This is a genomic window from Kitasatospora sp. NPDC054939, assembly GCF_053610105.1.
Map to the genome: position 1 here is coordinate 1 of NZ_JBSGXP010000027.1, position 54,633 is coordinate 54,633.

Here is a 54,633-nt window from a genome sequence, read left to right on the forward strand (position 1 = left end):
GGGGGGGGGGGGGGGGTGGCCGCCCGGCGGCCGAGGGCCTGCCGATCAGTGCTGGATCAGCACTCGCCGCGCCAGGTGGCGGACTTGACGGTCACCCCGACGAAGTTGATCTTGTAGTTGCCGGGGCCCGGGTTGTAGTGGATGCACTCGCCGAAGGTGTTGCCCGAGTACTGCCAGGTCAGCTGGATGTGGTCGGCCCCCGGGTCCGGGTTGCCGTTGTTGAACACCGAGCGGACGCCGCCCACGGTGCCCGACCAGTTGCCCGGGGTGGAGATGAGCAGCGAACCGGTCTGGTTCTCGCCCGAGTAGGCGCAGAAGTTGCCCTTGGGGCAGCCGGGCGGGTTCGGCTCGGCGGACGCGGCGGTCGCCGACGCCATCAGGCCCGCGAGGGCGAGGGCGGTGGCGCCGGCGGCGATGCGGGTCGTGCGCATGGTGGAAGTCCCCTCTCCAGGGCCGCCTGCCTCGGCGGCACGGCTCCACCCTCGCCCGCACCGCGCGCCGCGGGTACCTCGTACCTCCGAGGTTCCTGCGACCACGCGGGGCGGGCGAGAGTCGGGCGTGGGCGGAGGCGCCGGCGAGGGCGGACGCGTTGGCGAGGGCGGACGCGTTGGCGAGGGCGCGCGCGGAGGCGCTGCCGAGGGCGTGGGCGGAGGCGCTGCCGAGGGCGTGGGCGGGCGCCCCCGGCCGGGCTCCGTCAGCGGTGCGGCGGTGCCACCAGGCCGGCCTCGTACGCGGTGATGACGAGCTGGACCCGGTCGCGGGCGCCGAGTTTGCCGAGCAGGCGGGACACGTGGGCCTTGGCGGTGGCGACGGTGATGTGGAGGTCGGCGGCGATCTCGGTGTTGGAGCGGCCGCGGCCGATCAGGGTGAGCACCTCCCGTTCCCGTTCGGTGATGCCCTCGACCGGGCCCGGGGCGGCGGTCGCCGGGGCGGCCTGCGCGGGGCGGGCGACGAAGTCGGCGATCAGTCGGCGCGTCACGCCGGGGGCGATCAGGGCGTCTCCGGCGGCGACCACGCGGACCGCGGCGAGGATGTCGTCGAGGGCCATGTCCTTGACCAGGAAGCCGCTCGCGCCGGCCCGGAGTGCGCCGTACACGTAGTCGTCCTCGTCGAAGGTGGTCAGCACCAGGACCCGGGCCGCGGTCGGGCCGGCCGTGATCAGGCGGGTGGCCTCGATGCCGTCCATGCCCGGCATCCGGATGTCCATCACCACGACGTCGGGGGCGAGTTCGCCGACCAGCCGGACGGCCTCGGCGCCGGTGGCGGCCTCTCCGACGACCGCCAGGTCGGGGTCGTCGGCCATCAGGACGCGCAGGCCGGTGCGCACCAGCGGCTGGTCGTCGACGAGCACGACGCGGATCGTCATCGGACGGCCCCCGCCGGCGCGCCGAGGGGTGCGGGCAGCGGCAGTACGGCCGCCACCCGGAAGCCGCCGCCGGTCTGTGGTCCGGCGTCGAGGCGGCCGCCCAGCAGAGCGACCCGTTCCCGCATGCCGATGATGCCGAAGCCGTGCGGGGTCCCGGCAGCGCCGCCGACCCGGCCGCGGCCGTGGTCGACGACCTCCACGTGCAGTTCCCCTTCCCGGAAGTCGACCGTGACACGGCACCGTTCGGTGCCCGCGTGGCGGACCACGTTGGTCAGCGCCTCCTGCACGATGCGGTAGGCGGACAGGTCGACGTCGGCCGGCAGCGCCCGCTGCCGCCCGCTGTGCCGCACGTCGACGCGGACGCCCGCGCCGGCGGTGGCCGCCGCCAGCCGGTCGAGGTCCGCCAGCCCCGCCGCGGGCGCGAGCGGAGCCGCCGACGCAGCACCCGAGGGCCCGCGGTCGGCCTGACGGAGCGACACCAGCGTCCGCCGCAGGCCCGCCAGGGTCTCCCGGCTGGTGGTTTCGATGGCGCGCAGGGCCTCACGTGCCTCGGTCGGCTGGGTCTCGATGACCCGGCTGCCGACGCCCGCCTGGATGGCGATGACGCCGATGCTGTGCGCGACCAGGTCGTGCAACTCCCGGGCGATCCGCAGCCGTTCGGCGGTCACGGCCTCGGCCACCTCCTGCGCGCGCAGGGCGACCGCGTGCTCGCGGCGTTCCCGGCCCAGCAGGCCGGCCAGGGCGGCGGCGGCCAGCGCGAGCAGGGCGATCATGCCGTGCGCGGCCAGCGCGTCGCCGTGCGCGAAGCCGCCGATCACCAGCAGTTGCGCGGCGGACGACGCCGCCACGGCCGCGATCGCGGCGCGCCGGGTGCCGGCGGCGACCACGTACGCGAGGACGAGGTCCACCGACACGTACGCCAGGAACCGGCCCTGGTAGGCGGCTGCCGGGTCCGCGTCGACGGGACCGGGCGGGCCCACGATCAGCAGCGTGGATCCGACGAGCGCCAGGCCCAGCGCCACCAGCGGCGCCCCCCGCAGGACACCGGCCAGCAGGCTCACGGCGAGCAGCGCCCCGAGGGCGTGGAGGGTGCCGGAGGCCCGGGGCGCGGCTCCCACCAGCAGCCCCACCGCGAGCAGGTAGCCGGGGCCGCCCGCCCACGCCGCGGCCGTCGTCCGGGTCATCGGAGGGCCGCCCCGGCCCGGTCGGGGGCCGCACGGTGGGCGGCGTGGTGGGCGGCGCGGGCGGGGTGGGCGGGGTGGGTGCCGCGGGCGGCGCGGGCAGGCGGGGAGATGATCGTTCCGGGGTTCACCCCGTGAGACTAACCGGCCGTCACCAGCCAGGCATCAGCCCGGGGACGTACGCCCGTGGACGCATCCGCCCGCCGGATTGCCGTCCACGGCCCCATGCCCGGACGCGGTCCGCCCGACAGGCTGGACACCGTGATCGAAGTCAACGAACTCACCAAGCGCTACGGCCGCAGGACGGCCGTCGACCGCCTCTCCTTCACCGTCCGACCGGGCCGGGTCACCGGCTTCCTCGGCCCCAACGGCGCCGGCAAGTCCACCACCCTGCGGCTGGTCCTCGGCCTGGACGCCCCCACCGCCGGCACCGCCACCGTCGACGGCGTCCCCTTCCACCGCCACCCGCGCGGACTGCGGTACGTCGGCGCCCTCCTCGACGCCGGCCAGGTCCACGGCGGACGCACCGCCGCCGCGCACCTCGCCGCGCTGGCCCGCAGCAACGGCCTCCCGCGGGGCCGGGTGGACGAGGTGCTCCACGAGGTGGGGCTGACCGGGGCGGCGGACCGCCGCATCGGTGGCTTCTCGCTCGGCATGAAGCAGCGGCTGGGCATCGCCACCGCCCTGCTGGGCGACCCCCCGGTGCTGCTCTTCGACGAGCCGGTCAACGGCATGGACCCGGAGGGCGTGCGCTGGGTGCGCGGGCTGTTCCGGCGGCTGGCGGCGGAAGGGCGCACGGTCTTCCTCTCCAGCCACCTCATGTCCGAGATGGAGAACACCGCCGACGACCTGGTCGTCATCGGCCGGGGCCGGCTCGTCGCCGCCGAACCGCTCGCCGACTTCGCGGCCCGCAGCGCCGGGCGCGGCGTCACGGTGGCGACCCCGCAGGCCGCCGAACTGGCCGCCGTCCTCACCGCGGCCGGCGCGACGGTCCTGACCACGACGGCGGCAACCCCCGTCAGCGGCACCGAACGGCTCACCGTCACCGGGCTCCCCGCCGACCGGATCGGCGCACTCGCCTTCCGGCACCGCATCCGGCTGGACGAACTCACCACCCGCACCGCCTCGTTGGAGGAGGCCTTCATGGAACTCACCGCCGACAGCGTCGAATACCAGGCAGGACCGTCCCGATGACCGCACCCACCCCCGCACTCGCCCCCGCATCCGCCCCCGTATCCTCCACCGTCACGCCCGCCGTCGCCGGGCCGCGTGCCCGCTTTCGCGACCTGGTCGCCTCCGAGTGGATCAAGACGCGCTCGCTGCGCTCCACACCGTGGACCGTCGCGCTCACCGCCGTCTTCGTCCTGGGCGCCTCCACCGTGGCCACCCTCACCGACCACACCCGGCCCGATGGCCCCGACGGCCCCGCCGAGTTCCACCCCCTGCTCGCCTACCCGCCGGCCGGGTACTGGACGCTGATGCTCGTCGCCGCCGTCCTCGGCTCCCTCACCGTGGTGAGCGAGTACGGCACCGGGCTGATCCGCACCACCACCGTGGCCGTCCCCGCGCGCGGCTCGGTGGTGCTGGCCAAGGCCGCCGTCACCGCCGCCCTGTGGACCGCGGTCGGCACCGCCGTCGCGACGGGCTCGTTTCTGGCGTCCCAGGCCGTCCTGGCCGGTCGGCACGCCGCCGTCCCCCTCACCCACCCCGGGGTGCTGCGGGCGCTGGTGGCGTCCGCCCTGCTGGCCCCGGTCTGCGCCCTGGTCGGCCTGGGCCTCGGCGTACTGCTCCGGCACGCCGCCGCGACGATGGTCACCGGCGTGTTCGTGCTGCTCCTGCTGCCGCCGATGTTCTCGGAGAGCGCCCGGTGGTCGGCTTCGGTCCACCACGCGATGGTCCCGGCCGCCTGGAAGCGCCTGGTCCAGAACTGGGATCCGGACGCGGGGTCGCTGGGCTACAGCGCCGGCGTCCCCGGCTCCTGGGCCGTGTACGCCCTCTGGCCCCTGGTCGCCGTCGCACTCGCCGTCCTCGTCGTCCGCCGCCGCGACGTCTGAGCACAGCCCCGGGGGCGGCCCTCCCGCCCCCGGGGCCCGCCCGCGCCGTCAGGCCCCGGAGGGGCCGTGGCCGGTGCCGCGGTCCTCGACGAACTTCTTGAAGCGGCGCAGGTCGCCCCGCACCTGGCGGTCGAGGACGCCCATTTTGTCGGCGGCCTTCTCGGCGAAGCCGGTGGGCTGGAAGGCCATGGTCATCCGCACCCGCGTCCGGGCCGAGCCCAGCGACTCGAAGTCGACCGTGCCGGTGTGCTTCACGCTCTCGCCGGTGGTGCGCCAGGCGACCCGCTCCTCCGGCACCCGTTCGACGATCTCGGTGTCGAACTCCCGGGTCAACCCGGCGATCTTCGTCCGCCAGTGGGCATGGAGGTCGTCCAGTTGCCTGACCTCCTCCACCCCCTCCATGAACCGCGGGAACTCCTCGAAGCTCGCCCACTGGTCGTAGACGAGGCGGACCGGCACGTCCACCTCGATCGACTCCTGCACCGTGCTCATCGCCACACCTCTCCGCACTGTCCCGCCGCCCGGCCCGATCCACCCGGACCGGGGCACCGGACCACGCCCGCCGACCGCACCATCCGTCGACGGCACCACTCCCAATCTCGCCCCTCCCCCGAGCCCCGGCAACCGGCCGCCCACACCCGCCGCACCGAACGGCCGCACCGAACGGCCGAGCCTGCGTGTGCGCCGCGTCGCCGCCGGCCCGCGGCACGGTCCACCGCGCGACCGAACGGCCTCCCGACGGCTCGACAAGCTCATGGGGGAGTCATGGGCGAGCTCATGCGCGGACGGCGTCCCCCGCGGCTCAGGGTGGCGTGATGAGGCTGCTGAGGCGGGAGGCGAGCCAGGGCTTGCGGCCTCCGGCGCGCAGGCGGCCGCGGGTGACGGCCTTCCAGGTGGGCATCCGGCGGAAGGCGACCAGCAGGAACGCGGTCGGGTCGGCGGTGATCCGGCAGTCGTAGGAGCGGGGCGGGGCGTCCCGGGCCACGGTCATCTCCCCGCCGTCGACGACGACGGCGAGCCGCGGGCCGCCCTCGATCGCAAGGTCGAAGGCGATGCGCACGCCGCGGGCCTTCGCCGTGTCCAGGACCAGCGGCATCATCGTCGGCATCGCCTGTCCGAGCACCAGGCGGGCGTCGTGCGGGTCGATCGTCCAGGGGAGCTTCGCCCCGCGCGCGATGTCCAGGCCGTGCAGCAGCGTCTCGTTGAGCAGAAGGCCGGTGAGCACCGACAGCGGGACGGCGAACCCGGGCCCGTACCAGGGCGCGGCGACGGGCGTGTCCGGGGCGAGGCCCTCGGTGGTGCGCAGGAACCGCTCGCCCTGCTCGGCGACGAGGTCGACCGGGCGGGCGCCGCCCTCGGCGCCGAACAGGCCGACGGCCTTGGCGTTGACGGCGGCGATCCGCTCGGCGAACGGCAGGTCGTCCGACGGCAGGATGCCGTCCCACGCCACCGCGCCGTCGGCGGCGACCGCGGAGCAGTACGCGACGTACACGGCCGCCAGGTGCGCTCCGACGTCGCCGACCGTCCACGGCGCGACACCCGAGGGGGCGGCGGGGTCGGCGGCGTCGCGCAGCAGGCGCTCCAGCCGCGGGGTCGCTGCGCCCAGGGCGGCGCGGGTCTTCTCGTGCTCGACGACGGGGTCGTAACCCGTGGCGGTGCCCATCTCGTTCCCCCCATGGCTGCGGACGAGCCCGCACATTACCGCCGGGTAGCCGGTGCGCAACAGGGGGCCGTGTGCCGTCGACGCCGCGAACTCCCCTGCCGCGCAGCCGGGCCCGCCATGCCCGGCGTCAGTGGAGCTGGATGATCTGGATGAGGTTGCCGCAGGTGTCGTCGAGGACGGCGATGGTGGCCGGGCCGAGTTCGAGGGGGTCCTGGGTGAACCTGACGCCGAGGGCGAGCAGGCGGTCGTACTCGGTGCGGACGTCGTCGACGGCGAAGGAGGCGGCCGGGATGCCGTCACCGACCAGGCCGGCCTTGTACGGGCCGACGGCGGGGTGGCCGTCGGGCTCCAGGAGCAGCTGGGTGCCGTCGGGGTCCTCCGGGGAGACGACGGTCAGCCACCGGTCGGAGCCGACCGGCACGTCGTTCTTCTTCCGGAAGCCGAGGACGTCGGTGTAGAAGCTCAGGGCCTTCGTCTGGTCGTCGACGAAGACGCTGGTCAGGTGGATCCTCATCGGTCGCTCTCCGCGGGTTCGGGTGGCCGGCGCGCACGGGTCCCGGGCGGGACCGGCCGTTGGCCGGGCGGGCGCCGTGGGAACGATCCTCGGCGATCACCCCGGCCCGGGCAAGCATCGACCACGCCGAGTCGGACGGCCCGCCGGACCTGGCCGGCCCGTCAGGTCCCGGCGGTGAAGCGCTGCCGGGCGGCCTCGACGTCGCCGAGGTAGCGGTGCGACCAGTCGCACATCGCGGCGACGGCGGCGCTGAGGGCCTGGCCGGCCTCGGTGAGGGTGTACTCGACGCGCGGCGGCACCTCGGGGTGCACGCGGCGCTCGACGAGCCCGTTGCGCTCAAGCATGCGGAGGTTCTGGGTGAGCATCTTGTGGCTGATGCCCTCGACCCGGTTCCGCAGTTCGCCGAAGCGCAGGGTGCCGGCGCCGAGCGCCTCGATGATCAGCATCGCCCACTTGTTGGCGATGTCGGTGAAGATCTCCCGCGCCAGGACGTCCTTCGCGGTCGGGTCCGCATCGTCGGACAGGCCGTTGAGCTGGTCGGTCACCTCGGGGTTCCCCAGTCACTGAAAAGTGCGTTCTTCCACGTCGTCGCACACTCTCCTACGGTGACCGAGTAACCGCAAGAGAGCCGCGTTGCGGCACACGAGCTGACGAGGAGTCGGTCATGGCCATCAAGCTGGTGAACCCCGAGGGACTGCCGACGGTGGACGTCTACCACCAGGTGTCGATCGCGTCCGGGTCGCGGACGGTCCACGTCGCCGGGCAGGTCGCCTGGGACGGGGGCGGCGAGGGGATCGCCGAGGGCGGGCTCGCCGCCCAGGTCGAGCAGTGCTACCTGAACGTCGCCACCGCCCTGGCGGGTGCCGGCGCCGGCTTCGAGGACGTGGTGAAGCTGACCGTCCACGTCGTCGACTGGGAGCCCGGGAAGATGCCGGCCCTGCTGGAGGGAATCGACCGGGCGAGGACGGCGCTCGGCGTCACCCACGCACCCCCGGCCACCCTGCTCGGCGTCGCAGCCCTGGCCCTTCCGGAGCACCTGGTCGAGGTCGAGGCGGTCGCCGTCCTGGACTGACGCGGGCGGCGAACGGGCGGGCGTCCACGTATCGACGGGGTCAAGCCCCCGCAGGACGACGCCAAACGCGCAGCCATCCCCTCCCGCGCCAAGCTCCGGGACATCCGCACCGCCGGTGATGACACGCTCCTCCTCATCGCCGGCCTGATGATCGGATGCGGCATGCGCAACCACGAGGCGCCGGCCGAGGTAGTCGCCTGGTCCCGCCGGTCGCCCGGGCACGTGCCGGTTGACACGCCAGCTCATGGAATGTCCGTCAAGTTGATCCGTTCGGATCCGGGCGACAGCAGGAACCGCCCCTTCGCGTACCAGTCGCGCCGTGCCCCTGACAGCGCTCGCGCAGTTGATCTCTGCGATGGGATCGACCGAATCGTCGCGGAGTGATGTGAACATGAAGGTGCGAAGCAAGATTGCCGCCGTCTCGGCGGCCTGTGCGCGGCTGCGGGGCGACCCCGGTGACGTGATCGCTCATGGGGCGAAGGTAGTCGCGTCATGACCGCCCGGGGTCAGCACTGGTCTCACTGGTTCCAGTTGGTCAGAGGGCGGGGGTGGGGGTTGTGGGTGCCGGTGTGGTGGCGTGGGCACGGTTGTCCTGGAGGGTGGTGAGTCGGCGGACGAGCAGGATGGCCAGGCAGGCGGAGGCGGTGAAGCAGAGGCATTCGGCGATCTCCAGCCACCCTATGGTCTGGAAGGATTCGAGTGCGGCGTCGATGTCCATCTCGCCGGGGGCGGCGGAGGTGGGGCCTGTACGGACGACGACTGCGGTGATCCAGCCGAGGAGCATGGAGCTGATCCAGGTGGTCCACCAGGAGGAGACGAGGCCCTGGTCGATGGGTGCGCGTTCGTTGTAGGGGCCGGTGACGGGGGCGCTGGCCTGCCAGCAGTCGACCACGATGCGCCAGGGCATGAAGATGCTCACGATGGGCGTGAACCAGGCGCCGATCGTCTAGCCCTTGCCGTGCTGGTGGTCGTTGGGGGCGAACAGGTCGGCGTTGGTGCGCACGCGGTAGAGCCAGGTGATGAACAGGGTGCCGGTTGCCGCCAGCAGGGCGTAGCCGGTCCAGGTCAGTGCTTCCCCGATGGCGGTGAAGGTCTCGATGCCTTCCTTGGCCTCCAGGTCTCCGTCGGCGAAGGCGGAGGCCGCCGAGACGCCGTACAGGTCGGTGGCCACGAAGGCGAGGCCGAGCAGGGCGGAGAGTGCGAGCAGGACGTTGACGGCGTTGCCCAGGGCGGCGGGGGACCGGTAGGCGCCGGAGCAGGTGAAGCACCGGCCGGTCGGTCCCGAGGCCGGACGTACTGCGCACACCACACACGACAGCAAAGGGGGATCCTCACGTGGAACGCCGGGGCGGGGTCCCCGGGCGGGAGTGACCTTGGCGGTACGAATGTTCGACGGTCCATCGGGTTATTGCAGGTCAGAGCCCTCGGGCAATCGGCTCACTGAAGATCGCTCAACCAGCCAGGGCGCCCGGCCGAGGGCCCGGACCACACCCCTGCCGGGAGGAGGGGGCGGATCGTTTGGTTCACCGTTCCGATGGGACCGGCGCTGTCGCTGTTGTCCCACACCGGTCCACCCGGCCAGCGGACCGGCGGTGAGCGACGGGGTAGCCCTGATCGCCGCCGTCGGCGACCGGCTCGGCGACCAGGGCCTGACGGTCCACCCCACCCGGAAGCCGGCCAACGACCGGGCCCAGGGTCGACTGCGCCTGACCCTCGCGCTGATCGTCCCGGGCCGCGGAGCCCTGCTGACCGGCCGCCACCGCGCCCGCGGGATCCCCAGGTCGTAGGCACACGTGCCGTACGCATTAGGTGCCGGCCCGCCATCGGCCGTCCGGGAACAGCCTTCAGGACAGCACGCCCGACGCGCCTGCCGGCTCCGCGTCCCCGGTGCCGTCGACTGCCTTCAGCAGGAGCTCGGCCAGTTGGTCCGGTGCGACGACCATGCAGTCGTGGCCGCTCCGCAGGTGCCACACCTGGGACGGGGAGCCGTTGGGCTGTGTCGCGGGCACGGGACGGCGCACGACGCCCTCCGGCACGGCGCCGACGCAGTGGATGTGCATCCGGGAGACGGCGGCCATGGCCGGGTTGTCCAGTCGGACCGGCTGCCGGAAGCAGCGCGCCGACTCGTCCGAGAGCAAGGTGCGTAGCCAGGCCGTGTCCGCCGGGTCGGTGACCCCGAACAGGCCTGTGGGCGCCGGTCCTTCCGGCATCGGCGGGATGCGCCAGGGGGTGTCGGAGTCGGCGGCGAGTTCGAGCAGGTGCCGGGTCAGGGGCATGACGTCGAGCACGCTCTCGCCGTCGACCGGAACCATCGCGTCGACATAGACCAGACCGGCGATCCGCTCCGGAACCTGGTTGGCCACGCCGGATATGACCATTCCGGCGTAGCTGTGCCCGACCAGCACCACGTCGGTGAGGTCTTCCCAGAGGAGGAGGTCGACGACGTCGGAGACATGGGTGTCGAGTCCCACCTCCGGGTCGAGCAGGTGCTGGCTTTCGCCGTGGCCGGTGAGTGAGGGGGCGAACACCCGGTGCCCGGCCCGGGTCAGCAGGGGTACCACCCGGTCCCAGACGCGCCCGCTGTGCCAGGCGCCATGGACGAGGACGTAGATCTCCGTTCGCGGTGTACTCATGGAACAGGACGCTACTGAGCCGGCGGGTACCTCTTGGTACCCTTCGGCCCATGCGTGACTCAGCGGGAGGTGTCTTCCTCGCCGACTGCCCGGCCCGGCTGGCCATTGAGATCATCGCCAACAAGTGGGCGGTCGTCGTCCTGTTCGCACTCAGCCGCGGACCGCGCCGGCACGGTGAACTCGTCGATCTCATCGGCGGCATCTCGCGCAAGGTGCTCACCCAGACGTTGCGCAGGCTGCAGGGTTACGGCCTGGTCGAGCGCCGCGCGTACGCCGAAGCGCCTCCACGGGTCGAGTACGGCCTGACCGAACTCGGCCTGACCCTTGTCGAACCGATCGCCGTCCTGACGGACTGGGCGCGGTCGTACGGTGAGGCCGTCGTCGGCTTCCAGGAAGCGGCGGAGGACGAACCGGCGTCCGGCGCGTGACCGCGGTGGCCACGGACGGCATCGGCATCGGGGTCGGCCTCGGGGTCGGCCTCGGGATCGGCTGGGCGGTCGACGACAGCACTGGCGTCAGCGGCCGGCCCGGGGCCCCGGGAGGGGGCCGGGGCCGGGGCCGGGGCTCACGGGACGAAGACGAGGCGTTCGTCGGTCCGGTGGTGGTGCCACTCCTGCGCGATCCTGCGCACCCACGACGTGGTCCAGGCCACCACCAAGGAGATCGCGCAGAGCAGGAGGCTCGCCGCGGCGGGAGCAGGCCCACCGGGAGGCGGCCGTCGTGCGGACGCTACAGTGCGCGGATGGTTCTGCGGATGCTGTGGGACGTGGGTGTGAGGGTGGCCTGGGTCGCCCTGGGAATGCTCACCTGGGTGATGTTCAGTCTGGCCACCGGCATCGACTCGACGTTCAGCCTGGGTGTGTCGATTCTGGCCACTGCCCTGCTGTGCCACCGGTGGAGGGCACGGCGGCAGAAGGCCCGACTCGCCGACCGCAAGGCCGCCTCCCGGCCCCGGGTCGGAGAGGTCCTGGTCGACCAGATCCGGTGGCGTTCTGACCAGGTCCTTCCGAAGGGGACGTGGGAGCTGCGACCGGGAGGCGGGGAGAGCGGCGGTGAAGCGGGGAACCTCGGCGAGGACCCGGAGGTCCGCCGTCACCGGCGACAGGACGCGCCACTACGCGCAGCTCCGAAGGCACGCGCACGGCGTCGGCGCACCGGCACGGGGCCCCGCACGGAAGGGCAGGCGTTGGCATGACCACCAATCACTCCCCTGCGACCCCGGTCCGGCGGGCGGGGGATCACGGCGAGGGGCCGGCGAACCCCGACCCCGGCCCCCACCCCCACCCCGATTCCGGCTCCCGCCGGGTCCCGATCGAGGCCGAACACCTCCCGGAGTACGGGGACGACCACGCACTGCGGTTGGCTGTCGAGGCCGCCATCGGCGCCGTCCCGGGTCTCGGTCTGCACCGGAGCGAGCTCGACGGCGGGTCCACCTGGCGCGTACTGCACAACCTGCGGGCCGTCGCCGGGCTTCTCGCCACCGGCTCGTCCGCGGACATCGACGGCCCCGGCGTGGGAAACCGGGTGGGAAACCTGGTTGGAAACCGGATGGGCTGGACGGTCGACCGCACGGGCACCCGGCTCTTCGACGGGGACTACCACGGCCACGGCTGGGTCCACCTGCTCGGCCGGACCGCACCGCTCGCCTTCGCCGCCTCCTCCCCGCTGCTCGGGGAGGAGCAGCGCGCCTCACTCGCCGTGCTCCTGGACGAGCTGGTCCGGGATCCGTTCGCCGGCGGTGCACGGTCACTGCGGGTCCTGACGGTCGGTGAGGCCCTTGGCGCCGGTGGCGCCGCGACTCTGCAGGCCGGTGACGTGCTCCGGCACGGCGACCGCACTGCGGTCCTGCTGGCCTGTGTCCGTCGTACCGCCTCCGAGTGCCGCTGGACCGCCCTCGACCATGACCCGTCCGGTGTATTCGGTCCCGTCGCCGATCTCGGCACGATCGCGGTGGACCCGATGGAGCACGGCGCCGCGGCCGAGTGGATCTCCGGGTTCACGGGCCTGCTGAGGCTGCACGGGCCGGTCCCCCGCCCGGGCGCGTGGGCGGAGGAGTTCGACCGGGTCACCGGCATCGGCCGTTCCCGTTCCGCGCTGCTGCTGGCCGCCCCGCCGGCGATGCTCGACTGGAGGAGCAGTCTCCCCACGGCCGGGGGGCTCGCCGGCGTCGGGCTCGCCCCCGCTGCCGCCGCGGCCGCCCGGTCCTGGCTGAGCGGTCAGGGGCTCTCCGACATCCACGTCGCCCTGCTGCCCGCCGACCCGGGCGAACTCTGGCGTACGGGCCTGTCCGTCGCCGCGGCCGCCACCGCCTGGGTCGGCAGCCGCGGCCGCCGGATCGCCCTGCCCGAGGAACGGCAGACCGAGGTCACCGACGGCGCCGTCCACGAGATCGAGGCGGTCCTCAACGCGTCGACCGTCCCGTGGATCACCGGCACCACGATCCAGCGGGTCCGCCGCACCGAGTCCGGCCCTGCCCTCGTCGCCGACGAGCCGGCCGCCGTGCCCGACCCCGGCGACCTCGGCAAGGCCGTCCGGGCCCTGCGCTGGCTCGCCCACCACCTGCCGTACGGCGATCCGCTGCGCCCGCTGCTGCCCGAGGGGCTGGCCGCCCTCCGCCGACGCGTCGCCGACCCGGGCCTGTACCTCGATCTGGGGCGAATCTGCACGGTCATGAACAGCACCCTGCCCGGCGAGCTCCGGTCGCACGCCGGGGACGCCGCCGGCGAGGGCCCGACGGACACCCTGCTCGCCTGCGGCAGGGCACTCGGCATCGCCCCCGGCCCTGACGGTGAGACGGCCTACCTGAGGCCGGGCGCCCTCACCGGCGCCCACGATCCGGTGCTCGACCTGCTCGACGAACTGGCCGCCGGGACCTACGCACTGTGGGACCTGCGGGCCGTACGGTCCCTGCTCGGCGACGACATCGCCCGTCTGGTCGCGGACGGCTCCGCCGCTGACGAACCGCCCGGCTGGCCCCAGGACCCGCGGCGCAGCGCGCCCGCCCTGGTCGCCGAGGCGGCCGCGGCACTCGGCCTCGGCGGGGACGCCGCCACCCTCTACCTCCAGCTGCTGGCCCTTCCCGCTCCGACCGACCGCAACACCGCGCGGTGGACGGGCTGGAAGCCCGCCCGGATGAAGGCCGCCCGCGCCGAACTCGCCTCCGGAGAGCTGGTCGTGACGGCCAAGCGCACCCGGGCCGGGCGCGGCCTCTTCCTCCCCGGCGGCTGGCAGGACGGCAGTATCGGGGCGGGTGTTCCGCTGGAGAGCTGGAAGGCCGGCCTCTACCCGCTCTTCACCAACCAGGAGATCCTCCCGGCCGTCCCCGCCCCCGAACTGTTCGCCCTCGCCTGGCGCCGTGTCACCGACGGCGACGCGCCCGGTCACGCGTAGGCCGACCTCGTATCCCTGTGCGCCCCGCGCAAGGAAGTCGGGGAGGGACTGGCCCGGGGGCGCAGGCCGGGGCGCAGGGCCACGCCGTCGGTTGCGGCGGCCGAGGAGCAGGGCGAGCAGGGTACGGGATGCGCGTCCCGGTGCTCGCGGTCGGCGACGGGGCGCTGGGGTTCTGGACGGCGCTGCGCGATGTGTTCCCCGAGACCCGCGAGCAGACGTCGTCGACTGGGAGCCCGGGAAGATGCCGGCGCGGCTGGAGGGGATCGGCTGGGCGAGGACGGCGCTCGGCGTCGCTGCTCTGGCCCTGCCGGAGTGCCTGGCCGAGGTCGAGGCGGTCGCGGTCCTGGACCGAACCGGGCGGCGAACGGGCGCGTGCCCGGGCGGTCTCGCGGATTCGGTCCCGCGCCGAGCCGGCGGGCGGTAGCCTCGCGGCGGGCGTCCGGCGAGGAGCGGCCGGCGGGAGGAGGGGGCGCTGTGGAGCAGTCGACTCGGTCGGTCCGTGGCCCGGGGGCGCCCGACGGCCCGCTGGCGGACAGTGTGACGGAGGCCGTGCTGCTGGCCGGTCTGCCGGTCGCCTTCGGCGGCCACGGGCCCGGCGTCCACGTACGCCCTGCGGAGCACCTCGACGGCGGGCGCCGCGACGACCTGGTCATCGTCGACTGGCTTCCCTCCGAGCGGCTGACCGCGGCGGCGGCCACGGCGGGGGCCGAACGGGCGTCGGCCGGGCGGACCGTCTGCACCGCGCTGGAGAACGCCCTCGCCGAGTTCCTGCCGGCCTTCGGCCTGGTCGTGGACGAGCACCGGCCCGGTGCGGGCGTGCGGGTCGGCCGCGCGGACGCGGGCGCGCTCGCCCTGCCGTCCACCGCCGTGCCCGCGCCGCGCGAACCCGGAGCGACGCCGGCCGAGCTCGGCATCGGCGCGACGGGCGTGGCGGCGGTCCGCCGGGCAGCCGCCCTGGCCGGGCTGCCGCTGGCGCGGCACACCGGCGATCCCGGCGTCACCCTGGGCCGGTGTCCGGCGGTCGGGCCCGACGACGCGGCTGCGGCCGGCGCCGCCGACGTCGGTTGGAACCCCTCGCACCGCCTCACCGGTCCGGACCCCGGGGTGGCTGCCGCGGTCGAGGCGGTGCATGCCGCCATGCTCCACGCGGTGGGCACGGCGCTGGGGGCGTGCGGTACGGAGCTGCGGTGGGTGCGGCCGGCGGGTCTGCCCGCGCAGTTGCGGGCCTTCGGTCCGTCCGGGGCCGACGCAGGGCACGGCTGAGGCTCGGCGCAACCACGCGGGCTCAGGCCGGGAGGACCTGCGGGCCGTCCCGGGGGATCGTGCGCCAGCCGTCGGCGATGTCCTGGTGGAGGCGTCGCCCGCACGTGGCGGCTCCGGCGAGAGCGGGGACGGGCAGCGCGTCGGGCCACAGCCACACGGGGCCGTCGTCCTGCACCGCGCGCGCGGGGTCGGCGGCCCGAGCTGCAGGGTCGGTGTTCCGAGCGGCAGGGTCGGTGTTCCGGACGGCGGGGCCCACGGCCCGGACGGCGGCGTAGGCGGGCAGCAGGTCGGCCATCGACTGCCAGGTGCCGAGCACCGGGCCCACCCGCTTGCGCAGAACGTGGACGCCCGCCACCGGCAGCCCGTTGGCGAGGACGTCGAGGGCCTTCGGGGCTCCCGCGTGCGGGGTCCCCAGGGTCAGCAGGGCCCGGCAGCGGCTCCAGTTCTCGTCCGACTGCGCCAGCCAGTACCGGACGACGAGCCCGCCGAGCGAGTGCGCCACGATGATCAACCGCTTGTCGTGCGTCCCCCGGTCGGGCCAGAGCGCGGCGAGCCGCTCGTCGACGGCGGCCCCGAACCGCTCGGCGGCGTCCCGCACGCCCAGGCGGAAGTCGTAGCCGAACCCGACGACGGTCGCCGCGGTGGTGCGTCCGCCCGGCGTGCCGTCGTCCAGCACCGCGCCCCGCAGCGAACCCAGGCGCGCCAGCAGGCCGTTGTAGCCGTGCACCGGCGTCCAGGACGGCATCGCCTTGCGCGTGGGCACCAGCCCGACCGGCACCAGCCGGGGGTTGACGTCCACGCTGAGCGCCTCCGGCCGGCGCAGCAGCCCGAGGTCGCGCACGGCCGCCGACCAGATCGGACGCTCCGGCGCTCCCCCCTCCGCGAGCAGACTGCCCCCGATGCCCGGCACGACCATCACCAGGTGTTGACGATCCGGCATGTTCCGGTCCCCTCCCCGAAGCCTGATCCGGCCGCCCAGTCTGGCTGACTGCCGTGCGACTGCGGCGCGTTGGGCGGAGCTGCAACGAAAGCCGGACATTGGCAATGGACACGATTCCACCGGGTGAACGTTCGTACGATTCCTCGAACCGCCGGGCGTCGGGCTCGCCGCCGCGGTGGGCGCCGGGGCGCTCGTCGCGCCTGCGCGCGGCGCGCTCGATCGAAAAACCGTTCGAGACCCGCGGGAAGCCCCTCCTAGACTGATGATCATGCGTGCTGTTCGTACCCCGGCGCTGATCGCCGCCGCCGCCATCGCCCTGCTCGGTGCCTGCTCCGGAGCGCCCGAGGGCCCCTCCGCCGGCCCGTCCACCGCCCCGGCCGCCCACGCCGGCGCCGGATCCGACGACCCGACCGACGAGCCGTCGCCGGAGCCCACCAAGGTCGACGTCCGTGCCCTCACCTCGGCCGAAGTCCAGCACCGGTGGTGGAGCTGGGCCGGATCCACCGCGACCGCACGCAACCCGGTCGTCGACACCGACGGCCGCCACTGCGCCGAGGGCCAGAAGGACGGCATCTGGCTGCTCGCCGGCACCTTCGGCACGACCACCACCCGCCGGTGCACCGTCCCCGCCCACACCCCGATCCTCTTCCCGGTGGTCAACAGCTACGGCACGTCCGCGAACTGCCTCACCTTCATGGACGCCGCCCAGGGCAGCGCGGTACTCGACGGCAAGAACCTGACCGTCGAGGCGCTGGGCGCGACGCTGATCAATCCCGAACGGGTCAAGGACGGCCCGGTCGCGGAGCACCACGACATCGAGAACTCCTGGGCCTGCGGCCTCTGGGTCCGCCTGGACGGGCTGACCCCCGGCCAGCACGAGATCGTCTTCCGCGGCAGCTCCGGCGACTTCGCCACCGGCGTCGACTACTGGCTCACCGTCACCGACGGCCCGCTCCCCGGCTCCTCTGTGGCACCGGCCGCCCTCACGGGCGCGTAGCGGGGGTCCGGGGAACCCGGGGACCGCAGACAGCACGCCACGGGCCCCGCCGGACGAACCGGCGGGGCCCGCGCGACGCGGTGTCAGCCCGCGGTACTCAGCTCTCCTCGGAGGAGCGCAGCCGGCGCGAAGCCACCAGCAGGCCCGCACCCGCGACGACCGCCGCAGCGGCGCCGCCGGCCTCCCAGCCGAGCGCGTCGCCCGCGCCCGTGGCGGCGAGGGTGCCGGAGACCGGGGCGGCGGCGGTCGCCGCCGTGCTGGCGGTCGTGGTCTTGCTGGTGGTGCCGGTCGTAGCGGTCGTACCGGTGGTCAGCGAGGCCTGCTTCGCCTGGGCGTCCGCCTGCTGCTGAGCGGCCTTGCGGGCGTCCGTCTCGGCCTGCGCGCGGGCCGCGTTCGCCGCGTCCACCGCCTCGGCCGCGGCGCGGCCGGACTTCAGGAAGGCCCGGACGTCCTCGTAGGAGCCCTCGAACGCCTTGAGGGCCGCCTTGCGCACCTCGGGGCCGCCCGACTCGATGAGCTGGGAGACCCTGACCCGGTCGTCGCTCTCGCGAAGCACCGGGTACTGGACGTTCAGGAACTTCTTGACGTCGTCCCAGGTCCCGTTCATCGCGGTGTTGGCCGCCTCGCGCACGCGCGGACCGGTGTCCTTGTGGCTCATGATCTGTATCAGCCGGAGGCGGTCGTCGCCCTCCCGGGCATGGAACTGGCCGTCCCGCCACTTATTCGCCATCACCCCAGGTCGGGGCCACGCCCCCGTCGAGGCCGCCGGTTCAGCGGAGGACGACCGTCACCCGGGAGTCCCTCAGGCGCTGCACGATCTCCTCGAAGTAGGAGAGCCCGCTCTTCGTCTCCACCTGGTCCGCCAGGGCGCGCCGGGCGACCTCGGAGTCGTGCCAGACCAGGGTGAAGGGCGGGGCCACGCCGAACCCGCCGCCCAGACAGTCGCTGAAGGCGTTCCACTCCCGCCCGAAGTACCGGCCGGGACCGAGCAGGGCCTCGGCCAGCGCACAGTGCAGCCCGGGGACGTCCGTGACGAACCGGCCGTCGAGGTGGTGCTCGCCGCCGCTACGGTCGGTCGTGGGCACCGGCACCCGCCAGGCCCGGGGAGTGAGGTCCAGCCACAGCTCCCTGCCCCGCTCGTCGTACGGCGCCCAGGCGTTGGGCTCGGCGGGCGGGCCCTGGTACCACTGCTCCCAGATCGGGCGGGCCGCCCGCGGGGGCCGGTCGCCGCCGTCCGCGAGGGTCAGGTCGAGCAGCCCGTCGCCGAGGCTGGACGGACGGGACTCGACGACGTCCAGGGCGACGGTCCGCTCGTCCATCACACCGCCGCTGCGGTCCAGTGTCAGGAGCCGGACCCAGCCCGGGACCTCCCCCTCCCGATGCCCCTCCCGTTGCCCCTCCAGCGCCGCGAGCAGGGGCGCGGCGGGCTCGCAGCCGATCAGCTCCAACGGCTCGGCGTCCGGGCCCTCCCGCGGCTCGAACAGGCCGTCCACCGCCGAGCACCGGCCGGCCGACGGGTCGCCGGTCCTCGTGCCGGCCCACAGCTGGAAGCGGGGCTCCGCGGGCACGCCCGGGACGTTGCCCTCGTCCCGGACCCCGGCCGCGATCACCACGTCGTACCGTGCGGGGTCGGCCGGGTGCGGCCGGTGCGCCACCACGACCACGTCGACGAGTTCGTACCACATGGCGGACCGCTCGCCGTCCAGGACCTCGACGCCGAAGTCGCCCAGCCCGCGCAGCGGGACGTCGGGCGCGGAGAGGACGTCCCGCAGCGGGCCCTCGGGCAGGCAGCCGCGGAGCGTCAGGATCTCCCGCGGCGGCGGGACCGGATCGACGAACAGCCCCTCGACGCCCGCACACCTTGCCCACACCTGCTCGACGCCGTCCGCGTCGTCCTGCACCAGGAGGTACCGCACCGGGAAGCCCCGGTCCCACCCGATCCGGTCCTCGCCCCGCACCCGTCCCCCGAACCCCTGATCGATCATCGGCCCTACGATACGGCCCCGTGCGCTCCCTCCGCCCCGCACCAGCAGGGCGGCGGCCGGTCGGCGCCGGGCGCGGGCCAGTCGGTCGGCACCGGCAGCGTGTCGACCAGCCGCGCGATCGCGCGCGCCGGCGCCGCCACGGCAGGAAGCGCGGCACCGCGGACAACTGTGCGACGAGCGCACCGAGTTCCGGCGGCCCAAGGTGCGGGGTCCGTCCGGCCGGTCCGGACGATCCGCGCGCCGACCGAGGGCCTGCCGAACAGGTGGACGGCGCAGCGCACCTGAGGAGCGCTCGGCACCTCGCCCCGGGGCGAGGTGCCGGGTTCGCCGACGGCGCCGGCCGCCGCCGGCCGGTCAGCCGGTGATGTCCAGGGCCGTTCCGTAGAGCCGCTCGACGTGCAGCCGGATGACGACCCTGCGCTCGGCGACCAGTTCGGCGAGGAACGCGTCCTCGTCCTCGCCCTCGGGCCTCGCGGCCGCCGGGATCATCCCGAGCAGTTCCCGCCCCACCGCGTCACCGGGTTCGGTCGTGATCCCGGACACCTCGGCCGTGCCCTCGGCGACGGCGAACGACCAGACGTCACCGCCCTGGACGTGCACGGCCGCCTGCGGGTTGCGCTGCAGGTGTCGGACCTTGATGCGGTCGGCCGTCGAAGAGAACCGGACGGTGCGGGACTCCGGGTCCCAGCTGTACACCATGGTGGTCAGATGGGGGTGCCCGCTCTGCTTCACCGTGGCGAGGGTGCCGAACTGCTGCCCGGCGAGCAGCTCGGAGAGGGCGTCGTCGGACAGGGAGCGAGGTGCGGGTCGTTGAGTCATGCCGTGATCAACTTCGGCAACCGCCTTGGCATTCCCCGGCCGCGCACCCGATCCGACGACGACGCCGAGTCGGCTCACCCCGCGGCACCCGCCAGACTGCCCGCGAGGTGGTCGCAGAGGTGCGGCAGCCAGTCGGGCCGGGCGTTGCCGAGCAGGTGGTCGCCGTGGGGGACGGTGAGGTGGCGGCCGCGCGGGGCGAGGCGGGCCAGTGCTTCGCCGTCGGCCACGCCGGGGATGACGTCCGTTCCGCCGTCCACGACGAGGAGTGGGGCGGTGATCCGGGGTGCCAGGTCGGTGAGGTCGACGCCGTCGGCGAACGCGCGGGCGGCGTCGGGCCCGCCGGTGCGCCGGGCCAGGAGGTCCTGGACGGGCGGCGGGAGCTGGTCCCAGTCGAGGCGGAAGGGGCCGCTGACGGTGGCGACGGCGGCCACCCGGGGTTCCAGTGCGGCCGTCCGGGCGGCGAACCAGCCGCCGAGGCTGAGGCCGACCAGGCCGAACCGGTCGAGGCCGAGGGTGTCGGCGATCCGGCCGACCACCCGCTCGTAGTCGGCCGGGAGGGTGGAGGTGGCCGCGAGGGCGCCCTGCCCGGGGCCGTCGGTCGCGAACACGGCCAGCCCGCGGGCGAGCAGGGCGTCGGCGAGGTCGAGGAACTCCTCCTTGGCCGAGTCGAGTCCGGGGACGACGACCACGGTGGCGGATGCGTCGGCGGGCCCCCGCAGCCAGCCGGTGAACCCTTCGCCGCTCACCCGCCGCGCCCCGGGCTCCAGCAGGGCGAGCGCCCGGCCGAGGGCGTCGTCGGCCGCGGCGGCGGCCCGGTGGGCCTCCGCGTACGGCACCAGCGTGGCGAGGTGGAACCAACGGGCCGCCGTCAGCAGGTGCCCGCCCGCCGAGGTGGGCGAGGCGGCGGCCGCGGCGCGGCGCACGTGCTGCTGTGCGGTGCGGGCGAACTCGGGCCCCCAGTCGGCGACTTCGCCGAGCCGGTCGGTGACCCGCCGGTACTCGTGGGGGTCGACGCCGGCGCCGGTGGCGCGGGCGTACTGGGCGGCGGCGAATTCCCGGGCGTTCATCGGTTCCCTCCGATCAGCAGGACGGCCTTGCCGCGGATCCGGCGTTCCCGCAGGTCCACCAGGGTGTCGGCGGTCTGCGCCCAGTCGGCGGTCCGGCCGATCTCCGGGTGCAGCCGGCCCCGGTCGACGAGCCGGACGAGCGCGGCGAGGTCGGCGCCGTAGGGGGCTCCGGCGTAGTGGAAGTGCCGGACGGTGGCGCGTTGGGGCCCGGCGAGGAGGTCGAAGAAGTCGAGGGTCACCGGGGTGCGGGAGGCCTGGCCGAACCAGACGAGCGTTCCGCCGGGGCGCAGTCGGGCCAGGGCCGCGGGCAGCGCGGGGCCGCCGGTGGACTCCAGGACGACGTCGAACGGCCCGTCGGCCTCGGCGACGTCGTGCACCACGCGGGCGCCGAGGGCGGCGAGCCGTTCGCCGCGCTCCGGCGTGGCGGTGACGGCGGTGAGGTCGGCCCCGGCGCCGACGGCGAGTTCGGTGACGTAGTGCCCGACCCCGCCGGAGGCACCGGTGAGCAGGACCCGCAGGCCGGCCGTCGATCCGGCCGTACGGAGCAGGCGCAGGGCGGTGATCCCGGCCAGCGGCAGGGCGGCGGCACTGACGGTGTCCACGCCGTCGGGGAGCACGGCGAGGGAGTGGGTGGGCACGGCGGCGTACTCGGCCCAGCCGCCCTGCGGCGGGTGTCCGACCACCCGGGTGCCGACGGCGGGTCCGGAGCCGTCGGCGGCCTGCTGGACGACGAGTCCGGCGACGTCCTTGCCGGGCAGCAGCCCGGGCTCGGGGCGTTCGAGGAGGAAGGTCTCGCCGCGGTTGGGCGCGAACGCCTCGACCTTGACCAGGACTTCGTCGGGCGCGGGCACGGGCTGGGGCACCTCGGCGAACGCGACCGGGCGCGCCGGGTCCCCGGTGGGGATCAGTCTCTGCATGACCGCCATGCAACCCGCTCGGCCCTCCGGTGATCCAACAACGGACCGGCGATGCCGACAACCGGTGGTTGTCGCCCGAGGTGAGGAGTCGCCCGAGGTGCGTAGTCGCCTAAGGTGAGGGCCGTGGATCTCGATGTGGCGCAGGTGCGCGCCTTCGTACGCGCCGCGGAGGAACTGCACTTCGGGCGGGCCGCCGACACCCTGGCGATCTCCCAGCAGGCGCTGTCCAAGCGGGTCGCACGGCTGGAGTCGCTGCTGGGGGCGGAGCTGTTCCACCGCACCGCCCACGGGGTGGCGCTGACGGGCGCCGGGGAGCGCTTCCTGCAGCCCGCCCGCCAGACGGTGGCCGCCGCCGACACCGCGGTCGCGGCGGTGACCGGCGGACGGCGCGCCCTGCACGTGGACGTCTGGGGCCACCTGTACGCGCCGACCCGCACGCTGGCCCGGATCGCCGCAGCGGCCGGGGAGTTGGTGCTCGGGCACGGGCGCGACCTGCCGTCGGTGACGGAGGCGCTGCTGCGGGGCGACGTCGACGCGGCCTTCGGCCGGGTACACCCGCCGCTGCACGCCGGGCTGACGCACCGCCTGGTGCGCCTCGAACCGGTGGACGCCGTGCTGGGCGCCGGCCATCCGCTCGCCGCCGAACCGGTGCTGCGGCCGGCGCAGTTGCGCGACAGTGTGCTCTGGGCGCCGGGCGCGCTGGACCGGCTCGACTTCCTGCACCGCTTCGCCGAGCGCTTCGGCATCCGGGAGACCGCGGCGGGCCTCAATCTGGGCCTGCCGCACTTCCTCGGCGAGGTGGCCGGCGATCCGCGGCGCTTCTCGCTGCTGCCCGCCGACGTGCCGCTGCCGCCGGTCCCCGGACTGCGCTCCGTCCCACTGGCCGAGCCCACCCCGTTGTACGCGTGGTCCCTGCTGTGGCGCACCGGCCCGGCGCACCCGGGGCTGGACGGCCTCCTGACCGCCTGCGCGGAGCAGGCCCGGAGCAGCCGCTGGCTGGAGTACGACCCGGCCCGCGACTGGCTCCCCGAACCGCCCGCGGCGGCTGCCGCGTAGGCCCGACCGCCCGATCGGCGCGCCCGCCGGGGACGGGCCCGAGACCGGGGTGCGCCGCGGCGGAGTCCGGGGCGCACGGCCCGTCGGCCCTCTCGATCGGCTCCTCCTCCGCGAGGATTCGGGGGACCTCGTCCACCGGGACGGACCAGTGGCACGCGCCGCACGCCGGGCCGGCCGACCGCCACCCCCACGAGAACCGGAGCGCACCGTGCGACTGCTCCTGACCTCCGACACCCACGTCCCGAAGCGGGCGCGGTCACTGCCCCCCGCCCTCCTCGACGCGATCGACGAGGCCGACGTCGTCTTCCACGCCGGCGACTGGATCGACATCGCCACGCTCCGGCTGTTCCGGGCCCGGGCCGCGCGGCTGGTCGCCGTCCACGGCAACAACGACGGACCGGCGCTGCGGGCGGAGCTGCCCGAGATCGCCCGCGTCGAACTCCAGGGGGTCCGCTTCGCGGTCGTCCACGAGACCGGGCCGGCCCGGGGCCGCGAGCTGCGGTGCGCGTCCCGGTTCCCCGACGCCGACGTCCTGGTCTTCGGGCACAGTCACATCCCGTGGGACAGCCTCGCCCCGAACGGACTGCGGCTGCTCAATCCCGGCTCGCCGACCGACCGGCGCCGGCAGCCCTTCGCCACCTACCTGACCGCCGGCCTCGACGACGGCCGTCTCGCGGACGTCCACCTGCACCGGCTGCCGCCCCGGACCTGAGCGGAGCGGAGCGGGAGCTGCGGACGACTCGTCCCCGAACGGATGAATTTGTGGGGCGCGCGGACGCATTCCGGTATCTCTTTCGGCGACACCTCCGTCCCCCCTCAGGAAAGGCCTCCCATGCGCGTCCGCCTCGTCCTCGCCTCCGCCGCGAGCACCCTCCTCGTCCTGGGCCTCGCCGCCGCCCCCACCCAGGCGGCCTCGACGTCCCGGGTGACCGTGGACCCCGCTGGCACACTGGCCGCCGACGGCGTCCCCACCCTCTCCGGCACCTACCGCTGCTCCCCCGGCGGCCGCGGCCCCGTCTTCGTCAGCAGCAGCATCGTCCAGGGCAACCGGACGACGGGCACCGGAAGCACGGCGGCCACCTGTGACGGCCAGGTCCACACGTGGGTCCACACCAACAGCGACGCCGGCTCCGCCCTCCGCTACTCCCCGGGCACGGTCACCGTGCGGGCGCACCTGCTGCGGCTGACCACCCAGCACGGCCTGCCGCTGCCCGAGCCGATCGCCCAGGGCGAGGCGCAGGTCGAGCTGAGCTGAACGCCCGCGGTCCCCGGGCCGGCGTGCCCGTCCTACCCCCGCCGGTCCGGGGCCCCCGGCGCATCCCGGCTACCCGCCCGCGGCCGGCCCACCCGCCCAGGCGGCGGGACAGTCGCGGTCGTCCACGAGCAGGACCTCCAGGGTGCGGGGGCCGTGGACGCCCTCGACGCGGTCGAGTTCGATGTCGCTGGTGGCGGACGGGCCGGAGACGAAGGTGAGCGGGCGGCGCGGGTCGAGGGCGGCCAGGGCCTCCGGCAGGTCGCCGACGATCTGGGCGGCCCGGACGATGCACAGGTGGTGGTCGGGGACGAGGGTGAGGGCGCGCCTGCCCTGGCCGGGGCCCGCGTCGAGGACGATCGTGCCGGTGACGGCGATGGCGGCGGCCGCGGTGGTGACCACGGCGTCGGCCGCGTCGAGGTCGGCGAGGGCGACCGGTTCCTCGCCCGGCGGCCAGGCCGGCCGGGGGCGGAGCTCCTCGGGGAAGCCGGGCGGGACGACGACGCGGGTGTGGCCGTGCGCGGCGAGGGCCGACCGGACGGCGTCCGCGGCGGTGGCGGGGGTGCACCGCAGGACGGTGGCGCGGTAGTCGGCGACGCGTTCGGCGAACAGTTCCACGAGGTCCCCGGCGGCGTGGCTGCGCAGGTGGGCGCGCGGGACGGGGACGTCGTCGGGGTGCTCGTCCGCGGGGACGTCGGCGAGGGCCGCCCGGATCCGGTCGAGGACGAGTCGGCGGGTGGTCACGAGGTCCCCCGGTTCTTGCGCCACCAGGTCCGGAAGGACTCGGCGGGCGGGGTGGCGGTGTCGCGGGCGGCGGACCAGCCGCGCAGGGGTCCGGGGAGCGGGCCGATGCGTCCCTCTCGGCCGAGCACCCTGCCGCCGGCCGAGGCGGCCTTCTGTGCCGCGGCGAGGCGGGCGGGCGACGCGAGGACCGCGGCGGCGGCCTTCATGGCGAGGGCCTCGGCGGTGGGCAGCCGGTTCGCCCGGCGCTCTGACTCGACGACCTGGGCACGCAGGTGGGTGAGCACCTCGGGGATGTCGATCTGCACGGGGCAGGCGTCGTAGCAGGCGCCGCACAGGGTGGAGGCGAACGGCAGGGAGGGGGCGTTCTCCACCCCCGCCAGCTGCGGGGTGAGGACGGCGCCGATCGGGCCCGGGTAGACGGATCCGTAGGCGTGGCCGCCGGTGCGCTCGTAGACCGGGCAGACGTTCAGGCAGGCCGAGCAGCGGATGCAGTGGAGGGCCTGCCGGCCGACCTCGTCGGCGAGCGTCGCGGTGCGGCCGTTGTCGAGCAGGACGAGGTGGAAGTCCTGCGGGCCGTCGCCGGGGGTGGTGCCGGTCCACATCGAGGTGTAGGGGTTCATCCGCTCGCCGGTGGAGGAGCGCGGCAGCAGTTGGAGGAAGACCTCCAGGTCGGTGAAGGCGGGGACGACCTTCTCGATCCCCATGACGGTGATCAGGGTCTCGGGCAGGGTGAGGCACATGCGGCCGTTGCCCTCCGACTCGACCACGACGACGGTGCCGGTGTCGGCGCAGGCGAAGTTGGCGCCGGAGACCGCGACCTTCGCGGTGAGGAACTTCGCGCGCAGGTGGAGGCGGGCCGCCTCGGCGAGCGCGGCCGGGTCGTCGGTGAGGTCCGCGGGTGCGGGGCGGCCCCGCCGGCCCATGTGCTGCGCGAAGATGTCGCGGATCTCGCCGCGGCCCCGGTGGATGGCGGGGACGAGGATGTGCGAGGGGCGGTCGTCGGCGAGTTGGACGATGAGTTCGGCGAGGTCGGTCTCGTACGCGGTGATGCCCTCGGCCGCCAGGGCCTCGTTCAGGCCGATCTCCTGGGTGGCCATCGACTTGACCTTGACGACCTCGCGCTCGCCGGTGGCCCGGACCAGCTCCGCGACCATCCGGTTCGCCTCGGCCGCGTCGGCGGCCCAGTGGACGGTACCGCCGGCCTTGGTGACGGACGCTTCGAGCTGTTCGAGGTACTGGTCGAGGTGGCGCAGCGTGCGCCGTTTGATGGCGGCTCCGGTGGCGCGGAGTTCCTCCCAGTCGGTCAGTTCGCCGGTGGCTGCGAGGCGTTTGTCGCGGATGGTGGTGGTGGCCCGGCGCAGGTTGCGGCGCTGGCGGGTGTCGGCGAGGGCGGTGGCTGCGGCTTCGGGGAAGGCGGGGGTGCCGAGCCAGACGAGGCCGTGGGTGTCCTTCATCGGCGGGCTCCTTCGGTGGCGGCGAGGATCTCGGCCAGGTGGAGGGTGCGTACGCCGGAGTTGAGGCGGGACAGGCCGCCGCCGATGTGCATCAGGCAGGAGTTGTCGGCGGCGCACACCACCTCGGCCCCGGTGTCCAGGACGCCGCGCATCTTGTCGGCGAGCATCGCGGTGGAGGTCGCGGCGTTCTTGACGGCGAACGTGCCGCCGAAGCCGCAGCAGGTGTCCGAGGCGGGGAGGTCGACGAGGTCGATGCCGCGGACGGCGCGCAGCAGGCGCAGTGGCCGGTCCCCGAGGCGCAGGCCGCGCAGGGAGTGGCAGGTCGGGTGGTAGGTGACGCGGTGCGGGAAGGCGGCACCGACGTCCTCGACGTGCAGGACCTCGGTGAGGAACTCGGTGAACTCGTGGACCTTCGGCACCAGTTGGGCCACCCGGTCCTGCAGTTCGGCGGACGCGTGGCGGGCGGCGAGCAAAGGGTGGTTCGCGCGGACCATGCCGGCGCAGGAGGCCGAGGGGGTCACGACGGCGTCGTACGCGGCGAAGGCATCGGCGAACCGCCGGACCAGGGGCAGGGCCTCGGGCCGGTAGCCGGTGTTGAAGTGCAGTTGGCCGCAGCAGGTCTGGCCGGTGGGGAAGTCGACGGTGTGGCCGAGGCGTTCGAGGACCTCGACGACGGCGCGGCCGGTGCCGGGGAAGAGCGTGTCGTTGAAGCAGGTGATGAACAGGGCGATGCGCATCCGGGTCAGTCCCCCTGGCGGCTCGGGGCTGGAGGTGTGGGCACGTGGGCGTTCAGCGGTCCTTCGGAGCGCAGATCGTCCCACAGCTCGAGCGGGATGTCCCGGTGGTGCCGGTGGTGCCGGGCGGGGCGTCGCGGGCCGGTTGCCGGTACGCCGGCCGCCCCCTCCGCCCCCTCCGCCGCCTCCGTGAACGACGGACGACGGACGACGGACGGCGGCAGCGGCCGGGTGGGTGTCCGGTCACTGCCGCCGTCCTCGTGCAGGGGATCAACGGCCCTGGAGGGCCTTGACGTTGTCGCCGAAGGTCCAGCCCTTCGAGCCGTCCCAGTTGATCGACCAGGTCATCAGGCCCTTCAGCGAACCGCCGAAGGCGTTCCACGACTGGCTGACCAGGCTCGGGGCCATGTGGCCGCCGCCCGCACCGGGCTGGGCCGGCAGGCCGGGGACCTGCTTGTCGTAGGGCACCTTGATGGTGGTGCCCTGGATGACCAGGCCGTTGTTCAGGCACTCGGTCTGCTTGGTGAAACCCTGGACGGTCCCGGCCGAGTAGGAGTCACCCGAGCAGCCGTACATGCTGCCGTTGTAGTACTGCATGTTGAGCCACCACAGGCGGCCGTTGTCGGCGTACTTCTTGATGATCGGCAGGTAGGAGCCCCAGATCGACCCGTAGGTGACGCTGCCGCCCGTGACGTACGCGGTCTCCGGGGCCATCGTCAGGCCGAAGCCGGCGGGCATCTGGGCCAGGACGCCGTCGATGATGCGGATCAGGTTGGCCTGCGAGGCGGACAGCGTGTTGATGTTGCCGCTGCCGGACAGGCCGGTCTCGATGTCGATGTCGATCCCGTCGAAGTTGTACTTCTTGAGGATCGGGACGACGGTCGCCACGAACCGGTCAGCCACCGTGCTGGAGCTCAGGTCGATGCCCGCGGTGGCGCCGCCGATCGACATCAGGAGGGTCGCCCCGGCCGCCTTGGCCTGGCACATCTCGGCGGGGGTCGAGACCTTGACGCCGGCGTCCATGCCGTCCTGCCACAGGACGGTGCCGTCCGAGAGGATCACCGGGAAGGCCGCGTTGATGACGTTGTAGCCGTGTGCGGCGATCCGGCTGTCCGTGATGGGGACCCAGCCCATGCCGGGGTGCACGCCGTTGGCCGCGCCGTCCCAGTTCTCCCAGTAGCCCTGCAGCACCTTGCCGGACGGCTTGGGCTTCGTGGGGCAGGTCTCCCCCGGCGGGGTGGTGGTCGGCGGCGCCGTGGTCGTGGGCGGCGCCGTCGTGGTGGGCGGTGCGGTGGTGGTGGGCGGGGCCGTGGTCGTCGGCGCCGGGGTGGTCGGCGTGGGGCTGCTGCCGCCGGGGCCGGCGAGCGACACGTCGTCCGCGTGGTAGGCGGGCTGCCCGTACCAGCCGTGCAGGTAGACGGTCACCGAGGTGGTGCTCGGCCCGGTGGTGAAGGCGACGCTGAGCTGCCCGTACGACGCGTTGTTGGCCGTCCAGGTGGACGGGGTGCCGGTGAGGCCGGTGCCGGTGGCGCCCAGGTAGACGTAGCTGCCCTGGACGTACGCGCTCAGCGTGTACTGGGAGTTGGGCTGCACGCTGACGGTCTGGGTGCACTGGGCGTTGTCCAGGCCGGTCGGCGTCGCCTTGAGCGCGCCGGTGCCGGAGCGGACCGGGCTGCCGACGGCCGCGCCGGAACCGCCGGTGCAGGTCCAGCCGGAGAGTCCGCTCTCGAACCCGGGGTTGGCCACCAGGTTGGTGGTGGCGGCCCCGGCGGTGACGGAGCCTGCCACGGCGAGGCCGGCTCCGACGAGGGCGGCGGCGCTGAGCCCGGCGAGGGAGCGGCTCAGAACGGTCGATCCCTGCGCGGGCCGGACGCCACGGTGCACCCGCGACGCCCGTTCCACGACCACCCGCTGCGGGCGGGCGCCGCCACCCTCGGGACGTACTGCCTCGTGACGGCCGCTCTCCGGACGGGGGTGGGACTCGCCCGACGGGCGTGGTGCGCGCGACCTTCGACGGAACATGCTGTGCTCCCTTCCCGCCGAGCGCCATGGACATGACCATCGCGTGGGGGCGTGACGCCCGGCTCTGGGGTGAGGTGGGGACATGTGGGGCTGTGCCGGTCCGGATCGTAGGAGGGCCGACCGGGCGCGTCAATAGGTCTGGACCACTGCCGAGGGGAGCGACTCGGCAGGACGCCGGCGGTCAGCGGAACTTCCGTGCACAGGACGGCAGGTGAGCGCCCGTTCAGTCCTCGTCGAGGATCCGGCGGAGGGTGGTGTCGATGTCCAGGTGCTCGGATTCCGAGCCGGCCGGGACGAGTTCGAAGGACTCGGTGAGGAAGGCCGTGACGTCGTCGTTCGGGGCGCTGAGCACGGTCGTGCCGGTGGGGCCGGTCAGGGCGATGATGACCTCGCCGGAGCGGCCCGGGCGCACCTGGACGTCGCCGTTGCCGACCAGGCCGTGGCGGCCCTCGTTCAGGAGCTCGCGGCCGAAGTACCAGCAGACGCCCGGGTCCTCGTCGCCGCCGTTGCTCCCGGCCGGGAAGGACAGGCGGGCCGTGTAGGGGTGCCGGGTGTCGAAGCGGAGTTCCGCGTCGACGGTGACGTCGGGCAGCGGGCCCGCGGGGAATCGCACCTGCATCGGACGGACGGCGGTCATCGGCATCGAACAGCCTCCAGCGCTCGGCGTCGTCGACGGCCCGGCCGGGCCGACGGGCAACCGTCTACCCGGAGCACCGTCCGGCAGTCACCGCCACCCGGACCTCCACAGTTCCCCCACGAACGGGCGGAGCGCGGCCGCAGGCCCGCTCCGGGGCGGGTCCGGCGCGCCCGACCGGGGCCGTCGGACACGCCCTACGATGTGGCCATGGTCGACCGCGAGCAGGTACCGGGCGCAGGCAGCGGGCACGAGGGCGCCCCGAGCGAGACCCGGCTCGCGGCCGCCGCCACGGTCTTCGCGCTGCTGGCCGATCCCACCCGTCTGCACATCCTGTGGCTGCTCACCCGGGGCGAGGCGGACGTGACGACGCTCGCCACCGCCTGCGGGGCGGCCCGGCCCGCCGTGAGCCAGCACCTCGCCAAACTCCGGCTGGCCGGGCTGGTCGACGCCCGGCGCGACGGGCGGCACGCGGTGTACGCGCTGAAGGACGGCCACCTGCGCCGGCTGGTGACCGAGGCGCTGAGCCATGCGGACCACCAGGTCACCGGGGAACCCTGGCATGCGTGAGCCCGGCCGGTACGGGGCCTGAGCCCGGCCGGTACGGGGCCTGAGCCCGGCCGGTACGGGGCCAGGGCGGTTGCCCGCCCCGACCGCGGGGTATCGGCTCCACAGTCGACAGGTGCGCACATGCGCACACGTCACTAGGCTGGAACCAGCGAACCACCACCCCGCCGCCGTCCGCAGGGATGCGCCCGCATGCTCGCCGTACTGCGCAACCGCACCTACCGCCACCTGTTCGCCGCCCAGGTCGTCGCCCTGGTCGGCACCGGCCTCGCCACCGTCGCCCTCAGCCTGCTCGCCTACGAGCTCGCCGGCGCCGATGCCTCCGCCGTGCTCGGGACGGCCCTGGCGATCAAGATGATCGCGTACGTCGGCATCGCCCCCGTCGTCGGTGCCGTCGCCGACCGGATACCCCGGCGGGCCGTGCTGGTGGGGACGGACCTCACCCGGGCCGCGGTCGCCCTCACCCTGCCGTTCGTCACCCAGGTCTGGCAGGTCTACGTCCTGGTGTTCCTGCTGCAGTGCGCCTCCGCCGCCTTCACCCCGACCTTCACCGCCACCATCCCCGAGGTCCTGCCCGACGAACGGGACTACACCCGGGCACTGTCGATGAGCCGCATCGCGTACGACCTGGAGAGCCTGTTCAGCCCGGCCCTCGCGGCCGCCCTGCTGGCCGTGGTCTCGTACGACCGGCTCTTCATCGGGACGGCCGTCGGCTTCCTCGCCTCGGCCGCCCTGGTGGTCTCGGTCGTCCTGCCCGGGCCGCGGCCGGTGGAGCGCACCGGGTTCCACCGGCGGGCCGCCTTCGGCACCCGGCTGTACTGGGCCACGCCGCGGCTGCGCGCCCTGCTCGCCCTGGACCTGGCCGTCGCGGCGGCCGGTGCCGTCGTGTTCGTCAACACCGTCGTCGTGGTGCAGGGGCACTTCGGCCGGGCCGCCGGCTTCGTCTCGCTCGCGCTGGGCGCCTACGGCCTCGGTTCCGTGCTCGCCGCGCTCGCGCTCCCCCGGCTGCTGGGCCGGCTGAGCGACCGGAGGGTCATGCTGGGCGCCGCGTCCGTGCTGCCCGGGGTGCTCGCCGCCGTCGCCGCCGCGACCGCGGTCGCCCCGAGCGGCTGGAGCTGGGCGGCGCTGCTGGTCTGCTGGGCCGCGATCGGGGCGGCCTGCTCGGCCGTCCTCACGCCCGGCGGGCGGGTGGTCCGCCGGTCGGCCGCCGGCCCCGACCTGCCCGCGGCCTTCGCCGCGCAGTTCTCCCTCTCGCACGGCTGCTGGCTGCTGACCTACCCCCTGGCGGGCCTGCTCGCGGCGGGCGCCGGGCTGCCGCTCACCGCGGTCGTGCTCGGCTGCCTCGCGCTGGCCGCGACGGCCGCGGCCCGCGCGGTCTGGCCGGCCCGCGACCCGGCGAGCCTCGGCCACGTCCACGACGACCTGCCCGAGGGGCACCCGCACCTCGTGGACGCCCGGCGCACCGCGCTCGGCTGGAGCCACGGGCACGACTTCGTCATCGACGCGCTGCACACCCGGTGGCCCGCCAGGGGCGACCACTCCCCGGCCCGGATCTGACCCCGCGGGTCCAAGGACGGTGGCGGGGCGGGGTGGGCGACCCGGTCGGCCGTCCGGGCGAGGGCGGGTGAACGGCAGGGTCGGCCGGTCGTGGCGACGGGCCGGGCGGGGGTGGTGGGCCGGAGAATGCCGGGCATGACTGGTGGCGGGTCGTCGGGTGTGATGGGTGGCGGGTACGGGCGGCATTCGGCCGCGCAGCACGCCGGGATGCGGGCTGCGGCGGACCTGCTCGACCGGGCGCTGGCGGCGGTGCCGCTGCCCGCGGACGGGCGGGCGTTCGAGGTGGCGGACCTGGGGTGCGCCTCGGGGGCCAATGCGCTGGAGCCGATGCGGCGGGTGGTGGCCGCGGTGCGCGGGCGGGACGACGAGGTGTCGGTCCGGGTGACCCACACCGACATCGCCGGCAACGACTTCAACGCGCTGTTCGCCACGGTGTCCGGCTCGGGCGGGTACGCGGGGGCGGCGGAGGTGTTCGCCTGCGCGCAGGCGGGCTCCTTCTACGGGCGGCTGTTCCCGCGGGCCGGACTGCACCTGGCGTGGAGCACCATCGCGGTGCACTGGCTGTCGCGGGTGCCGCAGCCGGTCGCGGGGCACATCTGGTCGCCCCGGGCGACGGGCACGGTGCGGGATGCGCTGCGCCGGCAGTCGGCGCTGGACTGGGTGGACTTCCTCGGGCACCGGGCGGAGGAACTGGTGCCGGGCGGTCAGCTGGTCGTGGTGGGCGGGGCGGTGACCGACGACGGGGCGAGCGGTGCGGAGGAGCTGTTCGACCTGGCACTGGCGGAGCTGGAGTCGCTGGTCGCGGCGGGTGTGCTGGGCCGGGCGCAGCTGGAGGCGATGACCGTGCCGACCTGGAACCGGACGGCGGAGGAGTTCCTGGCGCCGTTGCGTTCGGGGCCGTCGGCGGAGGCGTTCCGCCTGGAGGAGCAGGAGTTCGTGGTACTGGCCGACCCCGCCTGGGAGCGGTACGCGGTGGACGGCGATGCGGAGGCCTATGCGCGGGAGGTGGCGGCGTCGTTCGTGGCGGCGTTCGGGCCGTCGCTGTTCGGCGGGACGGCAGCGGGCACGGCGGGCACGGCCACCGGGGCGGACCTCGCCGGGCGATTCGAGGCGGGCCTGGCGGCGCGGGTGCGGCGGCGGCCGGAGGCCGGGGCGGCACGCTGGCGGGTGCAGTTGCTGCGGGCCACCCGACGCGCACCCGGGTGACCTGACCGCCGGGCGGGATGTCAGGTCTGCGGCGTGCCCGGACCGCGGAAGGCGGGCGGGCGCCACGCAGGCCTGGTGCGCCAGCAGGTCGACGAAGGCGGTGGCGAGGGGGTCGGGTCGGGTGCGGGTGTACGCGGCGAGGGTGCGGCGGCCCGCCGGGTGCAGCCCGCAGGACCGTCAAGGCGGTCCTCTACGCCGTCGACAACGCGTACGTGACCGGCACCGTGCTGCACGTCGACGGGGGCGGCCGGCTCGCCTGACGGCACCCCACCGCCCGTACGGACCGGGTGCCGGTGCCGACTACTCTCGGCCACACGGATCCGCCCGGCCGTTCGGCCCCCGGGCGGATCCGGGGCACGGCCGCCGCGGATGGCGGCCGACGACGGTGGCGGCCGACGAGGGAAGGGTGGGTGACCAGGGTGCTGGACGGCCTGGACGCGGCGCTGGTCCGTGAGCTCCAGTCGGACGGGCGGGCGAGCTACCAGCGCCTGTCCGGGCTGCTCGGCGTCTCCCGGGAGGCGGTCCGGGCGCGGGTGCACCGGCTGACCTCCTCGGGGACGGTGCGGGTGGTCGGGATCGTCCGGCCGTCGGTGGTGGGGATCACGGTGGTCGCCCACGTGTCGCTGGTCGTCGAGGGGGCGGCGCGGCCGGTCGCCGAGGCGGCGGCGGCCCGCCCCGCGACCTCCTTCGTGTCCTGCACGGCCGGGGCCGGGGCGGTTATCGCCGAGGTGCGGGTCGCGGACGACACGGCGCTGGAGCGCGAGTTCGCGGCGCTGCGCGCGCTGCCGGGGGTGCGGGGGATCGAGGTGTTCCGCTGCGCCGAGCTGCTGCGGGACGCGTACTCGCCGCTGCCTGTTGAGCGGGCGCCGGTGGAGCGGGCGGCGGGTGGGCGGGCGGAGTCCGTGGACGAGACGGACCGGGTGCTGCTGGGGCTGCTCCAGATCGACGGGCGGGCCTCGTTCGCCGCCCTCGCCGAGCGGGTCGGGCTGTCCCAGCCGGCGGTGCGGGCGCGGGTGCTGCGGCTGCTGGAGTCCGGGGCGGTGCACGTGACGGGGCTGGTCGCCTCGCAGGCGCTCGGGGTGCGGGAGGCGGTCGGGGTGGGGCTGGGCGTGCGGGGTCCGGCCCGGGAGGCCGCCGGGCCGGCGGCCGACCTGCCGGGGGTCAACTACGTGGCCGCGGGGTACGGCCGCCATGACGTGGTGTGCGGGATCGACGCGGCCGACCGGGCCGCACTGCTGGCCACCGTGGACGCACTGCGCGCGCTGCCGGGGGTGGTCCGCACGGAGTCCTGGTACCACCTGGACATCGTGAAGGAGACGTACAGCTACGATCTCCCGTCCGCGACGGCGGATCGTTCGCCGAATGCACCAGTCACTTAGGAACCGCCGGATCCACGCGGAATTCACCGCCGAACGACAACCCGAATCCCTTGACGCGATGTTTTCGCCTGCCCTTGAATGACCGGCATCCCCCTCCCCCTCACCTGCAGGGATGCCCGAATGACCAGTTCCACCCCACCCGGCGTCGCCGCGCTCCCCCGCTCGCTCGGCGTCTTCGGCGGCGTCCTGCTGACCCTCTCCTGCGTGACCCCGGCCTCCTCGCTGTTCATCGTGGTGCCGCCGTTGCTCCAGTCGCAGGGCAGCGGGGCGCTCCTCACCCTCCTGATCGCGGCCGTGCTCTCGCTCGGTGTCGGCTTCTGCTACGCGGAGCTCGGCACCCTGGTGCCCAGCGCCGGGGGCGAGTACTCGATCGTCGGGCAGCTGCTCGGCCGGCTCGCGGGCTGGCTGGTATTCGTCATCTCCGTGGTGTCGCTGCTGGTCATTCCGCCGATCATCGCGCTGGGCACGGCCGGATACCTGACCTCGGTGGTCTCGCTGGACCCGGCGCTCGCCGGCGCCGCGGTGATGCTGCTCGCCGTCGCCGTGGGCGTCCTGGACATCAAGGCGAACGCGCTGATCACCGGGCTGTTCCTCGGCCTGGAGGTGCTGGCCGCGGCCGTGGTCAGCGTGCTCGGCCTCCTCCACGTCCAGCAGCCGGTCGGCACCCTGGTGCACGCGGTCGTCCCGGACGGGCAGGGCGGCACCAGCCCCTTCACCGCAGGGCTGCTGGTCTCCGGGCTCGCCGTCGCGCTGTTCACCTACAACGGCTTCGGGACCGCGGTCTACCTGTCCGAGGACCTGCGCGACCCGCGCCGCTCGGTGGCCCGCACCGTGCTGTGGTCGCTGCTGGCCGGCGTCCTGCTGATCACCGTGCCGGTCGCCGCGATCTGCCTGGGCGTCGACTCCCCCGACCGGCTCGCCGAAGGGGACCTGGTCGCGATCGTCGACTCCTGGGCCGGCAGCACGGTCGGCACCTTCGTCAGCCTCTGCATCGCCATCGCCATCCTCAACGCGGTGATCGTCATGGTGCTGCAGAACGGGCGCGTGCTGTACGCCTCCGCCCGGGACCGCACCTGGCCCGACCCGGTCAACCGGCTGCTCGGCTCGCTGCACCCCCGCTGGGGCTCGCCGTGGGCGGCCACCCTGGCCATCGGCCTGCCGGGCGCGGTGCTGGCGCTCACCGTGCCGATCGACGCGCTGCTCGGCTTCACCGGCGTCGTGGTCGCGGTCATCTACCTGCTGCTCGGCTGTGCGGCGCTGACCGCGCGGCGTGCCCGGCACCGGGCGACGCCGGCCTGGCGGATGCCGCTGTGGCCGGTCGTCCCGGTCGTCACCATCGCCGTCATCGGCTACTCGCTCACCCGGCAGACCCTCCGGGACCTGCTGATCACCGGCGCCGTGCTGCTCGTCGGCACCGCGTACTGGTTCCTCTTCCTGCGCCCGCGCAGCGCCACCCACTGGGTGCTGAGCCTGCCGGCCGATCTCGACGACCCGGCCCACCCCGGCGCCGACGACGACGCCCCCGGCGACCCCGCCCGCACCATCGCCGCCGCCGACGGCACCGCCCCCGACAGCGCCGCCGTCGCCGGCACCACCCCCCGGAACGGAGCCCGGCCGTGACCCGCCCCGCCGACCTCGTCCTGCACAACGCCCACGTCCACACCGTCGACGACACCCGGCCGCGCGCCGAGGCGGTCGCCGTCCGCGACGGCCGGATCGCCTGGCTCGGCGACGGCGACGACTGGCGGGCGCTCGCCGGCCCGGACACCGAGGTGGTCGACGCCCGGGGCCGGCTGGTGCTGCCCGGGTTCGTCGACAGCCACAACCACGTCCGGCTGGGCTCCGACGCGGACTGCGTGCAGCTCACCGGGGCCGGCAGCCTCGACGAGATCGGCGCCCGGATCGCCGAGCGGCTGCGCAGCCACCCGGACGCCGAGTGGATCGAGGCCGAGGCCTTCGACTACTCGGCGATCCCCGGCGGACGGATGCCCACCGCGGCCGACCTGGACCGCTTCACCGGCGGCCGCCCCGCCTTCGTGCTCAGCTACGACGTCCACACCGCCTGGCTGAACTCGGCGGCCCTGCGCCGCCTGGGCATCGACCGGGACACCGCGCAGACGCCGTACGGCACCGTCCGCAAGGACCCGGCCACCGGCGAGCCGACCGGCTTCCTCACCGACTTCGCCGTCCGCGGCCTCTCCCGGGACGGCCACCGGGCGCTGCGTGCGGCCGGGGTGCCGTGGGCGGACCCGGACCGGCAGTACCGGCGGCTGGCCGGCAGCCTCGACATGGCGGCCCGGTACGGGATCACCACGGTGGTCGAGCCGCAGAACTCGCTGGACGACCTGGCGCTGTTCGAGCGGGCGCTGGCCGAGGGCCGGCTGAGGTCCCGGCTGGTCGCCGGGCTGTTCCACCCGCGCGGGACAAGCCCGGAGGACCTCGCCGCATTCGCCGCGGCGGCCCGCCGGTACGCCTCCGACCGCTTCCGGGTGGGTCCGCTGAAGCTGTACATCGACGACGTGGTGGAGCCGCACACGGCGGCGCTGCTCGAACCGTACGCCGGGCACCACAGCCACCGCGGCGAGACCTTCTACCCGCCGGAGGAGTTCGCCGAGGTGCTGGCCGGGCTGGACGCAGCCGGGTTCCAGGCGTTCGTGCACGCCACCGGCGACCGGGGTATCCGTACGGTGCTGGACGCGGTGGCCCACGCCCGCGCGGTCAACGGCCCGCGCGACGCCCGCCACCAGGTCGTGCACGTGGAGTGCCTGGACCCCGCGGACGTGCCGCGGTTCGCCGAGCTCGGCGTGGTCGCCTGCATGCAGCCGCGGCACTGCTCGCCCGACATCGCCGGCCCCGGCCGGGACTGGGCCGAGGCCGTCGGTGAGTACCGCTGGACCAAGGCCTGGCCGATGCGCAGCCTGCACGAGGCGGGCGCCGTCCTGGCGCTGTCCAGTGACTGGAACGTCGCCGAGATGGACCCGATGGTCGGCCTCTACACGGCGGTGACGCGCCGCGGGCTGGCCGGCGGCGACCCGTGGATGCCCGGCGAGACCCTGGACCTGGCGACCGCACTGCGCGGCTACACCCTGGGCAGCGCCTACGCCGTCCACCTCGACGGCGAGCTGGGCAGCCTCACCCCGGGCAAGCACGCCGACCTGGTGATGCTCTCCGAGGACCTCTTCGCGGTGGAACCGAAGGCGTACCTGGACACCCGGGTCGAGCTCGGCGTCCTCGCCGGCGAGGTCGTCCACCGCGCCGCCTGACCCGTCCGCCGCCCCGCCCCGCGCGCCCGCCCCCGGGCCCGTCCGCCTCCGCACGACGACCTCCGGTTCACCCGGTGCCCGTCGTGCGGATGCGGGCGAGCAGGGCCGCGGCGCCGTCCTCCGCGGCGATCCCGCGGGCGAGCTCGGTCGCGCGGCGGCGGAGGGACGGTTCGGACAGGCAGGCCGCGATGGCGTCGCCGAGGGCTTCGGCGCCGAGGTCCTGGAACGGCAGGGGCCGGGGGGCGACTCCCAGCCGGTGCAGCCGCGAGGCCCAGAACGGCTGGTCGGCCATGACGGGCACGGGTACGGCGGGCACGCCGGCGCGCAGGGCGGCGCCGGTGGTGCCCGCCCCGGCGTGGTGGACGACCGCGGCGGTACGCGGGAAGAGCCAGTCGTGCGGGACGTCACCGACGGCCAGCACGTCCGCTCCGCCAGCCGTCAGCTCGGCCCACCCCGCCTGCACCACCGCACGGACGCCGGCCCGCCGAACGGCCGCGGCCACCAGCGCGCCGAGCCGTTCCCCCTGCCCCGGCGCCATGCTGCCGAAGCCGATGAACACCGGGGGCGGACCGGCCTGGAGGAAGTCGACCAGCTCGGCCGGCGGCTGCCAGTGCTGCGGCCGGGCGGGCCACCAGTAGCCCACCGTCTCGACCCCGGTCGGCCAGTCGCCGGGGCGGGGCACCACCAGCGGGCTGTAGCCGTGGAGGACGGGTCGGAGGTCGCCCGGGGCCGGTGGCGGGCCGGCGGGCAGTCCGAGGCGGGCGCGCAGCCGGTCCACGGCTCCGGCGAAGAGGCCCTCCGCGCGTCCCAGCACCTCCCGGCCCGCGGCGAGGTTGCCCTCCGGGCCCAGGTCGTCGGTGCTGCTGCCCGCACCGGGCAGCGGGAACCGCCCGGTGGCGAAGGCCGGTACGAGGTAGGTGCCGATGACGGGGACGCCGAACGCCTCGCCGGCCGTCCGGCTGAGCGGCGCCGGGCCGAAGGCGGTGAGCAGCAGGTCGGCGCCGCCCGCGACGGCCTCGGCCACTCCGTCGGCCAGCCCGTCGACGTACGCCCGGGTCAGCGCGCGGGCCTCCTCGCGCGACGCCGCCCGTGCCCAGTCCCGGATGAGCGCCTGCGGGTCTCCGGGCACGGTCCGGTGGTCGAGGCCGCATCCTCGCAGGAGTTCGGCGAAGGACGGGTGGGCGGCCACGGCGACCTGGTGGCCCGCCTCCAGCAGGCGCCGGCCCAGCCCGGTGAAGGGGGCGACGTCCCCCCGGGAACCGGCGGTGATGATCAGGATCCGCATGCGGCGATTCTCCCCGACGATCGAGCGCGTGACCCCTCCCCCGACTCTTGCATGCAATGCATGCAATGACTACCGTGGCCGTCATGCAGGCCGAGACGGCGCACCGGCGGTTGCGCGAACTGATCCTCGACGGGCGCTATCCGCCCGGCACGCGACTGACCGAGCTGGAGGTCGCGGCCGTCCTGGAGATGAGCCGGACCCCGGTGCGGGAGGCGTTCCGGGCGCTGGCGGCCAACGGGCTGGTGACGGACGCCGGGCGCGGGGTGCGGGTGGTGGAGCTGGACGAACGGGAGCTGGCGGACGCCTACCGGGTGCGCGCCGCACTGGAGGCGCTGACCACCGAACTGGCCGCCGAACGGCAGCGGGCCGGCCGGATCGCGCCCGCCGAGCTCGCCGAACTGCGCGGGCTCGCCGACCTCACCCACACGGCGACCGCGGCCGGCGACCTGGCCGCGGGCGTCCGGCTCAACCGCCGCTTCCACCGCCGGATCGCCGAACTCGCCGACAGCCCGATCGCGTTGCACACCCTCGACCTGCTGTGGGACCGGATCCAGGTGTCCACCCGGCGCTCGCTGCGCCCGGCGGGCCGTACGGACGTGGTGGACGCCCAGCACCGAGCGGTGCTGGACGCTGTGGCCGCCGGCGATCCGCAGGCCGCGGGCGCCGCGGCCCGCCGCCACGTTCTGGACACCTGCACCGCCCAAGCCCCCACCCGCAAGAGCGAGACGGAGTAGCCGCCATGAGCCGCCTGCACACCTATGCCACCCGGGTCACCTGGACCGGGAACCTCGGCACCGGCACCAGCCACTACCGCGCCTACACCCGGGCGCACGAGGTGGCCTCCGGCGATCTGCCGCCGATCCTGGGCAGTTCGGACCCGACGTTCCGCGGTGATCCCTCGCGCTGGAACCCGGAGCAGCTGCTGCTGGCCGCGCTGTCCCAGTGCCACATGCTGTCGTATCTGCACTTCTGCGCGGTGAACGGCGTGGTGGTCACCTCGTACGTGGACGAGGCGACCGGGACGATGGCGACCGCGGGGGACAGCGGGCAGTTCACCGAGGCGGTGGTGCACCCGCGGATCACCGTCGCGGAGGAGTCGATGGTGGCGGCCGCGGTCGAGTTGCACAAGGAGGCCCACCGGGCCTGCTTCATCGCCAACTCGGTGAACTTCCCGGTCCGGCACGAGCCGACGGTGACGGTGGGCTGACCCGCCGCCGGGAGCACCTTGAGTCCTTGAAGTACCGTGCGGGGCCCGGGCGTCGAGCGATCGGCGCACCGGGCCCCGCCGTCGTGCCGGGGCTCCCCGGCGGGGGCGCGCGAACGGTCAGGGGCGCGCACGAGAGGTCAGGGGCGCACGAGCCGCTCGCCGGGGACCACCGCGACGCCGAGGATCTCGATCATCGCCTCGGGCTGCCAGAGCCCGGTCGTCCCGATGCCCGCCATGGCCGGGTAGACCGGGCCCGCGAGTTCGCGCCAGACCTTGCCGATCTCCTTGCCGTGCGCCTGGTAGTCGGGGATGTCGGTGAGGTGGAGCGTCACGCTGACCAGGTCCTCCGGGATCCCGCCGACCTCCCGAAGCGTGGTCAGGACGTTGCCGAACGCCTGCCGGAACTGCTCGACGATGCCGCCGGGGACGATCCGCATCCGGTCGTCGAGGGCGGTCTGCCCGCCCAGGTAGAGGGTGTTGCCGACGAGCGTGCCGTGCGAGTAGCCGCTCGGGGCGGGCAGCGAGGGCGGGTTCACCGGGATCGGGGGCATGGGCGCGTACCTCCTCGGGCGGGCCCCGTGACGGGCCCTCGGGCGGGCTGACTGCAGGCAGCGTAACGCATCTATTGACTGTCTTCGACGGTCGTGAAAATCTCGCTATACCGCTGCCCGCTGATCGTTGCCGTCCCGTGGGAGGACGCCGATGAGACTCGCCACCGTGGTCCACGACGGCCGTACGACGGCCGCCCTGCTCGACGGCGCACACTGGCGGAGGCTGCCGGCCCGGGACCTCTCCGAGCTGCTGGCGGCCACCGCCCCCGACCGGATCGCCGCACTCGCCGGGGCCGAGCTGCCCGGCGCCGTCCCCGTACTGCCGCTGCCCGCGCCGCGCAAGGTGGTCTGCTGCGGCCTCAACTACGCCGACCACATCGCCGAGACGGGCCGTCAGCTGCCGACCCATCCGACGCTGTTCGCCAAGTTCGCCGACACCCTGACCGGACCCGCGGACGACCTGGTCCTCCCGAAGGGCCTCGACCTGGACTGGGAGGCGGAGCTCGCGGTCGTCGTCGGCGCCCGGCTGGCCCGCGCGGACCGGCACGAGGCCGCGCGGGCCGTCGCCGGGTACACCGTCGCCAACGACGTGAGCGTGCGCGACTGGCAGCGGCGCACCCTGCAGTGGTTTCAGGGCAAGGCCTGGGACCGCACCACCCCGCTCGGCCCGGTGGTCGTCACCCCCGACGAGCTCGATCCCGCCGCGGGCGTCGAGGTGGTCTGCCGGGTCAACGGCGCCGAGCGCCAGCGCGGCAACACCCGCACCCTGGTGTTCGACGCACCCGCACTGCTCGCCTACGTCTCGGCCTTCACCGCCCTGCACCCGGGCGACCTCGTGCTGACCGGCACCCCCGGCGGGGTGGGCATGGGTATGGACCCGCCCGTGTACCTCGCCGACGGGGACCTCCTGGAGACCGAGATCCAGGGCATCGGCACCCTGCACAACCGCATCCGCCTCACCGCCGACCCCCTCCCCGACCTCTCCCCCGACAGGAGCTGAGCATGGGACCCGACCCCGGGCACGCCGTCACCGGCGACAACTCGATGTACGCGACCGAATCCGGGCTGGTCGTGCCGGTGGTGACGCGCGGCGGTCTGGAGACCGGCGCCACCACCCAGACGGACGGCGCCTCCCGGATCTCCGGCGTCTCCGTCCAGCACACCCCGGCCACCCGGCTGTGGTTCGGGAAGGTGAGCAACGAATCCGGCTTCCGCTCGGTGCCGCACCACCACGGCGAGGCGGAGACCGGCGGGTACGTGCTGTCCGGGCTGGCCCGGATCTACTTCGGCGACGGCTTCCGGGACTACCTCGACCTGGCCGAGGGCGACTGGATCTTCGTCCCGCCGTACCTGCCGCACATCGAGTGCAACCTCGACCGGAACCGGCCACTGACCTGGCTGACCACCCGCACCCCGGAGAACATCGTGGTCAACCTCCCCCAGGTGGCGGACGCCGACCTGCGCGACTGGCAGGACCGGCCGTGACCGACCTCAGGACCGCACCGACCTCGGCGGTCTTCACCGCCGCCGTCACGCTCACCCCCACCGAGCCCGAGCACTTCGACCGGGCCTTCACCGCGACCACCCAGCCGTGCCCCTGGCCCAAGGCGTACGGCGGCGACATGGTCGCCCAGGCCGCCGCCGCCGCCGTCCGGTCGGTCGAGGGCAAGACCCTGCACTCGATGCACTCCTACTTCCTGCGGCCCGTCGACATCGGCGCCGACGTGCGCTACGAGGTGGAGCTGCTGCGCGACGGCCGCGGCTACGCCACCCGGCAGGTCCGCGGCTTCCAGCACGGCAAGCCCGTCTACACCTGCCTGGCGAGCTTCGCCACCGGCGAGCCGGGCGCCAGCTACGCCGCCAAGCCGCCGGCCGGGGTCCCGGGGCCCGAGGAACTGCCCAGCTCCGCCGCGTACCTGGCCGCCGCCGGTACCGGGGGCACCATGACCGACGCGTCCAGGGAGTACTGGAGCGGCGGACGCAGCTTCGACATGCGGCACGTCCCGGGCCCGGTCTACCTGACCGTCGAGGGCGAGCGGGTGCCGCACCAGGCGGTCTGGGTGCGCCCGTTCGACGCACTGCGCCCGGTCGAGGGCCTGACCGACGAACAGCGCGACCTGACCGCGCTGGCGTACGTCTGCGACTACACCGTCCTGGAGCCGGTGCTGCGGACGCTGGGCCTCGCCTGGGCGCAACCGGGGCTGGTGACCGCCAGCCTGGACCACGCGATGTGGTTCCACCGGCCCGGCCGGGTGGACGGCTGGCTGCTGTACGCCCAGGAGGCGGTGGCGGCCGAGTCGGGCCGCGGGCTCGCGGTGGGGCGGTTCTTCACCGCCGACCACGTGCACCTCGCCACCGTCGTCCAGGAAGGCCTGATCCGCGCCCTCTGACCGGTACGGGGCCCCCGCGGGCCCGCGGAAAGGAACCCAGATGGACCAGCTGGACCGGACCGGGAGATCGGAGCCCTCGGGCCGGGCGGAGCTCGCCCCCTCCGCCTATCCGGACACCTTCGCCCGCGACCACCTCCCGCCGCGCCGCCTGTGGCCGGTGCTGGAGTTCACCACCGAGCAGGTGCAGTACCCCGAACGGCTGAACGCGGCCACCGAACTGGTCGACGTGCCCGCCGCGCTGCACGGCGCCGACCGGCCGGCCCTGCGGACGCCGCAGGGCGAGGTGTGGACGTACGGGGAGCTGCGGCGGCGGGCGAACCGGATCGCCCGGGTCCTGGCCGAGGACCTGGGGCTGACCCCCGGCAACCGGGTGCTGCTGCGCTCGCCCAACAACCCGTGGACGGTCGCGGTGTGGCTGGGGGTGCTCAAGGCCGGCGGCATCGCCGTGACGACGATGGCGGCGCTGCGGGCCCGCGAACTCGCGCCGATCGCCGAGCGGACACTGCCGGTGCTGGCCCTGGTCGACCACCGGTTCACGGCGGAGGTCGAGGCGGTGCGCGACACCGTGCTGCCCTCGCTGGTGGTGGTGCCGTACGGCGGCGACGCGCCGGACGACCTGGTGCGCCGCGCGGCGGGCAAGCCGGCGGAGTTCACGGCGGTCGACACGGCCGCCGACGACGTGGCGCTGTTCGCCCCGACCTCGGGCAGCACCGGGGTACCGAAGATCACCACGCACTTCCACCGCGACCTCCTGTCGATCGACAACACCTTCGGCCGGCACACCCTGCGGCTGGAACCCGGCGACCTGGTGGCGTGCACGGCGCCGTTCGCGTTCACCTTCGGCCTCGGCATCCTGGTGGTCTGCGCGCTGCGCGCCGGTGCGTGCGCCCTGCTGACCGAGGCGGTCGCGCCGCCGGCGCTCGCCGACCTGATCGCCGAGCACGGGGTGAGCGTCCTGGCGACCGCGCCGACGGCGTACCGGCAGATCGTCAAGGCCGGGAAGGCGGAGCGGCTGCGCGGGCTGCGGTCGGCGGTGAGCGCCGGGGAGCACCTGCCGGCCGGGCTGTGGGAGCAGTTGCGGGCCGAGGCCGGGATCGAGGTGATCGACGGCATCGGGGCCACCGAGATGATCCACATCTTCATCTCCGCCGCGGGCGCGGACATCCGCCCGGGGGCGACGGGGCGCGCCGTGCCGGGCTTCCGGGCGACCGTCCTGGACGCCGACGGCCGGGAGGCGGCCCCGGGCGTCGAGGGCCGGCTGGCGGTGATCGGCCCGGTGGGCTGCCGCTACCTGGACGACGTGCGCCAGGAGAACTACGTGGTCGACGGCTGGAACGTCACGGGCGACACCTACGTCCGCGACGAGGACGGCTACTTCCACTACCGGGCCCGCACCGACAACATGATCGTCTCCTCCGGCTACAACATCTCCGGGACGGAGGTGGAGGCCGCGATCGACACCCATCCGGACGTGGTGGAGTGCGCGGTGGTGGCCCGGCCGGACGCCGAACGAGGGTCGGTGGTCTGCGCGTTCGTCGTGCTGCGGGAGGGCGTGGCGGGCTGCGACGCCACAGCCGCAAGCATCCAGGAGCACGCCAAGGCGCAGCTGGCGCCGTACAAGTACCCGCGGGTGGTGCGGTTCAGCGAGGCACTGCCGCGCAACGCCAGCGGGAAGCTGCAGCACTACGTGCTGCGCCGGCTGGTCGCGAAGGAGGGCCGGGCATGAGGATCGCGGTCGTGGGCGGCGGCCCCGGCGGACTGTACGCGGCGGCGCTGCTCAAGCAGTTGGACCCCGGGCACGAGATCACGGTCTGGGAGCGCAACGCGCCCGACGACACCTTCGGCTTCGGGGTGGTGTTCTCCGACCAGACGCTCGGGGGCATCGAGAACGCCGACACGGTCGTCCACCGGGCGATGGAGAGCCGGTTCGCGCGGTGGACCGACATCGACATCGCGTTCGGGGGGCACGCGTTCACGGTCGGCGGGCAGGGCTTCGCGGCGATGTCGCGCAAGGAGCTGCTGGCCGTGCTGCAGGCGCGGGCCACCGAGCTGGGCGTCGTGGTGCACTACCGGACGCCGGCGCCGGACGTGGACGGGCTGCGGCAGACGCACGACCTGGTGATCGCCGCGGACGGGCTCAACTCGGCGGTGCGCACCAAGTACGCGGACGCGTTCGGCCCCGCGCTGGACTGCCGGCCCAACCGGTACATGTGGCTGGGCACCGACCTGGTCTTCGAGGCGTTCCAGTTCTTCGTCAAACAGACGGAGTTCGGGACGATGCAGGTCCACGGCTACCCGTACTCGGCGGAGGCGTCGACCTTCATCGTGGAGATGGCGGAGGACGTCTGGCGGCGCGCGGGCTTCGACGCATCGGAGGGGACGCAGTTCGCCCCCGGGGTGTCGGACGAGCGGGCGGTGGCCCGGATCCGGGAGCTGTTCGCGCCGGAACTGGCCGGGCACGCGCTGCTGACCAACAACTCGCACTGGCTGAGCTTCACCACCGTCCGCAACGAGCGCTGGCACCACCAGAACGTGGTCCTGCTCGGCGACGCCGCGCACACCGCGCACTTCTCGATCGGCTCGGGCACCAAGCTGGCGATGGAGGACGCCCTGGCACTGGCCGCCTGCCTGCATGAACACCCCACGGTGACGGAGGCGTTGACGGCGTACGAGAGCGAGCGCCGCCCGGTGGTGGAGTCCACGCAGCGCGCCGCCCAGGCCTCGCTGGAGTGGTTCGAGAACATCGGCATGTACGCCGGGCAGGATCCCGCGCAGTTCTGCTTCAACCTGCTCACCCGCTCGCGCCGGATCACCTTCGACAACCTGAAGGAGCGCGACGCCGGGTTCGCCCGGCTGGTCGAGTCCGGCTTCGCCCGGGCGCAGGGCTCGGACGAGGACGCGCCGGCGATGTTCCAGCCGCTGGTGGTCGGCGGTCTGCCGCTGAAGAACCGGATCGTGGTCTCGCCGATGGACATGTACTCCGCCGTCGACGGGGTGCCGGACGAGTTCCACCTCGTCCACCTCGGTTCCAAGGCGCTCGGCGGGGCCGGCCTGGTCATGACGGAGATGGTCTGCGTCTCCCCCGACGCCCGGATCACGCCCGGCTGCACCGGCCTGTGGAACGACGTCCAGCAGGAGGCCTGGGCCCGGGTCGCCGGCTTCGTCCACGGCCGGACGACCGCGCGGGTCGGCCTGCAACTCGGCCACGCGGGCCGCAAGGGCTCGACGAAGCTCATGTGGGAGGGCATGGACCGGCCGCTCGACACGGGCAACTGGGAGGTCCTCGGCCCGTCCGCACTGCCGTACGGGGCGGGCTGCCACGTGCCCCGCGAGATGACCCGGGCGGACATGGACGCGGTCGTCGCGGACTTCGCGGCAGCCGCCCGGCGGGCGGGCGAGGCGGGCTTCGACCTGCTGGAGGTGCACGCCGCCCACGGCTACCTGCTCTCCTCCTTCCTCTCCCCGATCGCCAATCACCGCACCGACGAGTACGGCGGCGACCTCGCCGCACGGCTGCGCTTCCCGCTGGAGGTCTTCGACGCCGTCCGCGCGGCCTTCCCCGCCGAACGCCCGGTGACGGTGCGGATCTCCGCGACCGACTGGGCCCCGGACGGCAACACCGAGCACGACGCGGTCGGGATCGCCCGCGCCTTCGTCCGGCACGGCGCGGCGGCCATCGACGTCTCCTCCGGCCAGGTCACCCAGGACGAGAAGCCCGCGTTCGGACGCTCCTACCAGACCCCGTTCGCCGACCGGATCCGGCACGAGGTCGCCGCGCCCGCGGGCGTCGCGGTGATCGCGGTGGGTGCGATCTCCTCCGTCGACGACGTCAACTCCATCCTGCTGGCCGGCCGCGCCGACCTGTGCGCGCTGGGCCGCACCCACCTGCACAACCCGCAGTGGACCCTGCAGGCGGCGGCCCAGCAGGAGTACCGCGGCCCCGGCGCGCAGTGGCCGCAGCAGTTCGCGGCGGGCCGCCGCCGGCCGCCCACCTCGCGCACCGATGCGGTACGGCCCCGGCTGGCGCTGCTGCGGGACACCCCGCCGGACGAGACCCACCTGCGCTGGACGCCGGGCCGCACGAGCGGGTGAGCACCCGCGGTGCGCCGGGCCGGAGCGGGGCGGTCGGAGCCGGCCCGGTGCGGTCAGAGCCGGTACCGGCGGTGCAGCGCCACGGCGTCGGCGGTGCGGCCGAGCTTCCAGTAGGCGGCCGCCAGGTTGGCGCGGGCCGCGCGCGTGTTCGGGTGGTCGTCCCCGTATCGGCGGGCGAGGGCGACCGTCACGGACTCGCCGAGTACGGCGGCGGTCAGGTGGTACTCGGCGTCGTGGTGGGCGGCGGCCAGGTTGGCCCGGGCGACCAGGGTGTCCGGGTGGCCCTCGCCGAGCAGTCTGGTCAGGTCCTCGACGACCCGTCGGCCGAGGTCGATGGCGGCCGCCGGCCGCCCCGACTGCCGGTGGAGGGAGGCGAGATTGCTCCGGGTGATCACGGTGTCGGGATGGCCGGGTCCGAGGACCCGCTCGCGGGCGGCCAGCACCGTCCCGAGGAGATCGATCGCCTCCGGCAGCCGGTCGAGGTGCGAGTAGGACATCGCGAGGTTGGCCCGGACGGTCAGGGTGTCGGGGTGGTCGTGGCCGCGCTCCGCCTCGGAGACCGCCAGGTTCTCCTCCTCCATGGCGGCGGCCGCCTCGACCTGGCCGGCATGGCCCAGCGCGGTGGCGAGGTTGGTGCGGGCGGCGAGCGTCCGCGGGTCGGTCGGGCCGAACAGGCGCGCCTGCTCCTGGAGCACCCAGGCTCCGAGCTGCACGGCCCGGTCGGTGCTCCCCGCCAGGCGGTAGTAGACGGCGAGGTTGTTGCCGACCCCCAGCGTCACGGGGTCGGTGGCACCCAGCACCCGCCGGCAGTCCGTGTGGAGCGCTTCGAGCAGCAGGACGGCCTCCGCCAGTCGGCCCACCCGGGCGTAGGAGGAGGCCAGGTTGCGGCGGGCCGTCAGCACGTAGGGGTGCAGCGGGCCGAGCCGGTCACCCGCCTCGCGCAATCCCTGCTCGTCCAGGGCCACCGCCTCGTCGTAGCGTCCGGCGTCGCGGTAGGAGGCGGCGAGGTTGCCGCGGGCCACCACCACCTGGGGCCCCTCCCCGTGCAGCCGCAGCTGGTCCGCCACCAGCTGCTCCTCGATGGCGATGGCCTCGTCGGCGCGGCCCGCGAGCCAGTGGGCGGAGGCCAGGTTGGCCCGGGCGACGAGGGTGTCCGGGTGCTCCGGGCCGAGGCGCTGCTCGGTCCGGTCCGCCATCCGCTGCCAGTACGCGGTCGCGGCCTCGCCCTTGTGGGCGTCGAGGAAGCTCAGCCCGGCCCTGACCAGCACCGGGTGGCCCTCGTCCGACCAGAGCTGCTCGTCGGTGTGGCGGGCGAGGGCATCGGTGTTGGCGCGCAGCACGGCGGCCAGGGCGGGGCGGGTCTCGTCGGGGTCCGGCCAGACGTCCAGCAGCGCATCGGCGACCGCGACGGCCCGGACCGCGGCGCCCTCCGCCGGGGCGGTCTCGCGCGCGGCGCGGGCGGTCAGGGCGTGCACCCGCACGGTCCGCCCGCCGGTGGGGGCCGTCCCGGCGACGGACGGCTCGACGGCGGACGGCTCGACGGTGAGCAGCGCGTACCGGTGCAGGACCCGCAGCGCGGCGCGGGCCTCGTCCTCCGTCACCGGCGCGCCGGGCGGGTCGGCCGCGCCCGCACGGACGGCGGTCAGGTGGGCGAGGGCGGACTCGGTGGTCCAGAGGCTGTCCGGATGGCCGACCGGGTCGAGCAGGGCGGTCAGCCCGAGCAACGGGGCCGCCAACCCGGCCGGATCGGTGGCCTGCGCGGCGTCGAGCGACAGCAGCAGGGTGGCCGTGATCGCCCGACCGTACCCCTCGGTGTCGGCCTCCGGCGGCAGCAGCCGGTCCAGGGTGGTCGCCCGGTCCTGGAACCGCTCCAGGTAGACGGCGCAGGACCGGTCCTCGTTGATCATGTAGGCGGCGGCGTGGGCCAGCGCGAGGGGCAGGTGGCCCAGGGCCTCGGCGAGGTCGGCGGCCCGGTCGTCCAGCAGATGGGCGCAGTCGTCCCGGCCGAGGCGCTCGGCGAGGTAGGCACGGGACTCGGCGGGGCTGAAGACGTCGACGACCACGCGGCGGCGCCCGCTGCCGGTGAGCCGGGCGTCCTGCCGCCGGGTGGTGGCCAGCACCCAGCCCGCCCCGGTGTGGCAGGCCGGCCACCAGGCGTCCACGTCGGCCGGGTCGGCGATGTCGTCCAGGACCACCAGCCAGCGGCGCCCGGTGGTGGCCAGCCAGCGCAGGAACGCGCGCGCGTCCTGCTCGGCGTCCAGGCCCGCCGCATCCGGCACCCGGGCCCGCAGCGCCGCACGGGCGTACGTGCCGACGATGCGCTGCTCCTCCCCGGCCGGGACCCAGACGACGAGGTCCACCTCCCTGCGGTGGACGGCCTCGGCGGCGTAGGCCGCGGCGAGCTGGGTCTTGCCGACCCCTCCGGCGCCCGAGAACAGCTGGGTGAGCACCACCGGCCCGCCGGCGGCGCGGGCGGCGTCGATCCGGGCGCGCAGCTCGGTCCGGGGCTGGAAGCCGGAGGCGGTCGCGGGGATGGCGTCGACCACCAGAACGGCGGGCTCGGGTTCCGGGGGTACGGGGTGTACGGAGGGCGCCGGGGGTGCCGGGGGTGCGGGCGAGTGGACGTGCTGGGTGATGGTGATGTCCCCGCCGGCGGCGATGCTGTGCCCGGACGCCCTGACGTCGAGGTGCGCGGCAGCAGTCCCGGGGCCGTCGGGGGTCGGCTCGGGCCCGTCGGAAGTGGGTTCCGGGCGGGGCTTGCGGCCGGGGAACGGGTTCATCCGCAGCTCCCCGAGGTGGCGCGGTGACCGGCGCAGGCGGCCCTTCCGCGCGCGACGGCGGGCGCCGCACCCGGTCCCGTCCGGAGCCGGATCCGAAGCCGGATCCGGAGCCGGTCCCGTCCGGTGGTCTCCGCCATGACGCACTCCTCCCCTCGGGCAGCACGGACCTGACTGATCGTCAATCCATCTGGCGCGGCTCGAATGTAGCGCCCGCTCGCGGGCAGGCGGGGCGAAACGGTGAAGTCCGCCCACCGGCCGCTGCGGCGCCCCGCCCCGCCGTCCGCCCAGCTGTCCTCCCGGCCCTCCGGCCGGGCCTCGGCACCGGCCGGAGGCGCCGACCCCGGCCCCGGCGGGCCGTTCGCAGTAGGATCATGTTCTCGTGACCATGAGCGACGCCGAAGACGGCCACCCCACCCAGGCGGTGCCGCCGCGATCCCTGATCGTGACGGTGTACGGCCTCTACGCCCGCGAGGTCGGGGGCTGGATCGGTGTGAGCACCCTGATCCGGCTGCTCGCCGAACTCGGCGTCGACGCCCCGTCCGTCCGCTCCTCGATCTCCCGCCTCAAGCGCCGCGAGATGCTCGTACCGGAGCGGCGGGACGGCCGGGCGGGGTACGCGCTCTCGCCCTACGCCCGCTCGGTCCTGGAGACCGGTGACCGGCGGATCTTCGAACGGCACGCGGCGGACCGGGGCGGCTGGGTGATCGCCGTCTTCTCCGTCCCGGAGAGCGAGCGACAGCACCGCTACCAGCTCCGCTCGCGGCTCACCTGGCTGGGCTTCGGCACCGTCTCCTCGGGCGTCTGGATAGCCCCCGCCCACGCCCTCGACGACACCCGCGAGCACCTGCTCCGGCACGGCCTGGACCAGTACGTCGACCTGTTCCGCGGCGACTACGTGGCCTTCGGCGACCCCGCCGAACAGGTCGGCCGCTGGTGGGACCTCGCGGCGCTGCAGAAGCTGTACACGGAGTTCGTCGCCGAGTTCGCGCCGATGGCCGAGCGGTGGCGCGACCCGGCGGCGCGCGGGGACGAGAAGGGGGACGGGGACGGGGACGGGGCGGCGTTCGGGGACCGGGAGGCCTTCGTCGCCTACGTCCAGGTGCTGACGGCCTGGCGGCGCTTCCCCTACCTTGACCCGGGCCTGCCCGAGGCGCTCCTCCCCTCGCCGTGGCCCGGCACCGCCGCGGCGGACCTCTTCTTCGCCCTCCGGCACGCCCTGGAGGAGCCGGCCCACCGCTTCGCCCGGAAGCTGCTGGCCGACCCGGCCTAGGCTCCCGGTGAAGTGTGGACCGTCCGGCCGCCGACCACGGTGCGCACGGGCTGCAGCTCGCGCAGCACGTCCAGCGGGCAGCTCAGCGGATCGACCGGCCAGACGGTCAGATCGGCGAACGCCCCCGGCCGCAGGCTGCCGCGGTCGGCACTCTCCCCCAGCAGCCGGGCGGCGTCGACGGTGTGCAGGGCGACCGCCTCGTCCCGGCCGATCGCGTGCTCGGGGCCGACCACCCCGGCCACCGTCCCGCGGGTCGTCATCCCCCACACCGACAGCATCGCGCCGTACGGGCCGACCGGGAAGTCCGAACCCGCCGCGAGCAGCGCGCCCTCGTCCAGCCAGGCGCGCAGCGGGAACAGCCCGCCGGTGCGCTCCTCGCCCCAGGCCCGCTGCTGGGTCCGGGCGCCGTCGTGCAGCAGCGGGTGCTGCACGGTGACGGGGATGCCGAGCGCGATCGCCCGGGCCCGCTGGTCGGCGCGGGCCAGCCCGCCGTGCTCGATCACCAGCGTGCCGGGCGGCAGTCCGGGCCGGTCCTTGAGCACGGTCTCGAAGACGTCCAGCAGGGTGCGCAGCCCGCGGTCGCCCCAGGCGTGCACGCCGACCTTCCAGCCCCGCCCGACCACCCGGTCGACGGCCTCGGCGAGGGCGTCCGGTTCCCAGAGCAGGCTGCCGTGGTAGCAGGGCTGCCCCTGGTAGGGCTCCTCCAGGGCGCCGGCCTCGAAGCCGCCGTCGATGCCGAACTTGACGCCCCACACCCGCAGCAGGTCGTCGTCCCGGCCGGCGTCCCGCCAGGCGTCCATCCGGTCCAGCAGCGCGTCGACCTGGGCGGGCGTACGGGCGGCGAAGCCGGAGACCAGCGCCCGGACCCGGACCGCGAGCGCCCCCGCCGACCGGGCCGCGAGCAGCACCTCCAGGTCCTCCACCGGGACCAGGCAGTCGCGGACGGTACCGATGCCGGTGGCGGCGTACCCGGCGGAGGCGGCGCGCAGGCCCTCGATCCGCTCCTCCGGGGTGGGCCGCGGCACGACCGGTTCGACCAGCTCGATCGCCTTGTTGATCAGCCGCCCGGTCAGCCGGCCCTGCGCGTCGCGTTCGATCACCCCGCCGGCCGGTGCACCGGTGGCGTCCGTGATGCCCGCCAGGCGCAGCGCGGCCGAGTTGAGCACCATGTTGTACGCGCCGCGGCGCACCAGCACCGGGTGGTCGGCGGTGGCCCGGTCGAGCTCCTCGGTGGTGGGCATCCGCTGCTCGGCGAGGTTGATCTCCTGCCAGTTGACGGTGGTGTGGATCCACTGCCCTGGCGGGGTGCGCTCGGCGCGCTCGCGGACCAGCCCGAGGAACCCGGCGATGTCCCGCGCCCGGTGGACGGGGACGCCGTGGACGCTGTGCCCGGCGAGGATCAGGTGGGTGTGGGTGTCGTCGAAGGCGGGCAGCACGGTCGAGCCGTCCGCGTCCACCACCTCCGTGGCGGGCCCGATCAGTCCGTCCAGCCCGTCGGCCCGGTCCGCCACCGCGGCGATCCGCCCGCCGGCGACGGCGATCGCGCGCTGCGGCGACTCCCCGGGGACGAGCGTGTGCACGGTGGCCCCGCGGACGAGGAGGTCGGCGGCTGCCCGGTCACGGGCCTGCTGGTCGTTCGGCATCCTCCCAATCTCCCGGCCCCGCCGGGGCTGCGCAAGGGATCCCGCAGCCCGCGTCGGTCCCGGGGCGGTTCCTGCTCAGGACGCCGGAGTCCGTCGGCCACGGGCAGGGTATGGCGTACGGCCGGGCGACGGGCTCGGTCGGGGACACGGTGGCTCCTTGCACGGCGGGCCGACGCGGCGTCACCTGCCGCGCGGCCCGTCGTCGATCGGTGGCGCCATGCTGGACTCGGCGGACGGCGCCCGGCGGGCCCTACCTCTCCGCTCCCGGCGCCGGGGTGGGCAGCGGGCGGCAGAGCAGGGCGTCCGGGACCCCGTAGTGCAGCCACTTCCAGGTGTACGCGACGCCCGCGAGGTACTCGCCGTCGGCGCACTGGCCCTTGCAGTGGCCGGGCGACCAGTCGCCGGCGAGCGAGCCGCCGGAGGTGGGCCGGTTGTCGCCGTGGTCGAACCAGGCGACCCGTCCGCCGGTCGGCAGGGGTCCGGCGGCGGGGGCGCACAGCAGCGACGCCATGGCGTCGGAGCGGACGCTGTGGCCGACGGCGAAGCTGCCGTCCGGGCACTGCAGCTTGTTGTACCCGGAGGCCCAGTCCCCGCCGGTGACGTGGCGTTCGTCGGTGACCTTCAGGTACCCGGCGCCGCTCGCCGCCGGACCGCCCGCGTCGGTGCACAGGCCGCGGCTGCTGCCCCGGGCGAGGCCGACCAGCCGTTGGCCGTCCGGGCAGCTGCCCTTGCGGCGGCCGGGGTCCCAGTCGCCGAGGGCGCGCATCCGGGCGGAGGCGTCGTGGTCGGTGTGGTCGAGGTCGAGCATGTTCCAGCGTTCGACGCGCGGGGCCGGTCCGGTGCGGCCGGGAGCGTTCACCAGCCGGCTCCAGTCGGCGGCCCGCCAGTCGCCCGGGTCGTCGACGCCCAGCCGCCGGCCGGCCGGGTCGTACGAGAGGAGTGCCCAACTGTCCTGCGGTGCACCGTCGGTGCCGAGCCAGCCGACCAGCGGCCAGACGGCGAAGTCGGTGTCGCGGGCCACCAGGATGTCGGTGAAGTTGCGCAGCCAGGCCCGTTCCTTCGGGTTGTCGGTGCCGCGGCCCCCTGCGCCGAACTCGCTGATCCAGACGGGCGCGGTGAAGTGCTGGCCGGTGCCGGTGACGAACAGTGCCTCGTCGTCGACGACCTGGGCGAGCCGCTCGGGGGTGAAGTCCTGGTAGCGCGGGTCGTCGGTGGCGCCGGGGCCGCTGCCGGCGCCCGTGTTGGCGGGGCCGGTGTAGGCGTAGAAGTGGGCGGAGTAGACGAGTTTGTCGGAGCGGATCAGGGTGTGCGAGAGGCTGCGGACCGGGGTGAGGTTCGGCCGGCCCCGCTGGAAGGGGGCGGCGGGGATGCCGAACCAGTTGATGCCCTCCATGACGATCAGCAGGTCGGGGTTGGCCCGCAGGATGCGGTTGCCGGCCGACTCGAAGGCGGCGTACGCGTCGTGGGCGTCGCCCAGGCCCCAGTTGGGGTCGTCCAGGAGGTCGCGGCGGATCTCGTTGCGCAGGTCGACGCCGACCACCCGCGGGTCTGTGCGGTAGCGGTCCACCAGGAACAGCCAGTCGTCCTCCCACTGCCGGGCCGACTGGCCGCTGTTCCAGCGCTCGTTGCCGTCCAGGCCGCAGCAGAACCGGTAGGTGGTGGTGTGGTTGTTGAGGATCACCGCGA

The 54,633-nt window shown here is 74.8% G+C and carries 53 protein-coding genes and 1 pseudogene (1 of these 54 only partly in view); 26 read left to right on the forward strand and 28 right to left on the reverse strand.

What is annotated here, in order from left to right:
* Positions 1 to 56 precede the first annotated feature (56 nt).
* The 4 genes from ACWGB8_RS10700 to ACWGB8_RS10715 all read right to left on the reverse strand — a co-directional run bounded on the left by ACWGB8_RS10700 (position 57) and on the right by ACWGB8_RS10715 (position 2,678).
* Entirely contained in the window at positions 57 to 431 is a 375-nt protein-coding gene (locus ACWGB8_RS10700) for a peptidase inhibitor family I36 protein (RefSeq protein ID WP_452212285.1), read from the reverse strand.
* Positions 432 to 694: 263 nt separating this feature from the next.
* Positions 695 to 1,366 carry a response regulator gene (locus ACWGB8_RS10705; protein WP_452212287.1) on the reverse strand — a complete coding sequence of 224 codons (672 nt, stop codon included), beginning with the start codon at positions 1,364 to 1,366 and terminating at the stop codon, positions 695 to 697.
* Positions 1,363 to 2,550: a histidine kinase gene (locus ACWGB8_RS10710; protein ID WP_452212289.1), complete on the reverse strand. Its 1,188-nt coding sequence runs from the start codon at positions 2,548 to 2,550 to the stop codon at positions 1,363 to 1,365. Before ACWGB8_RS10710 ends, ACWGB8_RS10705 begins: the two co-directional genes overlap by 4 nt.
* Positions 2,547 to 2,678 carry a hypothetical protein gene (locus ACWGB8_RS10715; RefSeq protein ID WP_452212290.1) on the reverse strand — a complete coding sequence of 44 codons (132 nt, stop codon included), beginning with the start codon at positions 2,676 to 2,678 and terminating at the stop codon, positions 2,547 to 2,549. The genes ACWGB8_RS10710 and ACWGB8_RS10715 overlap by 4 nt, the downstream gene beginning before the upstream one ends.
* A 130-nt stretch (positions 2,679 to 2,808) precedes the next feature.
* On the opposite strand from ACWGB8_RS10715, the gene ACWGB8_RS10720 reads away from it, so the two are divergent.
* Together ACWGB8_RS10720 and ACWGB8_RS10725 are read left to right on the forward strand one after the other, a co-directional pair.
* Positions 2,809 to 3,741, forward strand: a complete 933-nt coding sequence (locus tag ACWGB8_RS10720) for an ABC transporter ATP-binding protein (protein WP_452212292.1) — start codon at positions 2,809 to 2,811, stop codon at positions 3,739 to 3,741.
* A complete protein-coding gene (locus ACWGB8_RS10725; protein WP_452212294.1) occupies positions 3,738 to 4,601 on the forward strand; it encodes an ABC transporter permease in 864 nt (287 codons plus the stop codon). The genes ACWGB8_RS10720 and ACWGB8_RS10725 overlap by 4 nt, the downstream gene beginning before the upstream one ends.
* A gap of 48 nt (positions 4,602 to 4,649) precedes the next feature.
* Here ACWGB8_RS10725 and ACWGB8_RS10730 read toward each other — a convergent pair whose 3' ends face one another.
* The 4 genes from ACWGB8_RS10730 to ACWGB8_RS10745 all read right to left on the reverse strand — a co-directional run bounded on the left by ACWGB8_RS10730 (position 4,650) and on the right by ACWGB8_RS10745 (position 7,323).
* Positions 4,650 to 5,093, reverse strand: a complete 444-nt coding sequence (locus tag ACWGB8_RS10730; protein ID WP_452212295.1) for an SRPBCC family protein — start codon at positions 5,091 to 5,093, stop codon at positions 4,650 to 4,652.
* A 310-nt stretch (positions 5,094 to 5,403) separates the two neighbouring features.
* Positions 5,404 to 6,264: a maleylpyruvate isomerase family mycothiol-dependent enzyme gene (locus ACWGB8_RS10735; protein ID WP_452212296.1), complete on the reverse strand. Its 861-nt coding sequence runs from the start codon at positions 6,262 to 6,264 to the stop codon at positions 5,404 to 5,406.
* Positions 6,265 to 6,391: 127 nt separating this feature from the next.
* The gene (locus tag ACWGB8_RS10740; RefSeq protein WP_452212297.1) at positions 6,392 to 6,778 is read right to left on the reverse strand and encodes a VOC family protein; all 387 of its coding nucleotides are present in this window, start codon (positions 6,776 to 6,778) and stop codon (positions 6,392 to 6,394) included.
* A gap of 161 nt (positions 6,779 to 6,939) precedes the next feature.
* Positions 6,940 to 7,323 (reverse strand): winged helix-turn-helix transcriptional regulator, encoded by a 384-nt coding sequence (locus ACWGB8_RS10745; protein WP_452212299.1) that lies wholly within the window; start codon positions 7,321 to 7,323, stop codon positions 6,940 to 6,942.
* Positions 7,324 to 7,442: 119 nt separating this feature from the next.
* Here ACWGB8_RS10745 and ACWGB8_RS10750 point away from each other — a divergent pair, with 119 nt between their 5' ends.
* Positions 7,443 to 7,850 (forward strand): RidA family protein, encoded by a 408-nt coding sequence (locus ACWGB8_RS10750; RefSeq protein WP_452212301.1) that lies wholly within the window; start codon positions 7,443 to 7,445, stop codon positions 7,848 to 7,850.
* A gap of 535 nt (positions 7,851 to 8,385) precedes the next feature.
* Here ACWGB8_RS10750 and ACWGB8_RS10755 read toward each other — a convergent pair.
* Both ACWGB8_RS10755 and ACWGB8_RS10760 read right to left on the reverse strand, forming a co-directional pair.
* Positions 8,386 to 8,793 (reverse strand): DUF4328 domain-containing protein, encoded by a 408-nt coding sequence (locus tag ACWGB8_RS10755; RefSeq protein ID WP_452212396.1) that lies wholly within the window; start codon positions 8,791 to 8,793, stop codon positions 8,386 to 8,388.
* A gap of 3 nt (positions 8,794 to 8,796) precedes the next feature.
* Positions 8,797 to 9,159, reverse strand: coding sequence for a hypothetical protein (locus ACWGB8_RS10760; protein WP_452212303.1), 363 nt, complete (start codon positions 9,157 to 9,159; stop codon positions 8,797 to 8,799).
* A 283-nt stretch (positions 9,160 to 9,442) separates the two neighbouring features.
* Between ACWGB8_RS10760 and ACWGB8_RS10765 the strand changes: the two genes are divergently transcribed.
* On the forward strand, positions 9,443 to 9,637 hold the full coding sequence (locus ACWGB8_RS10765; protein WP_452212305.1) for a hypothetical protein: 195 nt from the start codon (positions 9,443 to 9,445) through the stop codon (positions 9,635 to 9,637).
* Between the two features lie 57 nt (positions 9,638 to 9,694).
* Here ACWGB8_RS10765 and ACWGB8_RS10770 read toward each other — a convergent pair whose 3' ends face one another.
* Positions 9,695 to 10,483: an alpha/beta fold hydrolase gene (locus ACWGB8_RS10770; RefSeq protein ID WP_452212307.1), complete on the reverse strand. Its 789-nt coding sequence runs from the start codon at positions 10,481 to 10,483 to the stop codon at positions 9,695 to 9,697.
* A 50-nt stretch (positions 10,484 to 10,533) separates the two neighbouring features.
* Between ACWGB8_RS10770 and ACWGB8_RS10775 the strand changes: the two genes are divergently transcribed.
* The 4 genes from ACWGB8_RS10775 (at position 10,534) to ACWGB8_RS10790 (ending at position 15,136) form a co-directional block, all read left to right on the forward strand.
* Positions 10,534 to 10,911, forward strand: coding sequence for a winged helix-turn-helix transcriptional regulator (locus tag ACWGB8_RS10775; RefSeq protein ID WP_452212308.1), 378 nt, complete (start codon positions 10,534 to 10,536; stop codon positions 10,909 to 10,911).
* 314 nt (positions 10,912 to 11,225) lie between these two features.
* Positions 11,226 to 11,678 (forward strand): hypothetical protein, encoded by a 453-nt coding sequence (locus ACWGB8_RS10780; RefSeq protein ID WP_452212310.1) that lies wholly within the window; start codon positions 11,226 to 11,228, stop codon positions 11,676 to 11,678.
* Positions 11,675 to 13,873 (forward strand): hypothetical protein, encoded by a 2,199-nt coding sequence (locus ACWGB8_RS10785; RefSeq protein WP_452212312.1) that lies wholly within the window; start codon positions 11,675 to 11,677, stop codon positions 13,871 to 13,873. The genes ACWGB8_RS10780 and ACWGB8_RS10785 overlap by 4 nt, the downstream gene beginning before the upstream one ends.
* 474 nt (positions 13,874 to 14,347) lie before the next feature.
* A complete protein-coding gene (locus ACWGB8_RS10790) occupies positions 14,348 to 15,136 on the forward strand; it encodes a hypothetical protein (protein WP_452212314.1) in 789 nt (262 codons plus the stop codon).
* Between the two features lie 22 nt (positions 15,137 to 15,158).
* Here ACWGB8_RS10790 and ACWGB8_RS10795 read toward each other — a convergent pair whose 3' ends face one another.
* On the reverse strand, positions 15,159 to 16,076 hold the full coding sequence (locus ACWGB8_RS10795; RefSeq protein ID WP_452212316.1) for an esterase/lipase family protein: 918 nt from the start codon (positions 16,074 to 16,076) through the stop codon (positions 15,159 to 15,161).
* A 268-nt stretch (positions 16,077 to 16,344) separates the two neighbouring features.
* Between ACWGB8_RS10795 and ACWGB8_RS10800 the strand changes: the two genes are divergently transcribed.
* Positions 16,345 to 17,073 (forward strand): signal protein, encoded by a 729-nt coding sequence (locus tag ACWGB8_RS10800; protein ID WP_452212318.1) that lies wholly within the window; start codon positions 16,345 to 16,347, stop codon positions 17,071 to 17,073.
* Positions 17,074 to 17,170: 97 nt separating this feature from the next.
* On the opposite strand, the gene ACWGB8_RS10805 is transcribed toward ACWGB8_RS10800, so the two are convergent.
* From ACWGB8_RS10805 to ACWGB8_RS10825, 5 genes are all read right to left on the reverse strand, one after another.
* Positions 17,171 to 17,803, reverse strand: coding sequence for an ALF repeat-containing protein (locus ACWGB8_RS10805; protein WP_452212320.1), 633 nt, complete (start codon positions 17,801 to 17,803; stop codon positions 17,171 to 17,173).
* 40 nt (positions 17,804 to 17,843) lie between these two features.
* Complete coding sequence (locus tag ACWGB8_RS10810; RefSeq protein ID WP_452212322.1) at positions 17,844 to 19,058, reverse strand: barstar family protein; 1,215 nt, start codon at positions 19,056 to 19,058, stop codon at positions 17,844 to 17,846.
* A 354-nt stretch (positions 19,059 to 19,412) separates the two neighbouring features.
* Entirely contained in the window at positions 19,413 to 19,877 is a 465-nt protein-coding gene (locus tag ACWGB8_RS10815; protein WP_452212323.1) for a pyridoxamine 5'-phosphate oxidase family protein, read from the reverse strand.
* A gap of 74 nt (positions 19,878 to 19,951) precedes the next feature.
* Positions 19,952 to 20,944, reverse strand: a complete 993-nt coding sequence (locus tag ACWGB8_RS10820; protein ID WP_452212325.1) for an alpha/beta hydrolase family protein — start codon at positions 20,942 to 20,944, stop codon at positions 19,952 to 19,954.
* Complete coding sequence (locus tag ACWGB8_RS10825) at positions 20,941 to 21,861, reverse strand: zinc-binding dehydrogenase (protein WP_452212327.1); 921 nt, start codon at positions 21,859 to 21,861, stop codon at positions 20,941 to 20,943. Before ACWGB8_RS10825 ends, ACWGB8_RS10820 begins: the two co-directional genes overlap by 4 nt.
* Before the next feature lie 123 nt (positions 21,862 to 21,984).
* Here ACWGB8_RS10825 and ACWGB8_RS10830 point away from each other — a divergent pair, with 123 nt between their 5' ends.
* From ACWGB8_RS10830 to ACWGB8_RS10840, 3 genes are all read left to right on the forward strand, one after another.
* Positions 21,985 to 22,917 carry a LysR family transcriptional regulator gene (locus tag ACWGB8_RS10830; protein WP_452212329.1) on the forward strand — a complete coding sequence of 311 codons (933 nt, stop codon included), beginning with the start codon at positions 21,985 to 21,987 and terminating at the stop codon, positions 22,915 to 22,917.
* A gap of 208 nt (positions 22,918 to 23,125) precedes the next feature.
* Complete coding sequence (locus ACWGB8_RS10835; RefSeq protein ID WP_452212331.1) at positions 23,126 to 23,629, forward strand: metallophosphoesterase family protein; 504 nt, start codon at positions 23,126 to 23,128, stop codon at positions 23,627 to 23,629.
* A gap of 120 nt (positions 23,630 to 23,749) precedes the next feature.
* Positions 23,750 to 24,172 (forward strand): DUF6299 family protein, encoded by a 423-nt coding sequence (locus ACWGB8_RS10840; RefSeq protein WP_452212332.1) that lies wholly within the window; start codon positions 23,750 to 23,752, stop codon positions 24,170 to 24,172.
* A 69-nt stretch (positions 24,173 to 24,241) separates the two neighbouring features.
* Here the strand turns inward: ACWGB8_RS10840 and ACWGB8_RS10845 are convergent, their stop codons facing one another.
* From ACWGB8_RS10845 to ACWGB8_RS10870, 6 genes and pseudogenes are all read right to left on the reverse strand, one after another.
* A complete protein-coding gene (locus tag ACWGB8_RS10845) occupies positions 24,242 to 24,913 on the reverse strand; it encodes a LutC/YkgG family protein (RefSeq protein ID WP_452212334.1) in 672 nt (223 codons plus the stop codon).
* On the reverse strand, positions 24,910 to 26,367 hold the full coding sequence (locus ACWGB8_RS10850; protein ID WP_452212335.1) for a LutB/LldF family L-lactate oxidation iron-sulfur protein: 1,458 nt from the start codon (positions 26,365 to 26,367) through the stop codon (positions 24,910 to 24,912). Before ACWGB8_RS10850 ends, ACWGB8_RS10845 begins: the two co-directional genes overlap by 4 nt.
* Positions 26,364 to 27,104, reverse strand: a complete 741-nt coding sequence (locus ACWGB8_RS10855) for a (Fe-S)-binding protein (protein ID WP_452212337.1) — start codon at positions 27,102 to 27,104, stop codon at positions 26,364 to 26,366. The genes ACWGB8_RS10850 and ACWGB8_RS10855 overlap by 4 nt, the downstream gene beginning before the upstream one ends.
* Before the next feature lie 267 nt (positions 27,105 to 27,371).
* The gene (locus ACWGB8_RS10860) at positions 27,372 to 28,472 is read right to left on the reverse strand and encodes a chitinase (RefSeq protein ID WP_452212398.1); all 1,101 of its coding nucleotides are present in this window, start codon (positions 28,470 to 28,472) and stop codon (positions 27,372 to 27,374) included.
* A gap of 42 nt (positions 28,473 to 28,514) precedes the next feature.
* Positions 28,515 to 29,207 (reverse strand): annotated as a pseudogene (locus tag ACWGB8_RS10865) (carbohydrate binding domain-containing protein); the annotation flags it as partial.
* Positions 29,208 to 29,346: 139 nt separating this feature from the next.
* Positions 29,347 to 29,766, reverse strand: coding sequence for an SsgA family sporulation/cell division regulator (locus tag ACWGB8_RS10870; protein WP_452212339.1), 420 nt, complete (start codon positions 29,764 to 29,766; stop codon positions 29,347 to 29,349).
* Positions 29,767 to 29,967: 201 nt separating this feature from the next.
* On the opposite strand from ACWGB8_RS10870, the gene ACWGB8_RS10875 reads away from it, so the two are divergent.
* From ACWGB8_RS10875 to ACWGB8_RS10900, 6 genes are all read left to right on the forward strand, one after another.
* Positions 29,968 to 30,327 (forward strand): ArsR/SmtB family transcription factor, encoded by a 360-nt coding sequence (locus tag ACWGB8_RS10875; protein ID WP_452212341.1) that lies wholly within the window; start codon positions 29,968 to 29,970, stop codon positions 30,325 to 30,327.
* A gap of 189 nt (positions 30,328 to 30,516) precedes the next feature.
* Positions 30,517 to 31,881 (forward strand): MFS transporter, encoded by a 1,365-nt coding sequence (locus tag ACWGB8_RS10880; protein WP_452212343.1) that lies wholly within the window; start codon positions 30,517 to 30,519, stop codon positions 31,879 to 31,881.
* Between the two features lie 135 nt (positions 31,882 to 32,016).
* Positions 32,017 to 33,087, forward strand: coding sequence for a hypothetical protein (locus tag ACWGB8_RS10885; RefSeq protein ID WP_452212345.1), 1,071 nt, complete (start codon positions 32,017 to 32,019; stop codon positions 33,085 to 33,087).
* 410 nt (positions 33,088 to 33,497) lie between these two features.
* Entirely contained in the window at positions 33,498 to 34,466 is a 969-nt protein-coding gene (locus ACWGB8_RS10890; protein WP_452212347.1) for an Lrp/AsnC family transcriptional regulator, read from the forward strand.
* A gap of 120 nt (positions 34,467 to 34,586) precedes the next feature.
* Complete coding sequence (locus tag ACWGB8_RS10895) at positions 34,587 to 36,086, forward strand: APC family permease (RefSeq protein WP_452212349.1); 1,500 nt, start codon at positions 34,587 to 34,589, stop codon at positions 36,084 to 36,086.
* Positions 36,083 to 37,729 (forward strand): amidohydrolase, encoded by a 1,647-nt coding sequence (locus tag ACWGB8_RS10900; RefSeq protein WP_452212351.1) that lies wholly within the window; start codon positions 36,083 to 36,085, stop codon positions 37,727 to 37,729. Before ACWGB8_RS10895 ends, ACWGB8_RS10900 begins: the two co-directional genes overlap by 4 nt.
* A 67-nt stretch (positions 37,730 to 37,796) precedes the next feature.
* Here the strand turns inward: ACWGB8_RS10900 and ACWGB8_RS10905 are convergent, their stop codons facing one another.
* On the reverse strand, positions 37,797 to 39,014 hold the full coding sequence (locus tag ACWGB8_RS10905) for a glycosyltransferase (RefSeq protein ID WP_452212352.1): 1,218 nt from the start codon (positions 39,012 to 39,014) through the stop codon (positions 37,797 to 37,799).
* Positions 39,015 to 39,079: 65 nt separating this feature from the next.
* Here ACWGB8_RS10905 and ACWGB8_RS10910 point away from each other — a divergent pair, with 65 nt between their 5' ends.
* Both ACWGB8_RS10910 and ACWGB8_RS10915 read left to right on the forward strand, forming a co-directional pair.
* A complete protein-coding gene (locus tag ACWGB8_RS10910) occupies positions 39,080 to 39,748 on the forward strand; it encodes a GntR family transcriptional regulator (protein WP_452212354.1) in 669 nt (222 codons plus the stop codon).
* A 5-nt stretch (positions 39,749 to 39,753) separates the two neighbouring features.
* Positions 39,754 to 40,221, forward strand: coding sequence for an OsmC family protein (locus ACWGB8_RS10915; RefSeq protein WP_452212356.1), 468 nt, complete (start codon positions 39,754 to 39,756; stop codon positions 40,219 to 40,221).
* Between the two features lie 137 nt (positions 40,222 to 40,358).
* Here the strand turns inward: ACWGB8_RS10915 and ACWGB8_RS10920 are convergent, their stop codons facing one another.
* A complete protein-coding gene (locus ACWGB8_RS10920) occupies positions 40,359 to 40,772 on the reverse strand; it encodes a RidA family protein (RefSeq protein ID WP_452212357.1) in 414 nt (137 codons plus the stop codon).
* Positions 40,773 to 40,923: 151 nt separating this feature from the next.
* On the opposite strand from ACWGB8_RS10920, the gene ACWGB8_RS10925 reads away from it, so the two are divergent.
* From ACWGB8_RS10925 to ACWGB8_RS10945, 5 genes are read left to right on the forward strand one after another with little or no spacing between them, the layout of a single operon-like run.
* On the forward strand, positions 40,924 to 41,772 hold the full coding sequence (locus ACWGB8_RS10925; RefSeq protein ID WP_452212359.1) for a fumarylacetoacetate hydrolase family protein: 849 nt from the start codon (positions 40,924 to 40,926) through the stop codon (positions 41,770 to 41,772).
* A 2-nt stretch (positions 41,773 to 41,774) separates the two neighbouring features.
* Positions 41,775 to 42,257, forward strand: coding sequence for a cupin domain-containing protein (locus tag ACWGB8_RS10930; protein WP_452212360.1), 483 nt, complete (start codon positions 41,775 to 41,777; stop codon positions 42,255 to 42,257).
* The gene (locus tag ACWGB8_RS10935; protein WP_452212362.1) at positions 42,254 to 43,162 is read left to right on the forward strand and encodes an acyl-CoA thioesterase; all 909 of its coding nucleotides are present in this window, start codon (positions 42,254 to 42,256) and stop codon (positions 43,160 to 43,162) included. The genes ACWGB8_RS10930 and ACWGB8_RS10935 overlap by 4 nt, the downstream gene beginning before the upstream one ends.
* Before the next feature lie 40 nt (positions 43,163 to 43,202).
* On the forward strand, positions 43,203 to 44,888 hold the full coding sequence (locus tag ACWGB8_RS10940; RefSeq protein ID WP_452212363.1) for an AMP-binding protein: 1,686 nt from the start codon (positions 43,203 to 43,205) through the stop codon (positions 44,886 to 44,888).
* Positions 44,885 to 47,254 (forward strand): bifunctional salicylyl-CoA 5-hydroxylase/oxidoreductase, encoded by a 2,370-nt coding sequence (locus ACWGB8_RS10945; protein ID WP_452212365.1) that lies wholly within the window; start codon positions 44,885 to 44,887, stop codon positions 47,252 to 47,254. The genes ACWGB8_RS10940 and ACWGB8_RS10945 overlap by 4 nt, the downstream gene beginning before the upstream one ends.
* 53 nt (positions 47,255 to 47,307) lie before the next feature.
* Here the strand turns inward: ACWGB8_RS10945 and fxsT are convergent, their stop codons facing one another.
* Entirely contained in the window at positions 47,308 to 50,034 is a 2,727-nt protein-coding gene (gene fxsT / locus ACWGB8_RS10950) for an FxSxx-COOH system tetratricopeptide repeat protein (RefSeq protein ID WP_452212367.1), read from the reverse strand.
* Between the two features lie 385 nt (positions 50,035 to 50,419).
* On the opposite strand from fxsT, the gene ACWGB8_RS10955 reads away from it, so the two are divergent.
* Complete coding sequence (locus ACWGB8_RS10955) at positions 50,420 to 51,304, forward strand: PaaX family transcriptional regulator (protein ID WP_452212369.1); 885 nt, start codon at positions 50,420 to 50,422, stop codon at positions 51,302 to 51,304.
* Here the strand turns inward: ACWGB8_RS10955 and ACWGB8_RS10960 are convergent.
* Together ACWGB8_RS10960 and ACWGB8_RS10965 are read right to left on the reverse strand one after the other, a co-directional pair.
* The gene (locus ACWGB8_RS10960) at positions 51,301 to 52,947 is read right to left on the reverse strand and encodes an amidohydrolase (RefSeq protein ID WP_452212371.1); all 1,647 of its coding nucleotides are present in this window, start codon (positions 52,945 to 52,947) and stop codon (positions 51,301 to 51,303) included. The two genes, ACWGB8_RS10955 and ACWGB8_RS10960, sit on opposite strands and share 4 nt — an antisense overlap.
* A 250-nt stretch (positions 52,948 to 53,197) precedes the next feature.
* Positions 53,198 to 54,633: the 3' portion of a cellulase family glycosylhydrolase gene (locus ACWGB8_RS10965; RefSeq protein ID WP_452212373.1), read on the reverse strand. It continues 544 nt past the right edge of the window; the window shows 1,436 of its 1,980 coding nt (coding positions 545–1,980); the start codon falls outside the window, past its right edge; its stop codon occupies positions 53,198 to 53,200.

Bases quoted from the DNA above. Each gene is read 5' to 3' on its own strand.
- ACWGB8_RS10700 (WP_452212285.1), bottom strand. From the start codon at position 431: ATGCGCACGACCCGCATCGCCGCCGGCGCCACCGCCCTCGCCCTCGCG.
- ACWGB8_RS10705 (WP_452212287.1), bottom strand. From the start codon at position 1,366: ATGACGATCCGCGTCGTGCTCGTCGACGACCAGCCGCTGGTGCGCACC.
- ACWGB8_RS10710 (WP_452212289.1), bottom strand. From the start codon at position 2,550: ATGACCCGGACGACGGCCGCGGCGTGGGCGGGCGGCCCCGGCTACCTG.
- ACWGB8_RS10725 (WP_452212294.1), top strand. From the start codon at position 3,738: ATGACCGCACCCACCCCCGCACTCGCCCCCGCATCCGCCCCCGTATCC.
- ACWGB8_RS10730 (WP_452212295.1), bottom strand. From the start codon at position 5,093: ATGAGCACGGTGCAGGAGTCGATCGAGGTGGACGTGCCGGTCCGCCTC.
- ACWGB8_RS10735 (WP_452212296.1), bottom strand. From the start codon at position 6,264: ATGGGCACCGCCACGGGTTACGACCCCGTCGTCGAGCACGAGAAGACC.
- ACWGB8_RS10740 (WP_452212297.1), bottom strand. From the start codon at position 6,778: ATGAGGATCCACCTGACCAGCGTCTTCGTCGACGACCAGACGAAGGCC.
- ACWGB8_RS10750 (WP_452212301.1), top strand. From the start codon at position 7,443: ATGGCCATCAAGCTGGTGAACCCCGAGGGACTGCCGACGGTGGACGTC.
- ACWGB8_RS10770 (WP_452212307.1), bottom strand. From the start codon at position 10,483: ATGAGTACACCGCGAACGGAGATCTACGTCCTCGTCCATGGCGCCTGG.
- ACWGB8_RS10775 (WP_452212308.1), top strand. From the start codon at position 10,534: ATGCGTGACTCAGCGGGAGGTGTCTTCCTCGCCGACTGCCCGGCCCGG.
- ACWGB8_RS10780 (WP_452212310.1), top strand. From the start codon at position 11,226: ATGGTTCTGCGGATGCTGTGGGACGTGGGTGTGAGGGTGGCCTGGGTC.
- ACWGB8_RS10785 (WP_452212312.1), top strand. From the start codon at position 11,675: ATGACCACCAATCACTCCCCTGCGACCCCGGTCCGGCGGGCGGGGGAT.
- ACWGB8_RS10795 (WP_452212316.1), bottom strand. From the start codon at position 16,076: ATGCCGGATCGTCAACACCTGGTGATGGTCGTGCCGGGCATCGGGGGC.
- ACWGB8_RS10800 (WP_452212318.1), top strand. From the start codon at position 16,345: ATGCGTGCTGTTCGTACCCCGGCGCTGATCGCCGCCGCCGCCATCGCC.
- ACWGB8_RS10805 (WP_452212320.1), bottom strand. From the start codon at position 17,803: ATGGCGAATAAGTGGCGGGACGGCCAGTTCCATGCCCGGGAGGGCGAC.
- ACWGB8_RS10810 (WP_452212322.1), bottom strand. From the start codon at position 19,058: ATGATCGATCAGGGGTTCGGGGGACGGGTGCGGGGCGAGGACCGGATC.
- ACWGB8_RS10815 (WP_452212323.1), bottom strand. From the start codon at position 19,877: ATGACTCAACGACCCGCACCTCGCTCCCTGTCCGACGACGCCCTCTCC.
- ACWGB8_RS10820 (WP_452212325.1), bottom strand. From the start codon at position 20,944: ATGAACGCCCGGGAATTCGCCGCCGCCCAGTACGCCCGCGCCACCGGC.
- ACWGB8_RS10825 (WP_452212327.1), bottom strand. From the start codon at position 21,861: ATGCAGAGACTGATCCCCACCGGGGACCCGGCGCGCCCGGTCGCGTTC.
- ACWGB8_RS10840 (WP_452212332.1), top strand. From the start codon at position 23,750: ATGCGCGTCCGCCTCGTCCTCGCCTCCGCCGCGAGCACCCTCCTCGTC.
- ACWGB8_RS10850 (WP_452212335.1), bottom strand. From the start codon at position 26,367: ATGAAGGACACCCACGGCCTCGTCTGGCTCGGCACCCCCGCCTTCCCC.
- ACWGB8_RS10855 (WP_452212337.1), bottom strand. From the start codon at position 27,104: ATGCGCATCGCCCTGTTCATCACCTGCTTCAACGACACGCTCTTCCCC.
- ACWGB8_RS10870 (WP_452212339.1), bottom strand. From the start codon at position 29,766: ATGCCGATGACCGCCGTCCGTCCGATGCAGGTGCGATTCCCCGCGGGC.
- ACWGB8_RS10875 (WP_452212341.1), top strand. From the start codon at position 29,968: ATGGTCGACCGCGAGCAGGTACCGGGCGCAGGCAGCGGGCACGAGGGC.
- ACWGB8_RS10880 (WP_452212343.1), top strand. From the start codon at position 30,517: ATGCTCGCCGTACTGCGCAACCGCACCTACCGCCACCTGTTCGCCGCC.
- ACWGB8_RS10885 (WP_452212345.1), top strand. From the start codon at position 32,017: ATGACTGGTGGCGGGTCGTCGGGTGTGATGGGTGGCGGGTACGGGCGG.
- ACWGB8_RS10895 (WP_452212349.1), top strand. From the start codon at position 34,587: ATGACCAGTTCCACCCCACCCGGCGTCGCCGCGCTCCCCCGCTCGCTC.
- ACWGB8_RS10905 (WP_452212352.1), bottom strand. From the start codon at position 39,014: ATGCGGATCCTGATCATCACCGCCGGTTCCCGGGGGGACGTCGCCCCC.
- ACWGB8_RS10910 (WP_452212354.1), top strand. From the start codon at position 39,080: ATGACTACCGTGGCCGTCATGCAGGCCGAGACGGCGCACCGGCGGTTG.
- ACWGB8_RS10915 (WP_452212356.1), top strand. From the start codon at position 39,754: ATGAGCCGCCTGCACACCTATGCCACCCGGGTCACCTGGACCGGGAAC.
- ACWGB8_RS10920 (WP_452212357.1), bottom strand. From the start codon at position 40,772: ATGCCCCCGATCCCGGTGAACCCGCCCTCGCTGCCCGCCCCGAGCGGC.
- ACWGB8_RS10925 (WP_452212359.1), top strand. From the start codon at position 40,924: ATGAGACTCGCCACCGTGGTCCACGACGGCCGTACGACGGCCGCCCTG.
- ACWGB8_RS10930 (WP_452212360.1), top strand. From the start codon at position 41,775: ATGGGACCCGACCCCGGGCACGCCGTCACCGGCGACAACTCGATGTAC.
- ACWGB8_RS10940 (WP_452212363.1), top strand. From the start codon at position 43,203: ATGGACCAGCTGGACCGGACCGGGAGATCGGAGCCCTCGGGCCGGGCG.
- ACWGB8_RS10945 (WP_452212365.1), top strand. From the start codon at position 44,885: ATGAGGATCGCGGTCGTGGGCGGCGGCCCCGGCGGACTGTACGCGGCG.
- fxsT (WP_452212367.1), bottom strand. From the start codon at position 50,034: ATGAACCCGTTCCCCGGCCGCAAGCCCCGCCCGGAACCCACTTCCGAC.
- ACWGB8_RS10955 (WP_452212369.1), top strand. From the start codon at position 50,420: ATGAGCGACGCCGAAGACGGCCACCCCACCCAGGCGGTGCCGCCGCGA.
- ACWGB8_RS10960 (WP_452212371.1), bottom strand. From the start codon at position 52,947: ATGCCGAACGACCAGCAGGCCCGTGACCGGGCAGCCGCCGACCTCCTC.